This window comes from Fontibacter flavus (genome assembly GCF_042432905.1).
GTDB classification, from domain to species: Bacteria; Bacteroidota; Bacteroidia; order Cytophagales; family Cyclobacteriaceae; genus Fontibacter; species Fontibacter flavus.
The window spans coordinates 1-43120 of the sequence record NZ_JBHLWI010000044.1; the positions used below are offsets into that span (position 1 = coordinate 1).

The window sequence follows — 43120 nt, forward strand, 5'->3', positions numbered from 1 at the left end:
TTGGATATAGTGCATAGAGATAAAATAGGATTGTTAAAAATAACCTCAACTAAATTTACTAAATTTAAGGAGATTGTGGAATAGCCAACTAAAAAACAGGAGAGGCTTTTTTCACAGTCTGCCGTTGGCATCAAGCTATAAAATGAACCGAATACTAAAATACGGACTGATAACGATTTCAATTTTTATAATTGGGATATTTGTTTCATATGGAATCTTTGTAAATAAGTTTGACTTGTTCGGAGATCCTGAGAAAGAAATTTTGAATACAAAATGTGACAATCAAGGAGTAAGACAGGCGACAACTTTCGAATATGGTGGAAATGCTGTGACCAATCAAGTAATATTAGTTTCAATTGACCTAGGGTGCTCTGACAATCCAGATGATTCGAAAAAGAAAATAGTCTTTTCTGCTGAGAACAAAGGTGGAACGGCACTGCAGACAGAATGGAAATCGTTTGACACTCTTAAAATAATCTATTCGGATAGGCTTGAACCAGTTTCCCAAATTGACAAAGTGACATATATTGATTCGACTTTAAACGTCACAATTATTTATGAAATAACACCTGAAAAGAAAATTCAAAACTCAACCGACCGAACCGACTATAATAATCAAGATTTGAGTTATGAATTTAGAGAAGCAATCATATTTAATCTGACAGACACAATAGCCGCTGATTTTAATGGGGATGGAAAGCTGGATCAAGCAATTTTTAGAAAAGAAAATGAAACTTCAGGAATTATCATAATTCACGGAGAAACAAACGAAGTAAACAAAATTGGTTTTGGCGAACGTCTTGCGCATTTAACAGAATTTAATTGGGTTGACTTTTGGGGACTTGTAAATGACTCAGAGACTTATGAAGTCGTAATTGAAGATGACGAGATCATAGGAGGTAGAAAAGTTATGCTTGAGAATCCATCAATTGTAGTGAGAAAAGAAGAAGTAGGTGACGGACTAATAACATTTAAAGAAGGAAAATATGTTTGGATTCACCAAGCAGACTAAATTATCTAATGATGCCATTGCCACCAGAAAATATAAATGCAAATATTACACCGAGAGAATTTGAGCTACTGGTTAAAGCTTACTTACAAGAAATTGGAAGTTCTATTAATACTTTTAATGTCAAGCATGATGTTCAATTACAAAGAGAAGATGGAAGATATCAAATCGATGTTTTTGTTGAATTTGAACTATTAGGGAGTGATTTTAAAGTACTTATTGAGTGTAAAAAGCACAAGGATAAAGTAAAACGAGATGTCGTTCAGCTTTTGTTTGATAAGATTAGAGCTACTGGGGCGCATAAGGGCATGATTTTCTCAACTAGCGGGTTTCAAAAGGGGGCATTACTTTATGCAAGAAAACATGGAATAGCACTAATTAGAATTATTGAAGGGAAGTATACTTATTTCACTAAGTCAAGAGAGTCAAGAAATTTTGACCCTCCAACCTGGGTGGATTTACCAAAATTTGTTGGTGAATTCATAACTGATGAAGCAATTTGCTATTTACAAAATGGACATTTAGAGCCATTAAGAGAATTTATAATGGTTAATAAGGAATAGAATAGCCAGCTCCCATCTCTCACCACTTTTATGTAATTTAACAAATCAATTCAAACATAGGAGAAGTTAGGAGTAGGCTGGAAGCGAGCGGCTCCACATGCAGGCCCGACCCCCTAAGCGCCAAGTCTAAAATGACGGAACACATAGACATCATATAACATTATGACAATTGAACAACTGAAATATCCGATTGGGAAATTTGAGAAACCAACTACAATTACCAATAATATTGTAAAAAACTGGATTACTGTAATTTCTACATTTCCTCAAAGACTTCAGTTGAAGTCAGCAATTTGACGGACGAACAACTTGACAAACCATACAGACCAGGAGGTTGGATAATTAGACAAGTAGTCCATCATTGTGCCGACAGCCATATGAATAGTTTAACACGTCTAAAACTCGCATTGACAGAAGACCAACCAACCATAAAACCATATTTAGAAGAAAGATGGGCGGAGCTTCCAGACAGTAAAAGTATGCCTATTGAACCGTCATTAAAAATGTTAGAAGGAACACATGAAAGATGGACTGTTTTATTAAACAATTTGACAGACGAACAGAAAGGAAGAATTTTTATTCATCCTGAACACGGAAAGACATATAGTGTTGATGAAAATATCGGTGTTTACGCTTGGCATTGTAACCATCATCTTGCGCATATAACAGAGACCAAAAAGAAACATAAATGGAAATAAACATCAAATTTAATAAAACTGACAAAGCCTGAACAGTCTAAAGCTCTTTTGCAAAAGCAGGAGTTTCAATTGCTTGAATTTAATTTTTGGGGTGTTTCTACATGCTAAAATTGAATACTAATTACCTGGCAATTAAAGTTAAATATAACACACAATAGTCCTTGGATACGGCTCTGCTTGAGGACAGGAAATTACGCACTCTGGAAAAAAAGCCATAACATGCCGTACCCTACTGTCTAGAGAGTAAATCAGGCAGAAATTCTTTAGCTTTGAGGCTAGTGCCTGATTCAATTGGACATCACACGTCACAGGGCTGAGAACAGCCGACACATTATAGAAATGAAAAAAATATTGAGAATAGTATTATGGACCTTAGCCATTCTTATGGTGGCAACAGGGAGTCTGGCATATTATGTCAGTAAACAAATGGGCAGTTTGAATTCTTTGGAAGCGCGTAAGGAAAGATTCGGGGGCTTGCCTTATTATGCTGAGGAGACCGATGAATTTTTAAGTCCCGAGCCATTGCCCTATTTTCCAGAACAAACCACAGGGGGGAATCCTGGACCTTTGAGATTCTTTAAAACTTCACCCAATGCACCCGGTTTTCCACTGCCCAAGCAGCTGATTACCAAAAGCGATTTTCCGGAAACCCCCTCGGATTTTGCGGTGTGGTGGTTAGGTCATTCCTCTTTTATTCTTGAGCTTGACGGAAAGCGTATCCTATTTGATCCGGTTTTTGAAAATGGAGGCCCTCTTCCCTTTATTTTGAGAAGGTTCGATGTATCTCCAATCAAAAGAGAAGAACTTCCCGAGATTGATATGGTGATCATTACCCACGATCATTATGACCATCTGGAGGCGGCCACCATCAAATTTCTGGCGGATAAAAACATAGAATTCATCGTGCCATTGGGTGTTGGCAGTAGATTGGAAAGTTGGGGTATTCAGAAAAACAACATCAGCGAGTTGGGATGGCATGACGCCAAGGTTGTTGGTTCCTTGCAAATAACAGCCCTTCCGGGGATCCACTACACAAGCAGAAGTTTCAATGATAGAAACAAAACCCTCTGGGCTTCTTTTGTCATTAAAGGCGCAGACAAAAATCTTTTTGTAAGTGGAGATACCGGTTACGGTGGGCATCTAAAAGAAATTGGAGAAAAATATGGTCCTTTTGACCTGGCCTTAGTGGAAATAGATGGCTGGAATAAAGGATGGCCTTTGACCCACCTTTTTCCTGATCAGGTCATTCAAGTATGTCAGGATATAGATGCCAAACTCCTGTTTCCCATACATTGGGCTGTCTTTGATTTGGCATTACACCCATGGGACGAATCTATTAAAATGGTCGCTGATCTGGCAGCAGAAAAAGACATCGAGCTGGTGACACCCATTATGGGCGAAAAAGTTATCCCAGGACTGAGTTCCACCAATAATTGGTGGGAAAACTTAAAAAAGTGACCGCTAATCTGCTATGATTTGCTGCCACTTTTTTCTTATTCCATCAATAAGATAAGGGTTCTATAAATGTCATCTCTTTTTAGTAAATTCCAATTTTCAAAATTCAACATAATCAAAATGAGAATATTCTTCACAGGGGGCACAGGAAAAGCCGGAAAACATGTCATCCCCTACCTCATAGAACAGGGACATCGGGTGATGAATGTGGACCTGAAACCATTGGATTATCCGGGTGTGGATAACCTGATCGCGGATATTACAGATTCAGGCCAAATGTTCAATGCCATGACTTCCTATGCAGGTTTTGACGAAATGGAACCGGGTACCGGGGTACCCAAGTTTGATGCGGTGGTCCATTTTGCTGCGGTGCCCAGGATTCTGATCAACCCTGATAATGAAACCTTCCTGGTCAATTCTGTAGGTACCTATAATGTGATTGAAGCAGCTGTCAAGCTGGGGATTAAGAAGATCATCATTGCTTCTTCGGAGACAACTTACGGCATCTGTTTTTCGGATGGCAAAACCGACCCAAAATCTTTACCCTTGGAAGAAGATTATGATGTGGATCCCATGGACAGTTATGGCTTGTCCAAGGTGGTAAACGAGCAAACGGCCCGCAGCTTTCAACGCCGCTCGGGGTTTGATATCTATGCCCTTCGCATCGGCAATGTGATTGAACCCCATGAATACGAACTGCTCTTTCCCCATTATTTCAAACATCCAGAAGTACGCCGCAGAAATGCCTTTTGCTACATTGATGCCCGGGATCTGGGGCAGATTGTGGATTTGTGCCTGAAGAAGGACGGATTGGGTTATCAGGTATTCAATGCCGGCAATGACCACAATGGGGCCATCATTCCCAGCAAGGAGCTAGTGGAAAGATTTTTCCCAGGAGTAACCCTAAGCCGTGAACTTGAGGAGCACGAGGCTTTGTTTTCCAACCGTAAAATCCGTGAAGTACTGGGCTTCAAAGAACAGCACAATTGGAGGAAGTATGTAAAAGGTTTTTAGAGAATATGTTGATGACTTGGAAAAGATGATTGAACTTATTCCTCTAAAATTCCTTTTAAATCCGCAGGCGAATAGTAAATGGACTTCAAGGTTTTTCTGTCTCCTGATCGGTAGACCAGGAAAAGTTCTTCCTCCTGTTCATAGAAGCATTCCACTCCCTGATTTTGATAATGGGCCACAGTTTCTTTGGCTTCCTCTTCAGTTTTGCAGGCTTTGCTCATATTGGACCGCTGTACTTCATCGAACAACGCTTTGAATTTTTCGGCCAATCCAAATTCCAGCACTGCCCCGGATAGTACATATTGAATATCACACAAGGCATCGGCAATTTCCACTATGTCACCGTTTCGGATACCTTCTTCCAATTCCTTCAGTTCTTCAGCAATCAGGGAAACCCTTAGGTCGCATCTTTTGGTATCTGGAACCATAGGTTCTGGAAGAATAGGGTGTTTGAAAGTCTTGTGGAATTCGGCTACAGAGGTTAAGCTTTTTGGGTCTTGCATTTCTATTGGATTTTTGTTTTTACAAAGAAAAGAATTTTCATGAACTGTGCCAGCGGCACAAGCTAATGGTAGAAAATGATAACAATGCATCCACCTTCCTGTAAGGAAGTCCTGTAGAAAAATGCAACCATAAGAATTATTTCACCTGACATCCAGGCTGCTTTATAAAAAAAAGAGGCCGGTAATCCGACCTCTTAAAACGTAAAGGAAACGAACAATTTTTATTTTTTCTTCAGACTCACTGCAGATTCCAGATTGCTTTCAATCTGTGCCAAGATAATGGCATTGGTATCTGCTGCACCAGGACCAATATCAATTCTTCCATCCGCATTGGTATCTACAGCCGTAGCAAAATCTACATTGGCAAATAACTTATCCATATCAAATACCAGGACCATTTCAGTCTGACCATCTACTTCTACCCCTTGGGTGGATTGAGCCTTTGCACGGATCATTTTTTCAGTATTGAGCCAGATATTGCTGGATTTACCTTGGACCTCACCCATGATCAAAAGGGATTTTTCATAAACAGGATCAGTGGATTCCACTTCCGTATTTTTAAAAAGCCTGAAGCTAACCTCTTGGTAATTGCCTTCCGGTGTTCTTCCCTGACCTAATACGGAACTTTTGACCTCTCCATTGCTTACTATTGCAAAAGTCTGGTTTTTGGTCGCAGCTGTTTGGAGACCTGCATTTACATTGGTCCTCAAGGTAATACTGCCCAAACTTATACCTGCCAAAAGATCTGCTTTGGCGGCATACTTCATTTCCACATCTTTACTTCCAACCCAAAATTCACTTGTGGCAAATCCATTGACGATGACACGGCTATTGCTGCTGCTTGCCGAAGTGCTGCTAAATGCCTCTGCAGTTAGGGTAGCCTGACTCTGAGGTTCATTCATGTCAGCATCTTCTTTTTCTGTACAGGCGAAACCTACAAATCCGATTGCTAATACCGCAATCCATTTTTGGAAATAATTGATTGGTTTTTTCATTTGATAAAATAGTTGGTTAATAATAGCATGACTTAGACAATGTCCGTGCCAGTAGTCCATGCATTTTTTAACATAATTCCTGAAATAGGAATCTATTTTTGGACAAAAGAACCTTTTTTTAGTCTTTCACTATTTTCCTGTCAGAAAAAATATACCGGTCAATTGGTTTTTGATTTTTAACTGATCGTACCTAAAAAGTAAACGTTGATACCTGTTTTGATTTTAAAGACAATCTTGTTCTGTGGAAATACAGGTGCTGGATTTGAAAAATTTTGGTAAAAAAAAAACGGGGAGTAATCCCCGTTCGCTTAACCTTTCATCAAGGTATCATATCGTTTTTCTACCTCAGACCAGTTGACCACATTCCAGAATGCGGAAACGTAATCCGGCCTTCTGTTCTGATAGTTCAGGTAATAGGCATGTTCCCATACATCTATGCCCAATAGTGGAATCCCCTGAAAGTCGGAAATGTCCATCAAGGGATTATCCTGATTAGGCGTAGATCCTATTTTCAACAAATTATCTTTGTCCAATACCAGCCAGCCCCATCCGGAGCCAAAGCGTCCTTTGGCTGCATCTTCGAATTGTTTTTGGAATTCGGCAAAACTTCCAAATGCGCCGGTAATCGCATGTCCCAAATCACCTCCCGGTTCACCACCTCCGTTAGGAGACATGGTTTTCCAGAAGAGTTCATGGTTGTAATGGCCACCGCCATTATTTCTCATTTTGGTGGAATATTTTGAAATATTCATCATCACCTCTTCCAAAGGTCGGCTAACATCCACATTTTCCTCTGCTGAAGCTTCGGCTAAATTTTTTGCATAGGCAGCTGCATGCTTGGTATAGTGAATTTCCATAGTCATGGCATCAATATGAGGTTCCAAAGCTTCATAAGCATAAGCCAGAGGCATCTGCTCAAAGCCTGTACTCAAGAGAATTTTTATTTCTTCCTCAACTGAGCCACTTTCCGTGTTGCCACCGCAAGCACTCAAGAATGCGGAACCGATTACACTGCTTCCAATTCCCACTGCCAATGTTGCTTTGGAGCTATGGCTGAGGAATTTTCTTCTGGAAACATCAAAAGTTGTCTTTTTCATAGGGTTGTTAATTTCCTTTAAGGGTTGGATTTTCAATCACAAGAACCACCAAGTTAATTAATTCGGTTTGATTATAAAACCTAAAAGCAGACAATAAGTCTGATTTTATGACAAGTTGGTTATGTTTGCAAAACCAATAAAACTTGGTTTGGTTTTTGAAAACAGATAAATACCCTTGAACTGGGTGAATATTTATGGAAATTTCTTTTTACAAATATCAAGGTACAGGAAATGATTTTGTCATGATTGATGACAGGTCAGCCACATTTCCTGAAAAGAACCTACCGCTTGTCCAAAAATTATGTGATCGCAAATTCGGAATTGGGGCAGATGGCTTGATTTTGATCAGAAATAAGGAAGGTTACGATTTTGAAATGATTTATTTCAATGCAGATGGATCGCAGAGTATGTGTGGCAATGGCGCCCGTTGTGCAGTGGCTTTTTCCAGGTTTTTGGGAATTATCGACAATGAAACCAAATTTCTGGCTATCGATGGACCACATAAGGCGAAAGTCGTGGATGGCTGGGTGGAATTGGGCATGAGTCCCGTGAGCAGTCTGGCCAATGCCGGTCAGGACTTTTTTGTCAATACCGGTTCGCCGCATCATGTCCGTTTTGTAGAAAATGTCAATGAATATCCGGTTGTTCAAACAGGATCCGAGATCAGGTATGCTGATCAATATGCACCTAAAGGTACCAATGTGAATTTTGTGACCCCTATCAGTCAGAATGAAATTCAAGTTCGGACCTATGAACGAGGAGTTGAAAATGAAACCCTTTCCTGTGGCACCGGTGTGACAGCCTGTGCTTTGGTCTATGGTTACCAAAATCAGTTGCATGAGGTCAACATCAGTACCCCTGGCGGTAAGCTGAAGGTGAGGTTTTCTGAAAATGCGGACGGAAGTTTCCAAAATATTCTGTTGATAGGACCTGCAGAACAGGTTTTCCATGGAAAAATAAATGTAATCATATAAGAAAAGAGCACATTCATGGAGATTCTTGATACTTGAGCTGTTTCTAATCTCCTGACCTATTACTATAAATTAACAAAAAGGCCGTAATTTTAAGCCCCATATTATAAAAGTTACTATGTTAGAATTTATCGCCAAAGGACTGGCAAAAGTTTTCGGAACGAAGTCTGATAGAGATATAAAGGAATTTTCTCCTAAAGTTGCCGTGATCAATGAGATTTATGCCAAGCTCAAAAATCTCAGTGATGATCAGCTTAGAGAGAAAACCGCTGAAATCAAATCCATCATCAATGCGGATTTGAAATCGTTTGATGATAAAATTGCCTCCCTTCGTGAGCAGATCGCTGCGCTGGCACCGGATAAGGTGCAGGAGAAGGACGCACTTTTCAATGAAATTGAAAAAACCGAGAAATCCCGTGATGAAGCCCTTGAAGTGGTCTTGGATAAGGTGATGCCTGATGCCTTTGCTGTTGTCAAAGAAACAGCCAGAAGGTTTAAGGAAAACGGCAAACTGGTGGTGAAAGCCAATCTTAAAGACCAGGCCTTGGCTGTGAAAAAACCAAATGTGGAAATACAGGGAGATCAGGCTATTTGGCATAATAGGTGGATGGCTGCAGGAAATGAAGTCGTGTGGGATATGGTGCACTACGATGTGCAGCTGATCGGTGGTATGGTATTGCACAAAGGTAAAATTGCGGAGATGGCAACGGGTGAAGGTAAAACGCTTGTTTCCACACTTCCTGCTTACCTCAATGCCTTGGCCGGCCGTGGTGTTCACTTGGTTACTGTCAACGACTACCTGGCCAAAAGGGACTCCGAATGGAATGCACCATTGTTTGAATTCCACGGCTTGACGGTAGATTGTATCGATAAATATCCGCCTAACTCTGATCAAAGGAGAAAGGCTTATGCCTGTGACATTGTCTATGGTACCAATAATGAATTCGGCTTCGATTACCTGAGGGACAATATGGCTAGAGATGCCGGAGACCTTGTTCAGGGTAAACACCATTTTGCCATGATCGATGAAGTTGATTCCGTCCTTATTGATGATGCCAGGACGCCTTTGATTATTTCCGGTCCGGTGCCAAGAGGTGATAAGCATGAGTTTATGGACATGAAGCCAAGGGTTTCTACCTTGGTGGATGAGCAAAGGAAATTGGTTCAGGGATACTTGACGACAGCCAAAAAACTGATCCAGGAAGGTAATGAAAAAGAAGGAGGTCTTGCCCTATTCCGTGCTTTCCGGGGTATGCCGAAGTACAAGCCTTTGATCAAGTACCTTTCTGAACCTGGAGTAAGGGTTATTTTGCAGAAAACAGAAAACTATTACCTACAGGACAACAAGCGCATGATGCCTGAGGCAGATGAACCGCTTTTGTTTACCATTGACGAAAAGTCCAATAGCATCGAGCTGACGGATAATGGTATTGAAGTCATCACGCAGAAAAATGAAAACCCAACGTTTTTTATCCTTCCGGATATCGGTATGGAAATTGCCGAGATGGAGAAAAATCCTGATCTGGATGACAAGGAAAAGCTGATCAGAAAAGAGGAAATTATCAAAGATTATGGCGTAAAAGCACAAAGGATTCACACGGTCAATCAGTTGCTCAAAGCATATTGTATGTTTGAAAAAGACACTGAGTACATCATTGTCGATGGCAAAGTGAAGATTGTGGATGAACAAACAGGCCGTGTGATGGAGGGCAGAAGGTATTCTGACGGTTTGCATCAGGCGATAGAAGCCAAGGAAAATGTAAAGGTGGAGGATGCCACCCAGACCTATGCGACGATTACCCTACAGAATTATTTCAGGATGTACCATAAGCTTGCCGGTATGACCGGTACTGCGGAAACTGAAGCAGGAGAATTCTGGACCATCTACAAATTGGATGTGGTGGTCATCCCTACCAACAAACCGATTATCAGAGATGACCGTGAAGATAAGGTTTATAAGACAGTTAGAGAGAAGTTCAATGCTGTAGCGGATGAGATTGTAGAACTGACTAAGGAAGGAAGGCCTGTGCTAGTGGGTACGACTTCTGTTGAAATTTCTGAAGTATTGAGTAGGATGCTGACCATCCGAAAAATCAACCATCAGGTATTGAATGCCAAGCAGCATGCCAGGGAAGCAGATGTAGTGGCTGAAGCCGGTAAACCGGGAACAGTGACCATTGCTACTAACATGGCGGGCCGTGGTACCGATATCAAGCTGACACCTGAATCAAGAGCGGCGGGCGGTTTGGCCATCATCGGAACAGAGCGTCACGAATCGAGAAGGGTAGACAGGCAGTTGAGAGGTCGTTCAGGACGTCAGGGGGATGTGGGTTCGTCCCAGTTCTTTGTGTCTTTGGAAGACAACTTGATGAGGATGTTTGGTTCTGAGAGGATAGCCAAACTGATGGATAGAATGGGCTTGGAAGAAGGAGAAGTCATCCAGCATTCCATGATTACCAAATCCATCGAAAGGGCGCAAAGGAAAGTCGAAGAAAATAACTTTGGTATCAGAAAGCGTCTCCTTGAATATGATGACGTGATGAACTCTCAAAGGGAAGTGGTCTACAAGAGGCGTAAAAACGCCCTGATGGGTGAGCGTCTGGAGCTGGATATCCTGAATGTCATGTATGATGTTTGTGAAGGCATCATTGAGATGGCGAAGTCAACCGAAGATCTGGACAATCTAAGAATGAATATTTACAGTTCTTTGGGGATTGACCATCAGTTTACCGCCGATGATATCAAATCCAAAGAAGCCAATGTCTTGACAAGGGAGTTGTTCGAGGCAGCATATCAAAACTACACCGGTAAGAACGACCGTATCCTTTCCAAAGCGCTTCCGATATTGAAGGATGTGTTTGCACAGAGAGGAGCTACTGTAAAAGAAATCATGGTGCCGATAACTGATGGCATCAAGCAGATCGGCGTAGTGGTCAACCTGGAATCTACGGTGAACAATGAAGGCCGAGACCTGATCAGGGCAATCGAGAAAAACGTGACCTTGGCGATTATTGACCAAAACTGGAAAGAGCACCTCAGGGATATGGATGACCTGAAGCAATCTGTTCAGAATGCGGTCTATGAACAAAAGGATCCTTTGTTGATTTACAAGTTTGAGGCATTTCAGATGTTCAAGCGTTTCGTGGGCAGGCTGAATGAAGACACCATTTCTTTCATCGCTAAAGCAGAATTGCCGACACAGGATCCAAGTCAGGTAAAGGCAGCGCAGGCTCCCAGAAGAGAGGATAATGTCAAAGCTTCCAAAGAAGAAGTAGGCAGTAGCCTGAACCCAGGAGCCAATAGGCAGGCAGCAGCAGCTGTGGCCAATAGAACAGCTGCGCCACAGGTTGTTGCACCAAGGAAATCAGAAAAGTCCTACGGTAGAAATGACAAGGTTTCTGTACAGTATGCAGATGGCAAGCTACTGAAAGATGTGAAATACAAAAGTGTGGAGCAGGATGTGGAATCCGGCAAATGTGTGATTATAGAACATTAACAATAACATCATGAAAAGGTCACTGATAACCTCGATTCTTCTGGTATTTTTAATGGGCTCTTGTAATGTACTTAAAAAAGGTGCATCAGGTGCAGATGCTTATGAAAACTACCAGGAGAATCTCAGTGAGTCTATCATTGAATTTCCCGATTTCGCTGAAAAAGCCAGAGAATCAGCAACTGAGAATGTTGTAGAGAGTGTATTGGCAGTGGATCAGGACCTGACTCAGGCCCTCAACAAATATAGAGAAACCAACAAAGGCGAACGTTACTGGAGTGGCTTTACCGTATTGGTCTATAGTGGTGTGGACAGAGATTTGGCTTTCAAAACAAGAAATGATCTTTACACCTATTTTCCGGATTTGAAATCCGATATGCAATACCAACAACCAAGGTATCTGGTCAAAGTAGGGAAATTTATCAACAGGATTGAAGCACAGGCTTACTATTATCAACTCAAAGAACAATTTCCCGCAGTAAGAATCATTCAGGACAGATTCCAAAGAGAGGGATATGTGAACCCAGACCCCGTACAGGATGGTGAAAGATAAAATTAAAGCGTTAGCAAAGGAGTATAAATCAGATATCATTACCCTCAGAAGGCATCTACATGCCCATCCAGAGCTTTCCTTTCAGGAGTACCAGACTTCTGCTTTTGTGGAGGAAAAGTTAAAAAGTTTTGGCATTACCCAGCTTGAAAAAAAAGCAGATACCGGAATTGTAGCTTTGATTGAAGGAAGAAATCCTAGAGCCAAGGTGATTGCACTTAGGGCGGATATGGATGCCCTTCCTATTATCGAGCAAAATGAGGTTTCCTACAAATCGACCAATTCGGGAGTGATGCATGCCTGTGGGCATGATGTACATACCGCCTCACTTTTGGGTGCAGCAAAAATTCTGAACGGCATCAGGGATGATTTTGAGGGTACGGTGAAATTGATTTTCCAGCCTGGAGAAGAGCTGATTCCTGGGGGAGCTTCTTTGATGATTAAGGACAAGGTTTTGGAAAATCCCAGACCATCTGGAATCATTGGCCAACATGTGATGCCGCTGATTCCAGTTGGAAAGGTGGGCTTCCGTAAAGGTATGTATATGGCAAGTGCTGATGAACTTTATATTACTGTGAAAGGTAAGGGCGGACATGGTGCCATGCCGGAGACCTTGGTAGATCCGGTTTTGATCGCTTCCCACATGATTGTAGCCTTGCAGCAGGTAGTCAGCAGGAATGCTTCGCCTAAGATTCCGTCAGTGCTATCTTTTGGTCGAGTGGAGGCCTTGGGAGCTACGAATGTCATTCCTAATGAGGTGAAAATACAGGGCACTTTCAGAACACTCAATGAAGAATGGAGGGCCAAAGCCCATGTGCAGATGGTCAAAATTGCTAAAGGAATAGTAGAAGGAATGGGTGGTGAAGTGGATTTTGAAGTAAGAAGAGGTTACCCATTTCTTAAAAATGCTGAGGCGCTGACAGAAAGAGCACAACAAGCAGCCATAAGTTATATGGGAGAAGAAAATGTAGTGGATCTGGATATTTGGATGGCAGCAGAAGACTTCTCCTATTATACACAGGAGATTGATGGCTGCTTTTACAGACTAGGTACCCGTAATGAAGCCAAAGGAATTGTTTCCGGTGTGCATACGCCTACCTTCGATATCGATGAGGATGCTTTGGAGATCGGAGCAGGTTTGATGGCTTATATTGCTGTCAATGAATTAAAATCTTAATGAAATATACTTGCGTGAAATAAACTGGAAATATGCTAAAGCGAAATAATTGGGGATAGTACCTATTTCTTTAATGTTTCAATTTATTTCCACTGTATTTCAAGCTTATATCAATCAACATATGAAAACAACCAAACAATTGACATTGGCCATTCTTTTGGTCTTCAGTATCAATACCAGTTCATTTGCCTGGGGAGCAATCGGTCATTATGTGATCGGCAAATTAGCGGAATGGCAAATGAAACCACAAACAGTACAAAGGGTAGAAGCCATCCTACAGCAACAATCCATTTCAGGAGTGGGTGTTTGGATGGATAATATCCGTTCAGACAAAAAGTATGACTATACCTACACCTGGCATTGGGTAACCACCGCAGACGGGGAGTATGACCCAAAGATTCAGGAACCTACCGGTGATGCTTATGCAGCGTTTTTGAAAATTAAGGAAACTTTGAAAAAGGGAGGTTTGACTGCCGAGGAAGAAAGAGATCAGCTCCGGATGTTGATCCATATCATTGGAGATTTACATCAGCCCTTCCATGTGGGCAAGCCAGGTGACCGTGGAGGAAATGATGTGAAGGTGAGTTATTTCAATAAGGAAACCAATATCCATGCTGTTTGGGATTCTGATCTGATCGAAAATAAAAAAATGAGTTATTCAGAAATTGCAACCGAACTTCAAAAAAGAATCAACCCTGAACTCATCCATCAATATACTTCCAAAAGCCCTTCTGATTGGTTAAGAGAGGCAGTCGCTATCAGGCCAGCCATGTATGACATCCCTGAAAATGGAAGAATCGGTTATGAGTATATCTATAAGCATTACCACCATATCGAAGAAAGACTGACAGCTGCCGGTATTCGATTGGCCCAGGTGCTCGAAGAAATTTATGGATAAGGCTGCAAGGCAGTTTTTCTCAATACTAATTGAACCGACATGATAGATGTCGGTTTTTTTGTGCCCTTTTCGAAGTTTATAAACTTTATGTGGTTATAAATTTCTCTGCCAGTAGCTTCAATTATTAGGATTATGGGTTGTTTCAAGTCAATATCTATTAGTATCTAAAGTCATCGGCTGGTATCAATAAATATCGGATTTAAGTTAATCTAGGTTTTTTGCTTCTTTACGGTCAAAGTTCCGGATATATAAAAATTTATTCAAATTGAATGATTATCTTATTGCTAATATATGAAGCAGTATGCGTTAATCACTGGAGCTAGGCAGGGCTTGGGAAAGGGTTTTGCCATAGAACTTTCCAAAATGAAAATCAATACCATTTTGGTCAGTAGACCCAATCATGGCCTTCAGAATTTTTGTAAGGAGCTTAAGGAAACCTATCAGGTTGATTCTATCGCTTATGAGACTGATTTAACTGTTTACCAAAATGTAATAGATCTGGCCCATTGGATAAATGAGCAATTTGACATTTTCATCTTGATTAATAATGTAGGAAAAGGGGGCTCTTCCAAAATTACCGATGTTGATATTGAATACATCAATCACATGCTGAAACTGAATGTCGTGGCAGCTACAGTACTCACCCATCAGCTGCTTCCCAATCTATTACGTCAGCCTCAAGGTTATATTTTGAATGTTGCGAGTTTGGCGGCATTCTTGCCAATCGGGTTCAAAACCATTTATCCTGCGACCAAATCTTTCATCTATTCTTTTTCAAGGAGCCTAAGAAGGGAATTAAAAAACTCCAATGTTTCTGTCAGTGCCGTAAGTCCCGGACCTATAAGGACCAATGATGATATTATCAAAAGAACAGAAAAGGGCTATTTTGGAAAATTCATAGTTTGGGAACCAGAGGATTTGGCCAAAGAATGCATCAATCAACTTTTTAAGAAGAAAGGCGAGATCGTCGTTAATCCATTTGTACGATTCCTGATCAGGGTTCTGCCTATGAGTTTAAAAACCGACTTGATGACGAAAATAGTGCTCAAAGAACTAAAATAAAGCGCTATGAAAAAGGTGTTTGTAGCTGGTGCAACCGGCTTTTTAGGAACTAACCTGATTATAGAATTGATCAGACAAAACTATTTAGTCAAAGGTTTGGACACAAACATAAAAAATTACAAAGGACCTGATCACGAACATCTTCAACTCATTCAAGGTGATGCTCTGGATTTAGATGCTGCACTTTTATCGGATTGTGATGCGGTAATTCACGTCATTGGGGAAACTGCTCCGAATTTATCCTTTGCTAATTACCATCGGATCAATGTAGAAGTTGCCATAGCAGTATTGCATGCGGCTATCAAAAACAAGGTCAAAAGATTTGTTTTTGTCAGTTCAGCCAATACGCTGGGATATAAGGACGACTACAGTCTGGGTTCGGAGGAAAAACCTATAAGAGCCCCCCATAATACATGCCCTTATGCTTTAAGTAAATTGGAGGCTGAGGAGCGTTTGCTTCAATATTCTGATAAAATTGACATCGTTATTGCCAATCCCACCTTTATGATCGGGTCATTTGATTTTAAGCCTACTTCAGGAAGGATTATCTTGAACGGTCTTCATAAAAACATTATTTTTCATCCACCTGGAGGTAAGAATTTTGTGCATGTGGGAGACGTTGCAAGAGGATTGGTCAGTTGTTTGGAACTTGGTAAAAACGGGGAGAAATATCTGCTTGCTGGAGAGAACCTCTCTTTTAGTGATTTTTACCTTAAACTCATTGCGTATCTGGAGAAAAAACCTTTGCTTGTCAAAATTCCCAATTGGATCATGAAAATATTGGGTTGGACGGGTGACCTGATTCTAAGACTTGGTTTCAGGACGGGTTTGAGTAGCTTGAATATGAAAATAATGAGTATAGAGAATTTTTACTCAAATCAAAAATCTATCAGTGAATTGAAATTAAGGTATCACCCTATTGACCAAGCCATTTTTGATGCTCTGAAGTTTTTCCAATCCGATGAATTCCGAAATAGATAAGGAAATCCTTTTGACCGTTGAGTCAAGTCTTCCCAATTTTAACATTTGTTCCTTACAGGTTTTTAACTCTCATTAAAATTCCAGAAGCCATCATACTGGGTTTACTGAAAGATAAAAACTTATTAACCTATTGATTTACAATTTGGTAAAATATTTTTGTTAAATTTAATTCTCAACAAAAGAGAGTTTAGGCCTGGATTTTAATCAAGTACTTATGGAAACTACTTACTTAAAGATTTTACAGTCTAAGCGGCTATTGTTTTTTGGTGTGCTTTTATTCTTTCTTGGTTTGCTGGTGGGGATGTTCATTCCCATTATGGCTAATCCCAGAATGGGTCTTTCTTCTCATTTAGAAGGAGTAATGAACGGTCTTTTTTTACTGTCTTTGGGCCTGATTTGGAATCAGTTAGCTTTATCTCAAAAATGGCTTTCAGTTACCTTTTGGCTGACGCTTTATGGTTCATTTGCTAACTTTCTGGCAGTCTTGATTGCGGCTATAACCGGATCTGGGAAAATGATGCCATTGGCAGGGGGAAAGCAAGGTCATGATATGGTGGAAAGCATAATTTCATTCTTGCTCATTTCTCTGTCTTTTGCCATGCTTACAGTTTGTGTCGTTGTGCTGATTGGATTATATAGGCATTTGAATCTCAAAGATTAAGCGGTAAGGGATTCTTTTTTTCCAAGACCAAAAACCTGCCCCATACATTTATCTCTTCTCTATTTTTATTGATATTGTGGGACAATTGAAAAATCCCATCCTATGCATGATTTGCTAAAAGGTTCCTTTGGTTTTCATTCCGTGGAACTTAAAAGATTAAACGGTTACGATAATGTCAATTATTTGGCGGAGACTGATCGGGGAAAATATATTTTTAAAACTTATCCATTCACATCGGAGACATTTGATCTTGTACAGGCTGAAACAGAAATTCTTCTTGCTTTGCAGAAAAACTTCAAAGGCCGTGTTCCCTGTCCCGAACCCTTCGAAGATGGGAAGTATGTAAAATTGGAAGAATGGGAGGGGCAAAAGCTGATCTGTCGCCTGCTGATTTTTTTGGAAGGGGAGTTTATGGGCAACCGGAAAACCTCAAAGGTTGATTTTCAAGACCTGGGAACGTTTTTGGCAAGATTAGACCTTGAACTCAGCAAAGCCAAGAGTTATGTAATACAGTCCAGAAAGTGGGAATGGGATATACAGTACCTGGAACTTATTGAAAACTATATAGAGGACATTCCTGCTGGCAGAGACAGGAATACGGTCCGTTATTTTATCCAGCAATTTGATGAAAATGTCAGACCGCAGCTTTCTTCTTTGCGAAAATCCCTCATTTACAATGATGCCAATGAATGGAATATCCTTATCAATAAGGATCAGCATATTTCCCTGATTGATTTTGGGGATTTGGCTTATTCTCCACTCATCAATGAGCTTGCAGTCGCCATGACTTACGCAGCATATGACAAGGAAGACTACCTGGACTGGTCTTTGGAAGTACTCAAAGGCTACCATGAAAAGATTCCCCTGACGGAACAGGAACTTGGCCTGCTGTATTACCTGATAGCAGCACGGCTTTGTATCAGTGTATGCAATTCGGCACATGCCCGGAGAGTGGATCCAGAAAATGCCTATGCTTCTATCAGCGAGGAAAATGCCTGGAAGATGCTCTATGCTTGGCTCAAGATTAACCCTAAAGCTGCAGAGAATGCATTTAGATTGGCTGTAGGTCTCAACCCTTGGCCGGTAAAAACTTTGGATGAAAGTCTGTCTTACCGTCATCAATTCCTAAGTAAAATCCTATCGGTAAGTTATTCTAAACCCATCCAAATGGAAAATGCAGCTTTCCAATACATGTACGATGCCCAAGGAAACACTTTTTTGGATGCCTATAACAATATCCCCCATGTGGGCCATTCCCATCCCAAATTGGTGGAGGCTGGGCAAAGGCAAATGGCCAAACTCAATACCAATACCCGGTATCTTTATGACCTTTTGCCACAATATGCCGAAAAGTTGCTTTCCAAATTTCCCGCACCCTTGAACCGGGTATTTTTTGTGAATTCGGGAAGTGCAGCCAGTGATTTGGCCATCCGTATGGCAAAGTGGCACACCAAAAGGGAAGGTATCATGGTCATGGAACATGGTTACCATGGCAATACACAAATTTCCATTGATATTTCCGATTACAAATTCAGCAATCCAAAGGGACAGGGACAAAAGGACTACGTTCTGAAAGTTCCGATTCCTGATGCCTACCGTGGAAAATACAGTCATGAGCTTGAAAACAAAGGCAAAAAATATGCAGCCGAAGCAGTAAAGTTGATGGGTAAATTTAACCATCCTGTCGCGGCATTCATTGCTGAACCCATTGTGGGTTGTGGAGGGCAGGTACCATTAGCGGCAGGGTATCTTCAGGAACTCTACCCGGAAGTTCGGGCATATGGTGGCCTTTGTATTTCCGATGAGGTGCAGACAGGATTTGGAAGAGTTGGGGATCATTTTTGGGGATTTGAGCAGCATGGGGTGGTGCCAGACATGGTCATCCTGGGCAAACCTATGGGCAACGGACACCCTATGGGTGCTGTGGTCTGTACCCGGGAAATAGCCGAGTCCTTTGAAAAAGGGGTTGAGTTTTTCAGTTCCTTTGGTGGTAACCCCGTTTCTTGTGCCATAGGTTTGGCCGTGCTGGATGTCATGGAGGAGGAAGGGTTGCAGGAAAATGCCATGGTGGTGGGAGATTATTATAAATCCCTTTTTGAGCAATTGCAGCAACATTATGCAAACATTGGAGATGTCAGGGGTTCGGGTTTGTTTTTGGGAGTTGACCTGGTCAAACCCGGAACAAAGGAGGAGGATGAACAGTTGGCAAAATTGATTAAAAACCAGCTTCGGGAAAACTTTATCCTGATCAGTACAGATGGTCCTAAGGACAGTGTATTGAAGACCAAACCCCCTTTGATTTTCACAAAGGAGAATGCATTGCAGGTGGTAGAGGAAATGGAAAGGATTTTAATTAAATTGAAAAGATGAAATTTGAAAAATTGAATATCCCACAAGGGCTTCAAGATCATCAGCATGTGAGTTCACTCTCTGCATATTTGGATGCCTTGGAGAAGATGGTCTTAGATCAATCACTCATTGACCAGATCAATGCTGAAATCAGAAATTGTAATCATGAGAAGGTCGAAAAGCAGTTTTTGGTCAAACTACGTAAGGCAAAATCCATGATCTAGAATTTGGTAGAAAAGGAAGCTAAAATAGTTCCTAAAGGCTTTTATCAAAAAAAGTGGATGGTCTTGGGAATGGCTGTATTTGGGATTCCTTTTGGGGTGGTTTTTGGAGCTGCTTTCGGGAATATGGCTTTTATAGGCATGGGCATTCCTTTTGGAACTTCCCAAGACGAAAAAGTCAAGGAAGAGGGAAGGCAGCTTGATGTAATGGTTAATTAATGCGTTCAAATCTACTTTTATTTGAAGCATCATTCGTCTGATTTATTACTTTTACGAAAATGAAGGTTTAATTGAAGTTGTCAGAATTTTAAATCATTCCCCTTGACCGGTTTTTTTGATACCAAAATTGATTACCTCCGTGGTGTAGGTCCCCAGAAAGCAGCTTTGATCAACAAGGAGCTCAATATTTTTACCTATGGGGAACTGATTCAGCATTATCCTTTCCGCTACGAGGACAGGACCAAGTTTTATAAAATCAGGGAAATCACCGAGGACCTGGAAAATGTACAGGTAATTGCCAAAATCCGTTCGGTAGAAACCATAGGAGATGGGAGGAGAAAAAGACTGGTAGCCCATATCTTTGATGAAACGGGTGAGATGGAACTCACCTGGTTCAAAGGCCTGCAATGGGTAGCCAAAAAACTGGTTGTGGGTGTACCTTATGTATTTTATGGTAAACCCAACCGCTATGGGCGTAAGTTCAGCATTGCCCATCCGGAAATGGAACCCCTATCCCAAGTACAGGAGGAAAAAAATTTTTTCCAACCGGTATATTCCACGACTGAGAAATTGAGGGCAAGGTATTTGGACTCCAAAGGCATCTCCAAAATCATGGAGGGTTTGGTACAGGTGGCCTATTCTCAGATTCAGGAGACGATGCCTGTGGACATATTGCAGCGCTTTAACCTGATTCCCAAGCGGGAGGCCCTCAAACAGATCCATTTTCCGGATAATCCAGAAATCCTCAAAAAGGCCAGATTCAGGTTGAAGTTTGAGGAATTCTTCTTTGTACAGCTCAGGCTGTTGAAACTCAAACTGACCCGGACTGAAAAATCCCATGGACAGGTACTCAACCAAACCGATTTGTTGACCAAATTTTATAAAAACCATTTGCCATTTAAACTTACCGAAGCCCAAAAGCGGGTGGTGAGGGAAGCCTATGCAGACATGAAATCCGGGAAGCAGATGAACCGTCTGATTCAGGGTGATGTAGGCAGCGGGAAGACCATGGTAGCCTTTATCTGTATCCTAATTGCCATCAGTTCAGGAGCTCAGGCCTGCTTGATGGCGCCAACTGAAATTTTGGCCAATCAGCATTACGAAGGGTTGAAGGAATATGCTGACCTGATGGGTTTGAATATTGCCCTGTTGACAGGGTCCACGAAGAAATCTGCCCGTAAAGTGATCCATGAAATGTTGCTGTCCGGAGACCTCCACATCATCATTGGGACGCATGCTTTGTTGGAAGATGTGGTGCAGTTCAAGAATCTGGGTTTGGCCATTGTAGATGAGCAGCACCGTTTTGGCGTAGCCCAGCGGGCCAAACTTTGGGCGAAAAATGAGCATTTTTATCCACATGTATTGGTCATGACCGCAACACCGATTCCTAGGACATTGGCCATGACTTTGTATGGAGATCTTGACATATCGGTAATAGATGAATTACCGGCAGGAAGGAAGCCTATACAGACCGTACACCGCTATGACAAGGACCGATTGAAAGTCTTTGGCTTTATGCGCAAGCAGATTCAGGAAGGCAGACAGGTGTATGTGGTTTATCCTTTGATTCAGGAATCAGAAACCATGGATCTTAAAAACCTGATAGATGGCTTTGAAAGCATCAATAGAGCATTTCCTGAATATCCTGTAAGTATTGTACATGGAGATATGAAGGCTGCGGACAAGGATTTTGAAATGCAGCGCTTTGTCAAGGGGGAAACCAAGATCATGGTGGCGACTACTGTAATTGAGGTGGGTGTAAATGTACCCAATGCGTCTGTGATGATTGTGGAAAATGCGGAGCGTTTTGGTTTGTCCCAATTGCATCAGTTGAGGGGAAGGGTAGGTCGAGGAGCGGAGCAGTCCTTTTGTATCCTGATGACCAAATATGAACTGTCCAAAGACAGCAGGATCAGGTTGGAAACCATGGTCAGAACCAACAACGGTTTTGAAATAGCTGATGTGGACTTAAAATTAAGGGGTCCGGGCGACCTGATGGGAACACAGCAGAGCGGTATTGCCGACCTGCTGATCGCTGATTTGAGCAAGGATGCTCCGATACTCACCATGGCCAGAGATGCAGCCGAACAATTATTGCAGGAGGATCCTGAACTGGACCGTCCCGAACATGCCGTGGTACTTCGGCAAATCCGGGCCCAGAAAAAGCATGAGATCAATTGGAGCAGGATTTCATAAAGAGAGCTGTTCTTGTTCTGGATTTTTGAGTTACGTTATATCCTGTAAAAGTGGTGAGTGGAAAAATATTAATATTGTCATATCGGTAAAAATAAAAATTAAATATGGCTTTTTAGGCAAATTAATTGTCTGAAGTTTTTTAAATTTGGTTAAGCACTAAATGCATTTCCTTATGCGAATGTTGAGGTTATTTTCCCTTTTCTTGATAGCTGGATTGTCCTATCTATGTGTCTCTTGCGCTCAGGCATATTTTACCCGGCCACTTCCGGTGGATGCCCAAAACAAATACAAATTTCCAGCATCTTTAAGAGGTACTTATTCATATCAGGCGGATGTGGCGGTGGGAGTTACCAAGAAAGCCTTTATTGAATTTGAGCACAAAAATTTTATCCTTGAACATGTTGATACTGTTATTTTGGACAATAGGACTGAAGCATTAATTCACAAACCTTCAGGATCATTCCAAAAAAGAGACGGGAAGTTAAATTTTTATGAGTTTTCAAAATCAAGTTTTGAACTCAATCAGGATCAATTTTTGAGAAAGGCAAGTAAGGATGTTTATGTGCTGAATGAACAGAAGGGTAGTCATTGGGAGGTTAATCCCATTGTCCGAAAGTCAGCTAGGGAAGTATATGTATTATATTTAAAAAAAGAGGACATTCCTTCTGATTTTAAGAGATTAGAAAATGGCGAAGTTGATGTATCTTGGACTAAAAAAGAAATTCTTCAAAAGATAGAAGAGGGGTTGTTCAGTCGGTATAGAACCTATTATAAAACCAACAGGATATACATCTTTGAAAGGATAGAATCTGAAACTATCAATTTGGATGACTATTAAAGGTTACGGAAATGAAAATTAACTTGATTGTAGGGCTATCAATATTTCTCCTTGTATCCTGTAGGAGTGTTTATCCCAATTTTCAGGATGTTGATTTTTTGACAGAAAAACCACAGCCTTCCTGGAGGAAAAATCTGTATACTTTTCCTAAAGAGTTACAGGGATTATGGGTGAATGAAATTAGTTATGAAAGTGAAAAACAGTTTGAAATAGACAGCACTTGGATAGGTAAAAACACATATAGACACCAAAAATATTTTGTAGGAACTACTTCTTTTGAAGAGTTTAAAAAGTCAACCGAAGAGGGTTTATCAGAAGAAGAATTATGGGAGTTATTGAGATACGTCGTGGAAAGTGAGTATCCGGGAGTTACCCTTATCATTGAAAATGAACCATTAGGACCTCATTTATTGGATAATGAAGGCAATCTAACTTTGAGAGTAAGATCCATTCAGCAATTATCCTTGAGTAAAGATGTCTTCTTAAGAAAAGTGAATAAAAATACCATAGCACTCAATTATAGACATCCTGAAGGGAGGGGCTGGAAAACAGTTTTAATTAAGGCAGAGGAGTTTAAGTGATCAAATTCTAAAATGGATCCATAATACTTTATTATTCAGCACGATAGAAGATAAGCGTTTGTTTAACAGAAGAAGTTTTCTTAATTTTAGTATATGAGATTACTAAGGATTTTTTACTTTTCTTTTATGCTGTCAATTTTTTTGACTGTAAAGTTATTTTCTCAAATCATTTCCCAATCGGAGGCCAATCAGGTGGTTTGGGATATTCGGCATGGAAAAATATTAGATTATCGTCATGAGATAGATTCAGCAAATTTACAGCCCTTACTTTTTATCTTTCCGGATTTGATCAGTGCTAAGATTTTTTGGATAGATGGTACTTCCTGGGATTATGCTTTGGTAAATTACTCTCCGATAAGCCAAGAGCTTGTGGTTAAAAAATCAGATGAGTTGCCTTTGATCACAGTGCCTTTAGACAAGGAGTTCTCTATTATTACAGTTGAAAACCGTTATTTTGAAAGTCTGAAACTGCATGATCAGGATCTTTTGTTAGAAAGAATTTGGGAGAAAAATCAGCATTCCCTATGGGTGAGTCATCAAATCAAAGCAATCTCAAATGATGGCAATAGTACTTATTACAGGGGCAGCCCAAAAATCAGATATGAACCTTACCTGGAATATTATCTAAAATCCAGCAATGATTTCAAAAAGTTGAAATCATGTGAGAAATTTTTTGATTCGGAAAAAATTATTTCAAAAAAAGAACTCAGAAAAATGAAAAAGGCAGACTGGAATCAAATTCTTACAGTTTTATATTTTCTTGAACCCTATCAATTAAAATAATCTGTGAATTTGCGCATAATCAATTGGATTGCTCATATCATTACCCTCTTCCCGGTTGCCGCTGATTCCAAAATGGCTTCCACAACACGGATATCCCTTAAGCCCTCTTCTCCCGGCACCAGCAAAGGCCTGTTTGCCATAATGGCAAGCGCATCCTGATCCATTTGGTTGGCCTGCTGCCATGGGATTTGATAAGGGAAATTGATTTCTCCTAACGGGCTTTTGCCCTTATTGCCGGCATAGGCTTGGAAAGGCGACATTTCAATAGCCCCATCTTCGCATTCAATATTCAGGAAATTGACATTTTCAAAAAAAGTAGTTTTGACCTTGCCCATCACGCCATTTGGGAATTCCAGAATTGCTTCCACCACTTCACCGAGGCCATCTTTGTAAATATCAGGTCTTTCTGCATATACTTTTGCATATTCCACGGCAATAGGTTCCATGTTGGCGCCCAATCTTGCACCTTGGATTGCATACACGCCCATATCATAGATTACGCCTCCGCCCATTTCTCTTTTCTGCTTCCAATGGTCTGTACGGTTTTCCCTATATCCAGCGGCACAGTATACTCCGATTACTTTCCCAAGTTTTTCATTTTTAACAATCTCCTGGAATTCCTGTGTATTAGGCTCATGTTGACAACGGTAACCTATGGCCAGACTGACATTATTTTCCTTACAGGCATCGATCATGGCCTGACATTCTTCAACGGTGACAGCCATTGGTTTTTCACACCAAACATGCTTTCCAGCTTTGGCAGCACGGATGGTATATTCCATGTGCATGGAAGGAGGCAACACCACATAGACCACGTCAATATCCGGATTATCCGCTATTTTGTCGAAGTTCTGGTAATTGTAAATATTCTTCTCCGGAATATTGTATTTCTTTTTCCAGTCCTGAGCCTTGGCAGGTGTTCCGGTAACAATACCTGCCAGGTAACAGTGTTGGGTTTGTTGAAGGGCAGGAGCCAAAAGATCAGTACTGTAGTATCCAAGCCCTACCAATGCTACTCCCAATTTGTCTTTTTCTGTTTTTTTATCGCAACCCAAAAGAGCTAAAGGGGATAATAGGCCGATTCCTGTGCCAAGTGTAAGGGTTTTTAGGGTATCTCTTCTGTTCATTTTTTTAAGGAAAAAGGGTGGTTGTGCCGTTGCAGATCCGATGATTACAGTATCAATTTAAGCTTTTTTAACTGGGCCTTCAAAAAAAAATGGTTAAATTGGAGGAATACCTTTTGTTTTACTTCTGCCAACCGCCTTGCATGAAAAAATTATTGCTCCTGATTTTATGCTCAATTCCCTTACTTTCCTTAGCCCAAAATCATACCCAACCATACCTTAACCTAGAAGAAGCCAAGCGTATTGTAGATGCTGCTGAAGAAAGGGCATTACAAGACAACTGGAATGTAGTGATTGCCATTTTGGATGGCGGAGGTCATTTGATCTACCTGAGGAAGATGGACGGTACCCAAATCGGAAGCGTTGAAGTAGCACAGGCCAAAGCCAAATCTGCCGTTTTTTTTAAGCGTCCTACCAAAGTTTTTGAGGACTTGGTCAATGCTGGAAATACCAGGATTCTTTCACTTCCCAATGCTGTGGCCGTAGAAGGCGGTATTCCGATATTTAAGGACGGAGTTTGTATCGGTGCCATTGGGGTTTCGGGCGTCACCTCTGCCCAAGATGCCATCATTGCTGAGGCTGGGCTAAAAGCTTTATAACTAAGTCACCTGTCAACACATAACCTGTCGAAGCCGATTTTGATTGGCTTAGATTTATAATTAATTGTCAAATTTCCCTTTTTATTTCATGAGTAAAGAAAAATTAACCTTTGAACAAATTCTCAGTTTAGACCTTCCTAATATTATCCTATATGCCGCACCAATCATGATCGGTTTGGTTGCCTTGGAATGGTATTTATCATACAGGCACAAAAAAGACTACTATGATAATAAAGATACCATTGCTGCGACCGTTATCGGCTTGGTAAATGTTGCCATGAGCGCAGGACTGAAAGTGGCCACATTTGGTATTATTCTGTTTTTTTATAACATGGTTCCCTGGACTATCCCCAATACTTGGTGGTCTTTCATTTTATGTCTGCTATGGTTGGATTTTTGGAGGTATTGGGCGCATAGAATAGCGCATGAAAACAGGTTTTGGTGGGCTACCCATGTTACGCACCATAATTCTGAAAAATACAATTGGTCGGTATCATTCCGCTTGAGTTGGACACAGCATATCAAAATCATTTTCTTTATCCCTGTGGCATTAGCGGGCTTTCATCCCGTGATGTTTTTTATAGTTCACCAAATTGCAGTCTTGTACCAGTTTTGGATCCATACCGAATACATTCATAAACTTCCCAAGCCGATTGAGTATATATTTACTACGCCATCCCATCATCGCGTTCACCATGCTTCCAACGAAAAGTATTTGGATAAAAACTATGGTTCAACCTTTATTATATGGGACAGGATGTTCGGAACATTTATGCATGAGGAAGAAAGGCCGGCGTATGGTTTGACCAAGCAGGTGAATTCCTATAACCCGATTACTTTGAATTTTCACGAATGGACGGATATTTTCCGTGATGTGAAGAATTCCAAGTCACTAAAGGAAGCCTACGCGATGGTGTTTTCCAGGCCAAGTGAGCTCGAAAAAGTTAAGGCTAAGTTTAAAGAAGATGAACAGGTAAAAGTATAAATTAACCGAGAATCAACGAAAGCTTATGATGAGAAGAGGCTACATCATTATCATTTTTCTTTTTCTTGGGTTTTCATGTATCTCTAAAAAGGCCCTTGTGTCCCAAGAAGGCTATGTGGAGGTTAATGGGGGTAGAATCTGGTATGAAGTCTATGGTTCAGGTACCAAACCTCCTGTTCTCTTGCTTCATGGAGGGCCAGGAGGAACCAGCTTTGGCTTTGAGCCTTTGAAGGAATTGGGATATGATGGGCCCATTATTTTTTGGGATCAATTGGGGTCTGGAAGGTCAAGTGCCTTGACGGATACCACTTTGATGACTATTGAGAATTATGTAGATCAGGTGGAGCGGCTTCGTGAACATCTAAAATTGGAAGATTTTGTGCTTTATGGACACTCCTGGGGCACCATGTTGGGAATGGATTATTACCTGAGTTATCCGGATGAAGTTAAAGCCATCATTTTCAGCAGCCCTCTTTTCAGTACAGATAGCTGGATTGCGGATGCAGATACGCTGATTGCCACTTTGCCGGATTCTATCCAACACATCATCCGACACCATGAGTCCATGGGGACCTATGAGGACCCGGAATATCAGGAGGCCACCAAATTGTATTACAGCCTATATGTAACCCGTAAGGAAAGACCGAGGGTGGATAGAAGCCACCTCAACCTGGTTTCCGGATCCAATGTCTATCTATATATGTGGGGGCCCAGTGAATTTACGTCAACGGGAACCTTGAGAAATTATGACCGGCTTGAATACTTGCCTACAATCAAAGTACCTGTTTTGATGATGACAGGTGAATATGATGAAGCTAGACCAAGTACAGTCCGACATTATGCCTCTATGGTTCCCAATGCCAAATTCGAAGTTATCCCTGATGCTGCCCATAGTACCCTGAATGACAATAAAAAAGCTACTTTGAAGGTGGTTAGGGAGTTTTTGGAATTGTTAAAAATGTGAGAAATCAGTTTTAAAAATATGAGTAAGAAAGGGAAAAATCAGGCAGAATTCGTAAAGTGGTTTGGTCCACTATTAAATGCTTTAAGGGAGCTTGGTGGATCTGGAAAACCAAGAGAAGTATCAGAAAAAATTTCCGATGAAAAACTAATTGAAATGTTCAAAAAAGTGGAATTAGGTGTAAAACCCAAAACGGTTTATGAGGTAGATCTGGCATTTTTTGAACCCTACGTGAAATGATTTAATGTTTTGGAATTTATTGACTTTTGTAAATTGGCCTAATCGATTAGCGTAATTAACAAAAAATGGGGTATTGCTACCCCATTCTAAAATCCGCTGCATTAAATCCGATTATTTATTATTCCCATAAAACCGGTCATGGAACTTGTACCGGGCATCGTTTTGGGCTTTGATCTCTTTGGATGCTGTATCAATTACCATCACAGGGGGGTTTTCCTCATTGGCAGTAGCTTTTGACCATTCCGGAAGTCCTTCACCATTTGGATTGTGTGTTTTGATAAAGTTGGCGAAGTACTTGAACATGGTTTCAGAAGCCTTATAATCATCTGCTGTCCAAGCAAATTCTTTGATGCGATCAAGATTACCCATGGCATATTCAATCTCGGCAGCATGTGGCGCTCCCAAGTCTTTTGGTCTTGGAGGTGTATTTTCTGTTCTTCGGGAGGTACCGCCAGCAAGGCCGGTTTCTAGGCTTTGGTCAACCAAAGGTGGTCTCAATTTGGCATATAAGTAGCGATATACTGGCTGATCTGAATTTTTGCGGTGGAGGTCAAACCACTTCCAGGTGCTGTAGGAAATAAACCTATCACCAGCCAGATCCATCGCAGAATAAGCGACCTGCTCGTCTGTTTCATGGGCATATAACTTCAATACCTCTTCAAAATCATTTGGATAGGCCTGTTTTACCTTGGTGATAAAGTTTTCTTTGGTATACGGCAGACCCTGCATAAAGGCCATGCCTGGATTTTCCTGGGTATTCCAACCTAACAGCAAAGGAACTTGCGCCTGTTCTTTGGCATTGAAAATATCAGTTAGAGATTTTGGTATCAAATATCCATCCTGCACCACAGGGAAACCAAATCTTCCAGACTCATTATACATTTCATAGAGATCACGTGTAGGAAGTTTTCTGGCTTCTACGATACTTTTGATGCCAAACTTTTCCAAAAATTCCACACCTACTTGTTCCGCCTCTTTCAAGGGTGTCGGTGCAAGGGCAGTAATACCGGCTCCACTTTCACCTATAGCAGCGGCGATGAGGTTTTTGGAGAGTGGAGAAGCCATCTGATAGCTGACGGAAATAGAACCAGCAGATTCTCCGGCGATGGTTACTTTTTTAGGATCTCCACCAAAAGCTGCGATGTTTTCCTGCACCCATTGAAGAGCAAGGGTTTGGTCCAAAAGCCCGTAATTTCCTGAAGCTTTGTAAGGTGCCTCAGCACTCAATTCAGGATGGGCCAGGAAACCGAATATTCCCAATCTATAATTGATGGTCACTACGACAATTCCTTCTTTCGCCATGTTTTCACCATCATAGCGTGGTTCTGAACCATCTCCTGCTACAAATCCTCCACCAAAGAAATAAACTAGAACAGGTAGATTTTCGGTGTTTCTGGAAGCAGGGGTCCAAACGTTCAGGTAAAGACAATCTTCGCTGACGCCATTGGAGCGTGAGTTCATGTCGCCAAAAACTAATCTTTGAATCGGTCTTGGTCCAAATTCCTTCGTTTCTTTGACTCCAGACCAGTTGTCTACAGCTTGTGGTGCTTTCCACCTCAGTTCTCCAATCGGTGGCTTGGCAAAAGGAATTCCGAAATATTTTTGGATGCCGGTTTTGGTATCGTACAAACCTTCTATCGTCCCGTTTTTGATTTTGGTCTGAACAGGAAAACCATCTCTGCCCTGAGCAAGGGCAATGGTACAAGAGAAAAGGAAAAGTCCTAAATAAAGAAAGGCTTTGGTCATAGAGATAAGAGTTTAAGATGTCATTGTGTGATATATACACAATGATAAGAGAATTTATTCTCATTTTCAAATAAAGAAAAGGCAGTCTTCCGACCACCTTTTAATATTAGGAGTAATTTGTCAATGCCTTTCAGGAGCTAATCCGATCTTTTCGGGAGATCGCCATAGGGCTGAAAGCAGGAGCTCACGCATAAAAAGGAACTCTTTCGGAATTTTATCATAGGCTTGCTCAAACAGCTCAGAGTGTTCAAGCAGTTCTTTTTTCCAAGGTTCCCGCTCGATGACCATGATGCTGTCAAAATCTTCTTTGCTGAAGTCTTCCAATCCGTTCCAGTCCATATCCTTGTATCTAGGTCTCCAACCTATTGGGCATTCTACTGCAGAAATCCGTCCTTTACAACGACCAATGATCCATTTGAGCACACGCATGTTTTCCCCAAAACCTGGCCAGATAAAATTACCGTCCTTGTCTTTTCGGAACCAGTTGACCCCGAATATTCTTGGGGCATTTTGGAGGTCACGACCAAATTGCAGCCAATGGTTGAAATAATCTCCCATATGGTAGCCCATGAAAGGCAACATGGCAAATGGGTCTCTTCTTACTTTACCTACTTCTCCAAAAGCAGCCGCTGTCATTTCCGAACCCATTGTTGCAGCCATGTACACCCCAAAACTCCAATTGAATGCCTGATAAACCAAAGGAACGGCGGTACTCCTACGGCCTCCAAAGATGAAAGCCGTAATGGGTACGCCTTCGGGGTTTTCCCATTCGGAATCAATAACAGGATTTTGGTAAGCAGGCGCAGTAAACCTCGAGTTGGGATGGGCGGCAGGTTTGCCACAGTTTTTGTCATATGGTTTGCCGTGCCAGTCAGTAAGTCCATCCGGCACTTCTTTGGTCATGCCTTCCCACCAGACATCTCCATCCTTGGTGATGGCGACATTGGTAAAAATCGTATTGGCTTTGATGCTTTCCATGGCACTGGAATTGGTTTTGGAATTCGTTCCAGGTGCTACACCAAAATAACCGGCTTCGGGATTGATCGCATATAGTTTACCATCTTTGCCCTTATGGATCCAAGCAATGTCATCGCCAATGGTGGTGATTTTCCAGCCTTCCAGTTTTTCGGGTGGGACCATCATAGCAAAATTGGTTTTGCCACAAGCGCTTGGGAAAGCTGCCGCCACATAGCTTTTTTCCTGCTGTGGACTTTCCACACCCATGATCAGCATATGTTCTGCCAACCAGCCCTCGTCTCTTGCCATAGCCGAGGCAATTCTTAGCGCAAAGCATTTTTTCCCCAAAAGCGCATTGCCTCCATATCCACTACCGTAAGAAATAATCAGTTTTTCTTCGGGGAAATGGGAAATATATTTTACACTTGGGTTGCATGGCCACTTGACATCATCCTGGTCTTTTTCTAGAGGAGCACCTAAGGTGTGGATACATTTTACAAAATTCTCGTCAATATACCCCATTACCGATTTGCCCATTCTGGTCATGATACGCATGTTGATGACGACATATTCACTATCTGTGACCTGTACGCCATACCTGGAAAGCGGTGAACCTACCGGACCCATACAAAAAGGAATGATATACATGTTTCGTCCTTTCATACTGCCTTTGGTCAGGTCATCAAGAATGGTTTTCATCTCATCAGGAGCCATCTAGTTGTTGGTTGGTCCTGCATCTTCTTTCCTCTTGCTGCAGATAAAAGTTCGGTCTTCCACTCTAGCGACGTCACTGGGATCTGAAAAGCAGGCAAAACTATTGGGGCGCTTTTCAGGATTCAATTTGATAAAAGTGCCTTTTTCTACCAATAACGCGCAAAGTCGGTCATACTCTTCCTGTGATCCGTCGCACCAGTGAATAGTGTCAGGTTTGAAATGGGCGGTCATACTTTCAACCCAAGTCTTCAATACAGTTTTGATATTGGCTATCATACTCTTTATTAATTTGGTTAAAAATGAAATTATCAGCGTTTAGCTTTTATTCCAGGTAAGAAAAAAATCCAATACAGTTGGGAGAATCCACTGCTTTTTTCTGTGAGCTGGAAGCAATAGCTCAATTTATTCATTTTCCAATAAAAAATAGTGTTTGACCGCTTGATTATTGCCAATTCATTACATGATTTATATCACTAATATGCATATCATCTAAATTGAAAATTTTAGCTTTTCCATGAAAAAGCATCAAGCCTAAGGTTTGAGGGTTTTTCGAGCAATTTTTTGGCAATAGCTTCACCCAAACCAGCGGAGTGTTTAAACCCATGCCCGCTGCAGGCTGAAGCAATCAGCACTTCAGGGAAGTCAGGCATTTCGTCCACCACAAAATAGGCATCAGGCGTCACGGTATAAATGCAGACTTTTGACTGAGAAACTTCCTTTTTCAAACCGCTGAATCTTCCTGCGATTTTTTCTTCGAGGAAATGCTGTTGTTCTTCCAGACTGACCACTCGGGAAAGGGTATCGGGATGGTGTCTTTCCACAAAGGATTCGGAGGCCATCTTGACTGTTTGCCCGTCCAATGAAGGAAAACCATAAATAAAATCTTCTGCTCCTTCGCCAAACCCCCACATGTAGACGGGCGTTTTTCCCAACGCATAGGCGTGTTTTTTTACCGGTAGCCAGTGCAAAACCTGTCGGCAGATTTTAAAATGAGACTTTTCCTGCGGGGGTAAAAAATCCTTGACCCAAGGTCCAGCGCTGATGATCGCCCTTCCTGCTTCAAATTCTCCCTGATTGGTTTTGATCAGCACTCCACCACTTTGGAGAGGGGCTATTCCAAGCACCTTGGTGTGGGTTTTGATCATCGCTCCATTGTTTTCGGCCAGTTGAAGTTGGGCGGAAATGGCCAATTCAGGTCGCAAAAATCCCGCACTCGGTTCGTAATAGACAGTTCCGCTTTCTTCCAGGTTGAATTCTGAGAACCTTTTTTTGAGTTCAATTGAATCAAAAACCTCATGGTCTATTCCTGCCTCCTGTGCAAAATTCACTGTTCTTTTGAAGAAGCCCTCCGATCCATGTTTGGACCAGCTTTTTCCTCCCGAGTCGAACAAAAGACCTCCGGTGGTGGTCATGATTTCCTTTCCGGTAAGGGTTTCAATTTCTTTCCATATCTCATGGGAGCGCATGACTACAGGCGTGAAGTCCATCCCTTCGCCAACGGCCAATCGGGTAATACGCGTTTCCCCGTGTGAGGAGCCCATGGTATGCGGAGGAGCAAACTGATCGATCCCGAGTATATTTTTACCTGATTTGCTCAGCTGCCATAAGGTGGAGGCACCCAAAGCACCCAATCCAATAACAGCAATATCGAAAACGTTTCTATTCATAGGATGTGCCAGTATGCTGGATTTTTACTTATTCTAATGTGATAGATAGAGCACAGATAACACGGATTGAGCAGATGCTTGCAGAATTTTAGTGTATGTTTTTATAAATAAGTACATCCTTTAATCTGCGACAAACCAAATGACTCGTGCGTATTCTGCGCTCGTGGCATGAATACCGTTGTGAACGTTGCGAGAAACCTTCAGTCTTTTTTTAATGGATACATTTATCCATACCTCAATTTATCTGCGGCTTTCAGCCTCATTCGATAGGGGTCGCAGAGGATGCTCTATTGCAATGGATTTCGCCCATTGTTAGGTTATCTGGACCTATTAGGCCCTTCAGGCCTATTCCGAAATCCCACTTAATGAACGCCTTCATGTCCAAAACTTCTCAATGGTTTAAAATTCCGAAATCTACCTTTCGACTTTCCCTTTCAAAACCTCCCTTCACCTCGGTCCTTCAGACCTCCTTTTTTCTTGGTTTACCGTTCTCCCCAGGGTTTCACCCTGGGCTATAACAGTGCGGCCCTTCAGGCCTATTCCGAAATCCCGCTTTCGACTTCCTCTCTATTTAATTCCTCATTATTCATTCAAAATTCTTCATTCATCCCCTCCTATTCCGTCCAAGTTTTACCAACCTCACTGTAGTCAATGCACCCTTTGAAAGGTCCGGGAATCGGATCGTAGGCCAGGTATTCTGTCCCTATTTTTTCAGAGTGAAAATAGCCCAACAAAGCCAGTTCTTTCATCATGCGGTAAAAAGGGAATTCATCTCCGTCAGCAAAATTATAAGCCCAAAGTGCACCAGGAAGCGCCTCTGATTTTTCTTCAAAATCCCTGATTACTTCGTCTTTTTTGCTGTCTTCAAGTTTGACAAAATCTTTGCCCTGCATGGATTTGGCAGAAGAATTGAAAGCGTCAAGTCCAGCGGCAAAGCCTTTTTGGATTTTTTCAGGGAAGGCGGAGGCCAGTATTTTATCGATAAACTCATCTGTGCCAACATCTATTGCTCCCGGACTTTCTGTTCGTGGCAATATCCTGTCCAACAGTGCGGAGAGGATTTTAGCCTGATCTTCATTGAGAATTTGTGGTGTCCAGGAAAGCTTTTCTCCAGTTCCACAGGATTGCATCAGCGTAGCTACCGTCGAACCGGTAATGGCATATCCCAATATCATGGCAGTACCTTTTAAGGCATCTCTTCTGTTCATGGTCGTTCAGGTTTAAAGGTTGTTACGGTTCATTTCTTTCATGGCATGATCCACCGCACGGGCAGTTAGGGCCATGTAGGTAATAGAAGGATTTTGTGTACCGGAGGATGTCATACAGGCACCATCTGTCACAAACACATTGGGAACGCTATGTACCTGGTTGAAGTCATTCAATACAGAGGTTTTAGGATCCCGGCCCATTCTGGCAGTTCCCATTTCATGTACACCAATACCCAAAGCACCGCCATTATCATAGGTATGCACATTTTTAAGTCCTGCTGCTTCCAGCATTTCGGCCGCATCTTCTTTGATAAACTTCCTCATAGTGATTTCATTTTCCTTGTAACTGGCATCGAAAACAATCTTAGGAATGCCCCATTCATCCAACTGCTGATGGTCTAAGTACATTTTATTGTCATGATGTGGGAGAACTTCCCCGAAGCCTGTGATGCCAAAGGACCAGTCTCCTGCCTGCATCAGACCGTCTTTAAAGTCTCCCCCAAATTCTTTGCTATTGGCACCTCTGCCCCAATTGGACCTGCTAGCACTTCCCTGATAACCATAGCCACGAAGGAATTCAGAAGTTTTGGTCTGTTCATTGATATTGCGGAACCTAGGAATATAGATGCCGTTTGGCCGTCGTCCTTTGTAATATTGATCTTCAAGGCCTTCAAAAGTTCCTCTCGCGCCCAGTCGGTAATGGTGGTCCATGATATTGTGTCCGAGTTCTCCAGAATCATTGCCCAGCCCATTGGGGAATCGGTCAGATGTGGAATTGAGCATGATTGCTGCAGTTGCCGGAGCGGATGCGTTTAGGAAAATGATACGGGCATAATATTCGATCATTTCCTTGCTTTCCCTGTCCACCACCCTTACTCCTGTTGCCTTTCCGCTTTGGGAATCATAGATGACAGAATGAACCATGGAGTTTGGTCTAAGGGTCAGGTTGCCTGTTTTGGCAGCATCGGGAAGCGCTACCGATACGGAACTGTAATATGCTCCATAAGGACAACCTCGATGACATCGGTTTCGGGATTGACAAGCACCACGTCCGTTGTGCTCCACAGTAAGGTTAGCTACCCGTCCAATCGTCATATAACGGAAAGGGAATTTAGCCTCGATTTCTTTTTTGATGTGTTTTTCCAGACAGTTCATCTCCATAGGTGGGAGAAACTGTCCGTCAGGCAGATGAGAAAGTCCCAATTTTTCACCGGAAACACCCACATAACGCTCCGCATAATCATACCAGGGAGCAATGTCCTTGTAGCGGATAGGCCAGTCTATGCCTATGCCTTCCTTGGCATTGGCTTCAAAATCCAAATCTGAAAAACGGTAACACTGCCTTCCCCAAAGTAGCGAACGGCCACCTGTGACATCGGCACGAATCCAGTCAAATTGCTGTTTTTCTATGTATGGATCAGCTTTGTCATGATGATAAAAATGTTTGTTGTCTTCATTGATAAAGCCTGAACGCGTCTGAACAAAGTAATCTTCGCGTTCACTTTGGGTCAATTTTCCTCTGTTGGTAAAATCCCAGGGATCCATATTCATGGTTGGGTAATCCTGAAGGTGGGTGACGAGACGTCCTCTTTCCAGAACGAGCGTTTTGAGGCCTTTTTGGCAGAGTTCTTTGGCGGCAAATCCACCAGAAATCCCCGAACCGACCACAATGGCATCGTAGGTATTATCTGCCATTGCTTTGATGTTGAGGTTACTCATATGATTGGGTTTAATAAGGTTAATCGATGATTTTTAGAGATTTAAAAGCTAGCGAAAAAAGCATTTGAAAAAAAGTAAAAATTCAGGAACGGCCTAATAAAAACAAAGTACGGTTTGAAAATCGGAGAATTAAATTTTATAAAAAATGAGCATGATCAAGAAGGAATATAATTCTTGGGAAAAATTCATCAATTCAGCATACACTTCAGAGAGAACAGATGACCTTAAGGCTTCCAGGTGACTACCCCCACCATAGAATCTGCAGTGCCGTAATAGAGATACCAAGTTCCTTCATAATACACCAACCCTTCCACAAAGGTGGTTCCATCTACATATTGTCCTGATTTCTCAAATGGCAACTCGGGTTTGAGAAAAGGTTCATCGGTGCGGTCAAGGAGTTTCCAGGGTTCTTCTTTGCTGAACAAAGCCTGTCCTGCGGCATAGAGGCGGTTGCCCAATGTTTTGACGCCAATGTGCTGCTGATTGCCCGCATTATACAATACCACGATACCGTCTTCCGTAAGCAAAGGTGGAGGTCCTGCTTCTATTAGCCAAGAGTCAAAAAAACCTGGTCTTGGGCTTAACACAGGAGCAAGATTCCCATCGATGGTTTCTACAGGGTCCCAGTGGATAAGGTCGTCGGAGCTGGCCAGCCAAATATGGGGCACGCCGAAATACATCCAGTACTTGCCATGTAGCTTAGCTGCCACCAGTTTTCCCTCTTTGAGTTCGGTCAGAATAGCGCCTGATTTGGTTTCCTGATTATGGTATTTCCCATTTTTAAAATCTTTGAATATAGGCCCATGCTTTTGCCAGTTTTTCAGGTCTTTGGAAGTGGCTACGGCTAATCGGGGATATTCCCTATTCCATTGGGTATAGGTTAGGACATAGCGTCCATCAGAGGTTTGTACAATCCTCGGATCTTCTGTTCCACCAGTCCACTCAAATTCTTTTTGGTTGTCATGATCTGGGAAAAAAACAGGTTTGGGAAGACGATGATAGGTTTTCCCATCTTCCGAAATGGCCAAGCCCAATCGGGAGGCATGCCCTCCGATTTCCTTTTCACCCAGTTTTTCTTCCGCTCGGTACAACACATGAATTTTTCCGTCTTTGACAATGGCCGCCGGATTGAAAGTGGCCATAGATTCCCAAAAAACAGTTCTTTCGCTCATGGGGTCTTTCCATGATGTTAGGTCCATTGGGGAAATTATAGGCTGTGCATTTTTATCCCTTTCGAAGGGGCCAAGCATCCAAGGTTTTACCTGAGCGAAACTGGGAATGCAAATGATTAGGAAGATTACGATTAGAAGTCTATTCATTTGTCTTTATTTTCTTTGAAAATCATCAAAACCTCACCACAGAGATCATTTCCGCTACGCAAACGGGTTTGGTGGCGTTGTCCGATTCCATTTCTGCATGGATAAAAAGCTTGATGCTGCCGTCAGGATTTTCCTCGATTTTAGCAATGCTGGCCTGTAGCCTTAGCTGATCTCCGGAGTACACCGGTGCCGGAAATCGCACACTGTTGGCCCCATAGTTCAGGGCCATTTGCACGCCTTCCAATGGTAGGATATCGTACAGTAATTTCGGAATCAGGGAAAGCGTCAAATAGCCATGGGCAAGGTTTTTTCCACCCGGAATCAGTGCCTTGGCCTTTTCGGTATCTACATGGATCCATTGGAAGTCCTCTGTGGTCTCTGCAAATTTTTGAATGACTTCTTGACTGACCCTGGTCCACAGACTTGGTCCCAAACGCTTCCCTACAAAGGCCTTCAAATCCCCCACTGACCTAAACACTACTTTTCCACCTTCACCTTCCTTTTGAAATCCGCCTTCCGAAATCCCACTTTCTTGATCCTGCCTGTCCGGCAAGTAGGTCTTGGTTCTTGATTCTTGGTACTTTTTACCCTCTAATCTCTCGTCTCTCGCTTCTAGCTTCTCCTTCACCACTACTACAGCTTTCCCCACCACCTTCCTCTCCATCATGTCCTTCAAGGCCTGCGGAGCTTGTTCCAGACTGTAAGTTTTAAAAATGTGCTGGCTGATTTTTCCCGCATGGATCATGCCTACCAGTTCCATGAGGTTTTGCTGGTTTTTCTGGGGTTCCTCAGAAGAAAAGCGGCCCCAGAACACCCCCATCACCGCACAACCTTTCAGTAAGGCCAGATTGAAGGGCAGCTTGGGAATTTCCCCAGCAGCAAAACCCACCACCAGGTAACGTCCTTTCCAAGCCATGCTTCTCAGGGCAGGTTCGGCAAATTTGTCACCCACTACATCCAGGACCACATCCACGCCTTTGCCAGCAGTGATTTCTTTGATTTTATCTTTGAGGTCTTCTGTTTCATAATTGATCAGGTAATCAGCACCCTTCTCTTGGCAGACGGCCAGTTTTTCGGAAGTGGAGGCTGCTGCGATCACCTTGGCGCCCATCACTTTTCCAAGCTCTGTAGCTGCAAGGCCCACGCCACCAGAAGCACCAAGCACTAAGAGGGTTTCCCCCGCTTTGAGTTCTGCTCGGTCTTTCAGGGCATGGTAGGCTGTACCAAAAGTGTAAAGGGTGGAAGCAGCGGTGATGTCATCCATAAAAGGAGGGATGGGGAATACCCTATCTGCTGATACTTTCACCTTTTCAGCAAATCCTCCCCAACCACAGAGTGCCAAAACCCGTTGTCCTATTTGGAGGTGCTTCACTCCATGGCCGACAGAGGCAATCACCCCGGCCACTTCGCCACCTGGAGAGAAAGGGAGTTCGGGCTTAAACTGGTACTTGTTCTGAATGATCAGCACATCAGGGAAATTGACGGCACAGGCCGCCACTTCTATGAGTACTTCCTTTTCCCCAAGAGCAGGATCTTCGGTTTCGGTATATTTCAGGAGTTCAGGGCCTCCATATTCAGTACAAAGAATGGCTTTCATGGATAAAAGTTTTCGGTAAAATAGGCAATTCTTGAGATATAACGTAATTTTGACCAAATCTTAAACTAACAGAATCAACCCATATATGTCAGTAAAACAATATATTCAGGACAATCAGGAAAAATTCCTGAACGAACTTTTTGACCTGTTACGCATTCCTTCTGTGAGTGCGGACCCCAAATTCAAAAACGATGTTTTTGCTGCTGCGGATTTTATCAAGGAGAGCTTGGAAAAGGCCGGTGCAGATAAAGTGGAGCTTTGCCAGACCGCAGGTTACCCAATCGTCTATGGAGAAAAAATCATTGACCCATCCCTTCCTACTGTCCTTGTGTACGGACATTATGATGTGCAGCCTGCCGATCCTTACGAGCTTTGGGATTCCCCACCATTTGAGCCGGTGATCAAAAAGACCCCAAGACATCCTGAAGGTGCCATTTTTGCCCGTGGTTCTGCTGATGACAAGGGACAGTTTTACATGCATGTGAAGGCTTTCGAAGCCATGATGGCCGAGAATGCCATGCCGTGCAATGTGAAGTTTATGATTGAGGGTGAAGAGGAAGTGGGTTCCGCGAACCTGGACATCTTTGTAAAAGAAAACAAGGAAAAACTGAAAGCCGATGTGGTGGTGGTTTCCGATACGCACATGATCTCTTTGGAGCATCCATCTGTGACCGTAGGTCTAAGAGGATTGGCCTATATGGAAGTAGAAGTGACGGGACCAAATAGAGACCTGCATTCCGGTACCTACGGTGGGGCCGTGGCCAATCCGATCAATATCCTTTGCAAGATGATTGCCTCATTGCAGGATGAAAACAACCATATCACCATTCCGGGATTCTATGATAAAGTAGAAGAATACTCTAAGGAATACAGGGATAATTTGAATAAAGCGCCATTTGATCTGGATGCTTACAAAAAAGAACTGGACATTGCTGATGTCCATGGAGAAGCTGGCTACAGCACCATCGAGCGTGTCGGCATCCGACCAACTTTGGATGTCAACGGTATCTGGGGTGGTTATACCGGGGAAGGGGCAAAGACCGTATTGCCTTCCAAGGCCTATGCTAAAATCTCCATGAGGTTGGTGCCTAATCAGAACCACAAGGAGATTGCCAAGCTTTTTGAAGACCACTTCAAGGCCATCGCACCCAAATCAGTGAAAGTAAAAGTAACGCCTCATCATGGGGGTGCAGCAGCAGTGGTATCTACCGAAACTCCAGGATATAGGGCAGCAGACCTGGCCATTCAGGAAGCCTTTGGCAAAAAAGCCATCCCTACCAGAGAGGGCGGTTCCATCCCTATCTGTGCCCTGTTCCAGCAGGAATTGGGTCTGGATCCGATTTTGTTAGGTTTTGGCCTCGACTCGGATGCGCTCCATTCACCTAATGAGCATTATGGGGTGAAGAACTACCTGATGGGCATTGAGACGATCGCTTTGTTCTTTAAGCATTTCAAAGAACAAGGAAATTCATAAAATTTGAGCACCAAGGTGGGGAAAGGTAAACTTTGTTTCTACCTTGGTGTTTTTCTTTGGTAACCCAAGTTACTGAACTATTTTCCCATAACTCCCATTATTACAGATCAGTCAAGCATCACACCGAAATGTCAAAATACATCAAGATCAGTGTAGTTTTATTCCTACTTCTATTCTTTGGAGGATCCTCTTTTGCACAAATCATTGCACCGCCGAAATGGAGCATTCAGTTGTCTGAAAAAGATCCCAAAGTGGGAGATGAAGTGAAAATCATTTTTAAAGCCCAGGTGCCGAAGGATTGGTACATCTACTCCAATGATTTTGATCCGGATCTTGGGCCAATGCTGACGGAGTTAGAGCTCAAGCAATCTGAAGGTTTTACGCTTGTAGGCGGATTGAAAGCCATCAATCCAAGGAAAAAGTATGATGAAATCTGGGAAGGGGAAGTGACCTATTTCGTGGGGACGGGAACCTTTGAGCAAAGCATCAAAATTACAGGTGAAAATATCAAAGCGGTTGGTTTTGTTGGCTATCAAATGTGTACTGATGTGACCGGCCAATGTATCCCGTTTGAAGAAGATTTTACTTTAACTGCCAAAGCAAGTCCTTCAGCGGCCGGAGCTGCTGTCCAACCTGAAGCGCAGGAAGAAACAGTCGTGGAGGATCAAACAGAAGAGGCAGCGGAAACCGTTGAGCAAATTGTAATGGAGGAAGGTGAGCAGGAAAGGTCATTTATCAATCTTGAAGAAGACGAGGAACAGGGTGGCCTGTTGGCCTTTATGGTGATTGCTTTTCTTGCAGGTCTGGCAGCTTTGTTGACGCCTTGTGTGTTCCCAATGATTCCGATGACGGTTACATTCTTTACAGGCAGATCTAAGTCTAGGATCAGCGGGATAAGAAATGCCTTTATTTATGGGTTTTCTATTATAGCTATCTATACCATTGCCGGGACGGCTGTTGCTGCCATTCAGGGGCCTGAATTTGCCAATTGGCTCTCTACGCACTGGATTCCCAATGTATTTTTCTTCCTGATCTTTATCTTCTTTGCCTTTGCGTTCTTGGGTATGTTTGAACTGACCCTGCCAAGTGGCTTGGTAAATAAAATGGATGCCAAGGCAGACAAAGGGGGCATGACAGGAATTTTCTTCATGGCCTTCACTTTGGTTTTGGTGTCATTTTCCTGTACGGGTCCTATTGTAGGATCGATTCTGATCAGTTCGGCTGGTGGTGCATTATTGAAACCGATATTGGGCATGTTTGCCTTTTCTTTGGCATTTGCTATTCCTTTTACCCTTTTTGCTATTTTCCCGGAATGGCTGAATTCACTTCCAAAGTCCGGAGGCTGGCTGAATTCTGTGAAAGTGGTTTTGGGTTTTCTTGAACTGGCATTGGCCTTCAAATTCCTATCGGTAGCTGATCAGGTTTACCATTGGGGTTTGTTGGACAGGGATATTTATATCGCCATTTGGGTGGTGATTTTTACGCTGCTCGGTTTCTACTTATTGGGTAAAATCAGGTTGCCTCATGATTCACCTATGCAGCATATCGGTGTGCCAAGGTTGATGTTGGCCATTACCACATTTGTATTTGTAGTGTATTTGATTCCTGGATTGTGGGGTGCGCCATTAAAATCTTTGAGTGGTTACCTACCTCCTATGGCGACGCATGATTTCAATATTTTTGAAAACAGGTATTCTGCAGCATCTCCTGATAACCAATTGGATGATGTTCCGAAATATGCCGATTTCCTGCATTTTCCTCACGGGATTCAAGGATACTTCGATTATGATCAGGCCTTGGCTGCAGCCAAGAGAACTGGCAAGCCCTTATTTATTGATTTCACAGGACATGGTTGTGTTAACTGTAGAGAAATGGAAGCAAGAGTTTGGTCGGATTCACAGGTCTTGCAGCGCTTGAAAGAAGACTTTGTGATGGTGGCCCTGTATATAGATGAGCGACATGAACTTCCTGAATCTGAGTGGTACACTTCTGAGTATGATGGAAAAGTTAAATCTACCATCGGTAAGCAAAATGCAGATTTCCAGATCACCCGATTCAACAACAATGCGCAGCCTTACTATGTGATTTTGGATCATAATGAAGAGTTATTGGTCAGACCCAAAGCTTATGATACCAATATCCAAAACTTTGTGAATTTCCTCGAAGAGGCGAAGGCAGAGTTTGGAAGAAGGTAAGTTGGCTTTCTTGAATAATGTAAATGCATCAAATAGGCGTAGTTTACCACTACGCCTTATTTATTATGTAGAATTTGAAATTCGATTGGTCATTATGCAATGATGGTTTGATCTACAGAGAAAAGGTCAATTAGGAATTGTTTTATTTTAATACTGAAAATCTTAATATTTATTATAATGCCGTTTAGTTAGTGGTTAATTAACTGAAATTCATTATATTAGAGATATAAAATAAGGCTTCCGAAAGCAGGGAGTGCTGGAAGCCTTAAAACTTTAATTGTAAATGAATTCAAGTTAAAAC

The 43120-nt window shown here is 42.2% G+C and carries 36 protein-coding genes and 1 pseudogene; 26 read left to right on the forward strand and 11 right to left on the reverse strand.

Annotated elements, in window-relative coordinates; genetic code table 11:
* Nucleotides 1-142: 142 nt before the first annotated feature.
* The 5 genes from ACFFIP_RS15745 to ACFFIP_RS15765 all read left to right on the forward strand — a co-directional run bounded on the left by ACFFIP_RS15745 (nucleotide 143) and on the right by ACFFIP_RS15765 (nucleotide 4739).
* On the forward strand, nucleotides 143-1012 hold the full coding sequence (locus ACFFIP_RS15745) for a hypothetical protein (RefSeq protein ID WP_382388661.1): 870 nt from the start codon (nucleotides 143-145) through the stop codon (nucleotides 1010-1012).
* 8 nt (nucleotides 1013-1020) lie between these two features.
* Nucleotides 1021-1572 carry a restriction endonuclease gene (locus ACFFIP_RS15750; RefSeq protein ID WP_382388662.1) on the forward strand — a complete coding sequence of 184 codons (552 nt, stop codon included), beginning with the start codon at nucleotides 1021-1023 and terminating at the stop codon, nucleotides 1570-1572.
* 293 nt (nucleotides 1573-1865) lie between these two features.
* Nucleotides 1866-2270, forward strand: a complete 405-nt coding sequence (locus tag ACFFIP_RS15755; RefSeq protein WP_382388663.1) for a YfiT family bacillithiol transferase — start codon at nucleotides 1866-1868, stop codon at nucleotides 2268-2270.
* A 339-nt stretch (nucleotides 2271-2609) separates the two neighbouring features.
* Complete coding sequence (locus ACFFIP_RS15760; protein WP_382388664.1) at nucleotides 2610-3728, forward strand: MBL fold metallo-hydrolase; 1119 nt, start codon at nucleotides 2610-2612, stop codon at nucleotides 3726-3728.
* A 117-nt stretch (nucleotides 3729-3845) separates the two neighbouring features.
* Entirely contained in the window at nucleotides 3846-4739 is an 894-nt protein-coding gene (locus tag ACFFIP_RS15765) for an NAD-dependent epimerase/dehydratase family protein (protein WP_382388665.1), read from the forward strand.
* Between the two features lie 35 nt (nucleotides 4740-4774).
* Here ACFFIP_RS15765 and ACFFIP_RS15770 read toward each other — a convergent pair whose 3' ends face one another.
* From ACFFIP_RS15770 to ACFFIP_RS15780, 3 genes are all read right to left on the reverse strand, one after another.
* Nucleotides 4775-5242, reverse strand: a complete 468-nt coding sequence (locus ACFFIP_RS15770) for a pyrophosphohydrolase domain-containing protein (protein WP_382388666.1) — start codon at nucleotides 5240-5242, stop codon at nucleotides 4775-4777.
* A 221-nt stretch (nucleotides 5243-5463) separates the two neighbouring features.
* On the reverse strand, nucleotides 5464-6237 hold the full coding sequence (locus tag ACFFIP_RS15775) for a hypothetical protein (RefSeq protein ID WP_382388667.1): 774 nt from the start codon (nucleotides 6235-6237) through the stop codon (nucleotides 5464-5466).
* 308 nt (nucleotides 6238-6545) lie between these two features.
* Nucleotides 6546-7334: a superoxide dismutase gene (locus ACFFIP_RS15780; protein WP_382388668.1), complete on the reverse strand. Its 789-nt coding sequence runs from the start codon at nucleotides 7332-7334 to the stop codon at nucleotides 6546-6548.
* A gap of 194 nt (nucleotides 7335-7528) precedes the next feature.
* Between ACFFIP_RS15780 and dapF the strand changes: the two genes are divergently transcribed.
* The 15 genes from dapF to ACFFIP_RS15855 all read left to right on the forward strand — a co-directional run bounded on the left by dapF (nucleotide 7529) and on the right by ACFFIP_RS15855 (nucleotide 24314).
* Nucleotides 7529-8308, forward strand: a complete 780-nt coding sequence (gene dapF / locus ACFFIP_RS15785) for a diaminopimelate epimerase (RefSeq protein ID WP_382388669.1) — start codon at nucleotides 7529-7531, stop codon at nucleotides 8306-8308.
* 115 nt (nucleotides 8309-8423) lie between these two features.
* Complete coding sequence (gene secA / locus ACFFIP_RS15790; protein ID WP_382388670.1) at nucleotides 8424-11801, forward strand: preprotein translocase subunit SecA; 3378 nt, start codon at nucleotides 8424-8426, stop codon at nucleotides 11799-11801.
* A 10-nt stretch (nucleotides 11802-11811) separates the two neighbouring features.
* The gene (locus ACFFIP_RS15795) at nucleotides 11812-12351 is read left to right on the forward strand and encodes a hypothetical protein (protein ID WP_382388671.1); all 540 of its coding nucleotides are present in this window, start codon (nucleotides 11812-11814) and stop codon (nucleotides 12349-12351) included.
* Nucleotides 12338-13525, forward strand: coding sequence for a M20 metallopeptidase family protein (locus ACFFIP_RS15800; RefSeq protein WP_382388672.1), 1188 nt, complete (start codon nucleotides 12338-12340; stop codon nucleotides 13523-13525). The genes ACFFIP_RS15795 and ACFFIP_RS15800 overlap by 14 nt, the downstream gene beginning before the upstream one ends.
* A 121-nt stretch (nucleotides 13526-13646) precedes the next feature.
* Entirely contained in the window at nucleotides 13647-14423 is a 777-nt protein-coding gene (locus ACFFIP_RS15805) for a S1/P1 nuclease (RefSeq protein WP_382388673.1), read from the forward strand.
* A 291-nt stretch (nucleotides 14424-14714) separates the two neighbouring features.
* Nucleotides 14715-15485 (forward strand): SDR family NAD(P)-dependent oxidoreductase, encoded by a 771-nt coding sequence (locus tag ACFFIP_RS15810; RefSeq protein ID WP_382388674.1) that lies wholly within the window; start codon nucleotides 14715-14717, stop codon nucleotides 15483-15485.
* Between the two features lie 6 nt (nucleotides 15486-15491).
* Entirely contained in the window at nucleotides 15492-16466 is a 975-nt protein-coding gene (locus ACFFIP_RS15815; RefSeq protein WP_382388675.1) for an NAD-dependent epimerase/dehydratase family protein, read from the forward strand.
* Nucleotides 16467-16680: 214 nt separating this feature from the next.
* The gene (locus ACFFIP_RS15820; protein ID WP_382388676.1) at nucleotides 16681-17127 is read left to right on the forward strand and encodes a styrene oxide isomerase; all 447 of its coding nucleotides are present in this window, start codon (nucleotides 16681-16683) and stop codon (nucleotides 17125-17127) included.
* Nucleotides 17128-17229: 102 nt separating this feature from the next.
* A complete protein-coding gene (locus tag ACFFIP_RS15825; protein ID WP_382388677.1) occupies nucleotides 17230-19497 on the forward strand; it encodes an aminotransferase class III-fold pyridoxal phosphate-dependent enzyme in 2268 nt (755 codons plus the stop codon).
* Nucleotides 19494-19700 (forward strand): hypothetical protein, encoded by a 207-nt coding sequence (locus tag ACFFIP_RS15830; protein ID WP_382388678.1) that lies wholly within the window; start codon nucleotides 19494-19496, stop codon nucleotides 19698-19700. The genes ACFFIP_RS15825 and ACFFIP_RS15830 overlap by 4 nt, the downstream gene beginning before the upstream one ends.
* 3 nt (nucleotides 19701-19703) lie before the next feature.
* On the forward strand, nucleotides 19704-19916 hold the full coding sequence (locus ACFFIP_RS15835; RefSeq protein WP_382388679.1) for a hypothetical protein: 213 nt from the start codon (nucleotides 19704-19706) through the stop codon (nucleotides 19914-19916).
* 102 nt (nucleotides 19917-20018) lie between these two features.
* On the forward strand, nucleotides 20019-22112 hold the full coding sequence (gene recG, locus ACFFIP_RS15840; RefSeq protein WP_382388680.1) for an ATP-dependent DNA helicase RecG: 2094 nt from the start codon (nucleotides 20019-20021) through the stop codon (nucleotides 22110-22112).
* A gap of 160 nt (nucleotides 22113-22272) precedes the next feature.
* Nucleotides 22273-22950, forward strand: coding sequence for a hypothetical protein (locus ACFFIP_RS15845; protein ID WP_382388681.1), 678 nt, complete (start codon nucleotides 22273-22275; stop codon nucleotides 22948-22950).
* A gap of 11 nt (nucleotides 22951-22961) precedes the next feature.
* Complete coding sequence (locus tag ACFFIP_RS15850) at nucleotides 22962-23531, forward strand: hypothetical protein (protein WP_382388683.1); 570 nt, start codon at nucleotides 22962-22964, stop codon at nucleotides 23529-23531.
* A 126-nt stretch (nucleotides 23532-23657) separates the two neighbouring features.
* The gene (locus tag ACFFIP_RS15855; protein WP_382388684.1) at nucleotides 23658-24314 is read left to right on the forward strand and encodes a hypothetical protein; all 657 of its coding nucleotides are present in this window, start codon (nucleotides 23658-23660) and stop codon (nucleotides 24312-24314) included.
* A 32-nt stretch (nucleotides 24315-24346) separates the two neighbouring features.
* Here ACFFIP_RS15855 and ACFFIP_RS15860 read toward each other — a convergent pair whose 3' ends face one another.
* Nucleotides 24347-25441 carry a Gfo/Idh/MocA family protein gene (locus ACFFIP_RS15860; RefSeq protein ID WP_382388685.1) on the reverse strand — a complete coding sequence of 365 codons (1095 nt, stop codon included), beginning with the start codon at nucleotides 25439-25441 and terminating at the stop codon, nucleotides 24347-24349.
* A 140-nt stretch (nucleotides 25442-25581) separates the two neighbouring features.
* Between ACFFIP_RS15860 and ACFFIP_RS15865 the strand changes: the two genes are divergently transcribed.
* The 4 genes from ACFFIP_RS15865 (at nucleotide 25582) to ACFFIP_RS15880 (ending at nucleotide 28223) form a co-directional block, all read left to right on the forward strand.
* Nucleotides 25582-26037, forward strand: coding sequence for a GlcG/HbpS family heme-binding protein (locus tag ACFFIP_RS15865; RefSeq protein ID WP_382388686.1), 456 nt, complete (start codon nucleotides 25582-25584; stop codon nucleotides 26035-26037).
* 88 nt (nucleotides 26038-26125) lie between these two features.
* Entirely contained in the window at nucleotides 26126-27022 is an 897-nt protein-coding gene (locus ACFFIP_RS15870; protein WP_382388687.1) for a sterol desaturase family protein, read from the forward strand.
* A 25-nt stretch (nucleotides 27023-27047) separates the two neighbouring features.
* The gene (locus tag ACFFIP_RS15875) at nucleotides 27048-27986 is read left to right on the forward strand and encodes a proline iminopeptidase-family hydrolase (RefSeq protein WP_382388688.1); all 939 of its coding nucleotides are present in this window, start codon (nucleotides 27048-27050) and stop codon (nucleotides 27984-27986) included.
* Nucleotides 27987-28004: 18 nt separating this feature from the next.
* On the forward strand, nucleotides 28005-28223 hold the full coding sequence (locus ACFFIP_RS15880) for a hypothetical protein (protein WP_382388689.1): 219 nt from the start codon (nucleotides 28005-28007) through the stop codon (nucleotides 28221-28223).
* Between the two features lie 111 nt (nucleotides 28224-28334).
* On the opposite strand, the gene ACFFIP_RS15885 is transcribed toward ACFFIP_RS15880, so the two are convergent.
* The 7 genes and pseudogenes from ACFFIP_RS15885 to ACFFIP_RS15915 form a co-directional block, all read right to left on the reverse strand.
* The gene (locus ACFFIP_RS15885) at nucleotides 28335-29969 is read right to left on the reverse strand and encodes a carboxylesterase/lipase family protein (RefSeq protein WP_382388690.1); all 1635 of its coding nucleotides are present in this window, start codon (nucleotides 29967-29969) and stop codon (nucleotides 28335-28337) included.
* A 120-nt stretch (nucleotides 29970-30089) separates the two neighbouring features.
* A pseudogene (locus ACFFIP_RS15890) lies at nucleotides 30090-31916 on the reverse strand (phosphoenolpyruvate carboxykinase (GTP)).
* A gap of 227 nt (nucleotides 31917-32143) precedes the next feature.
* On the reverse strand, nucleotides 32144-33307 hold the full coding sequence (gene solA / locus ACFFIP_RS15895) for an N-methyl-L-tryptophan oxidase (RefSeq protein ID WP_382388692.1): 1164 nt from the start codon (nucleotides 33305-33307) through the stop codon (nucleotides 32144-32146).
* Between the two features lie 614 nt (nucleotides 33308-33921).
* Nucleotides 33922-34515: a gluconate 2-dehydrogenase subunit 3 family protein gene (locus ACFFIP_RS15900; RefSeq protein ID WP_382388693.1), complete on the reverse strand. Its 594-nt coding sequence runs from the start codon at nucleotides 34513-34515 to the stop codon at nucleotides 33922-33924.
* A gap of 12 nt (nucleotides 34516-34527) precedes the next feature.
* Nucleotides 34528-36234, reverse strand: coding sequence for a GMC oxidoreductase (locus ACFFIP_RS15905; RefSeq protein WP_382388695.1), 1707 nt, complete (start codon nucleotides 36232-36234; stop codon nucleotides 34528-34530).
* 224 nt (nucleotides 36235-36458) lie between these two features.
* The gene (locus ACFFIP_RS15910; RefSeq protein ID WP_382388696.1) at nucleotides 36459-37553 is read right to left on the reverse strand and encodes a glycoside hydrolase family 130 protein; all 1095 of its coding nucleotides are present in this window, start codon (nucleotides 37551-37553) and stop codon (nucleotides 36459-36461) included.
* A gap of 25 nt (nucleotides 37554-37578) precedes the next feature.
* Nucleotides 37579-39150: a zinc-binding dehydrogenase gene (locus ACFFIP_RS15915; RefSeq protein WP_382388697.1), complete on the reverse strand. Its 1572-nt coding sequence runs from the start codon at nucleotides 39148-39150 to the stop codon at nucleotides 37579-37581.
* An 85-nt stretch (nucleotides 39151-39235) separates the two neighbouring features.
* Between ACFFIP_RS15915 and ACFFIP_RS15920 the strand changes: the two genes are divergently transcribed.
* Together ACFFIP_RS15920 and ACFFIP_RS15925 are read left to right on the forward strand one after the other, a co-directional pair.
* On the forward strand, nucleotides 39236-40624 hold the full coding sequence (locus tag ACFFIP_RS15920; protein ID WP_382388698.1) for a dipeptidase: 1389 nt from the start codon (nucleotides 39236-39238) through the stop codon (nucleotides 40622-40624).
* A gap of 128 nt (nucleotides 40625-40752) precedes the next feature.
* Nucleotides 40753-42819 (forward strand): protein-disulfide reductase DsbD family protein, encoded by a 2067-nt coding sequence (locus tag ACFFIP_RS15925; RefSeq protein WP_382388699.1) that lies wholly within the window; start codon nucleotides 40753-40755, stop codon nucleotides 42817-42819.
* Nucleotides 42820-43120 lie beyond the last annotated feature (301 nt).

What these genes read in the sequence shown, in the direction of transcription:
- ACFFIP_RS15810 (WP_382388674.1), top strand. Translation starts at nt 14,715, where the DNA reads ATGAAGCAGTATGCGTTAATCACTGGAGCTAGGCAGGGCTTGGGAAAG.
- ACFFIP_RS15850 (WP_382388683.1), top strand. Translation starts at nt 22,962, where the DNA reads ATGAAAATTAACTTGATTGTAGGGCTATCAATATTTCTCCTTGTATCC.
- ACFFIP_RS15925 (WP_382388699.1), top strand. Translation starts at nt 40,753, where the DNA reads ATGTCAAAATACATCAAGATCAGTGTAGTTTTATTCCTACTTCTATTC.
- ACFFIP_RS15905 (WP_382388695.1), bottom strand. Translation starts at nt 36,234, where the DNA reads ATGAGTAACCTCAACATCAAAGCAATGGCAGATAATACCTACGATGCC.
- ACFFIP_RS15830 (WP_382388678.1), top strand. Translation starts at nt 19,494, where the DNA reads ATGAAATTTGAAAAATTGAATATCCCACAAGGGCTTCAAGATCATCAG.
- solA (WP_382388692.1), bottom strand. Translation starts at nt 33,307, where the DNA reads ATGAATAGAAACGTTTTCGATATTGCTGTTATTGGATTGGGTGCTTTG.
- ACFFIP_RS15820 (WP_382388676.1), top strand. Translation starts at nt 16,681, where the DNA reads ATGGAAACTACTTACTTAAAGATTTTACAGTCTAAGCGGCTATTGTTT.
- ACFFIP_RS15860 (WP_382388685.1), bottom strand. Translation starts at nt 25,441, where the DNA reads ATGAACAGAAGAGATACCCTAAAAACCCTTACACTTGGCACAGGAATC.
- secA (WP_382388670.1), top strand. Translation starts at nt 8,424, where the DNA reads ATGTTAGAATTTATCGCCAAAGGACTGGCAAAAGTTTTCGGAACGAAG.
- ACFFIP_RS15805 (WP_382388673.1), top strand. Translation starts at nt 13,647, where the DNA reads ATGAAAACAACCAAACAATTGACATTGGCCATTCTTTTGGTCTTCAGT.
- ACFFIP_RS15900 (WP_382388693.1), bottom strand. Translation starts at nt 34,515, where the DNA reads ATGAACAGAAGAGATGCCTTAAAAGGTACTGCCATGATATTGGGATAT.
- ACFFIP_RS15875 (WP_382388688.1), top strand. Translation starts at nt 27,048, where the DNA reads ATGATGAGAAGAGGCTACATCATTATCATTTTTCTTTTTCTTGGGTTT.
- ACFFIP_RS15865 (WP_382388686.1), top strand. Translation starts at nt 25,582, where the DNA reads ATGAAAAAATTATTGCTCCTGATTTTATGCTCAATTCCCTTACTTTCC.
- ACFFIP_RS15920 (WP_382388698.1), top strand. Translation starts at nt 39,236, where the DNA reads ATGTCAGTAAAACAATATATTCAGGACAATCAGGAAAAATTCCTGAAC.
- ACFFIP_RS15910 (WP_382388696.1), bottom strand. Translation starts at nt 37,553, where the DNA reads ATGAATAGACTTCTAATCGTAATCTTCCTAATCATTTGCATTCCCAGT.
- ACFFIP_RS15800 (WP_382388672.1), top strand. Translation starts at nt 12,338, where the DNA reads ATGGTGAAAGATAAAATTAAAGCGTTAGCAAAGGAGTATAAATCAGAT.
- ACFFIP_RS15745 (WP_382388661.1), top strand. Translation starts at nt 143, where the DNA reads ATGAACCGAATACTAAAATACGGACTGATAACGATTTCAATTTTTATA.
- ACFFIP_RS15770 (WP_382388666.1), bottom strand. Translation starts at nt 5,242, where the DNA reads ATGCAAGACCCAAAAAGCTTAACCTCTGTAGCCGAATTCCACAAGACT.
- ACFFIP_RS15775 (WP_382388667.1), bottom strand. Translation starts at nt 6,237, where the DNA reads ATGAAAAAACCAATCAATTATTTCCAAAAATGGATTGCGGTATTAGCA.
- ACFFIP_RS15915 (WP_382388697.1), bottom strand. Translation starts at nt 39,150, where the DNA reads ATGAAAGCCATTCTTTGTACTGAATATGGAGGCCCTGAACTCCTGAAA.
- ACFFIP_RS15795 (WP_382388671.1), top strand. Translation starts at nt 11,812, where the DNA reads ATGAAAAGGTCACTGATAACCTCGATTCTTCTGGTATTTTTAATGGGC.
- ACFFIP_RS15845 (WP_382388681.1), top strand. Translation starts at nt 22,273, where the DNA reads ATGCATTTCCTTATGCGAATGTTGAGGTTATTTTCCCTTTTCTTGATA.
- ACFFIP_RS15780 (WP_382388668.1), bottom strand. Translation starts at nt 7,334, where the DNA reads ATGAAAAAGACAACTTTTGATGTTTCCAGAAGAAAATTCCTCAGCCAT.
- ACFFIP_RS15825 (WP_382388677.1), top strand. Translation starts at nt 17,230, where the DNA reads ATGCATGATTTGCTAAAAGGTTCCTTTGGTTTTCATTCCGTGGAACTT.
- ACFFIP_RS15885 (WP_382388690.1), bottom strand. Translation starts at nt 29,969, where the DNA reads ATGACCAAAGCCTTTCTTTATTTAGGACTTTTCCTTTTCTCTTGTACC.
- ACFFIP_RS15855 (WP_382388684.1), top strand. Translation starts at nt 23,658, where the DNA reads ATGCTGTCAATTTTTTTGACTGTAAAGTTATTTTCTCAAATCATTTCC.
- ACFFIP_RS15870 (WP_382388687.1), top strand. Translation starts at nt 26,126, where the DNA reads ATGAGTAAAGAAAAATTAACCTTTGAACAAATTCTCAGTTTAGACCTT.
- ACFFIP_RS15880 (WP_382388689.1), top strand. Translation starts at nt 28,005, where the DNA reads ATGAGTAAGAAAGGGAAAAATCAGGCAGAATTCGTAAAGTGGTTTGGT.
- ACFFIP_RS15750 (WP_382388662.1), top strand. Translation starts at nt 1,021, where the DNA reads ATGATGCCATTGCCACCAGAAAATATAAATGCAAATATTACACCGAGA.
- ACFFIP_RS15815 (WP_382388675.1), top strand. Translation starts at nt 15,492, where the DNA reads ATGAAAAAGGTGTTTGTAGCTGGTGCAACCGGCTTTTTAGGAACTAAC.
- ACFFIP_RS15765 (WP_382388665.1), top strand. Translation starts at nt 3,846, where the DNA reads ATGAGAATATTCTTCACAGGGGGCACAGGAAAAGCCGGAAAACATGTC.
- ACFFIP_RS15760 (WP_382388664.1), top strand. Translation starts at nt 2,610, where the DNA reads ATGAAAAAAATATTGAGAATAGTATTATGGACCTTAGCCATTCTTATG.
- dapF (WP_382388669.1), top strand. Translation starts at nt 7,529, where the DNA reads ATGGAAATTTCTTTTTACAAATATCAAGGTACAGGAAATGATTTTGTC.